54 protein-coding genes and 3 tRNA genes (1 of these 57 running past the window's edge) are annotated in these 56,945 nt (G+C 55.3%); 18 read left to right on the forward strand and 39 right to left on the reverse strand.

Features of this window, described 5'->3' with window-relative positions; all coding sequences use genetic code 11:
• Positions 1–17: 17 nt before the first annotated feature.
• Positions 18–290, reverse strand: a complete 273-nt coding sequence (locus AC4FIA_RS04065) for a hypothetical protein (RefSeq protein WP_490364820.1) — start codon at positions 288–290, stop codon at positions 18–20.
• A gap of 300 nt (positions 291–590) precedes the next feature.
• Between AC4FIA_RS04065 and AC4FIA_RS04070 the strand changes: the two genes are divergently transcribed.
• A complete protein-coding gene (locus AC4FIA_RS04070; RefSeq protein WP_490364821.1) occupies positions 591–1,190 on the forward strand; it encodes a DEAD/DEAH box helicase family protein in 600 nt (199 codons plus the stop codon).
• Positions 1,191–1,204: 14 nt separating this feature from the next.
• Here the strand turns inward: AC4FIA_RS04070 and AC4FIA_RS04075 are convergent.
• From AC4FIA_RS04075 to AC4FIA_RS04110, 8 genes are all read right to left on the reverse strand, one after another.
• Positions 1,205–1,279: transfer RNA gene (locus tag AC4FIA_RS04075), tRNA-Glu, on the reverse strand.
• A gap of 133 nt (positions 1,280–1,412) precedes the next feature.
• Positions 1,413–1,487, reverse strand: a tRNA-Glu gene (locus AC4FIA_RS04080).
• A 69-nt stretch (positions 1,488–1,556) separates the two neighbouring features.
• Positions 1,557–3,296, reverse strand: a complete 1,740-nt coding sequence (gene recJ / locus AC4FIA_RS04085) for a single-stranded-DNA-specific exonuclease RecJ (RefSeq protein WP_490364822.1) — start codon at positions 3,294–3,296, stop codon at positions 1,557–1,559.
• Entirely contained in the window at positions 3,293–3,865 is a 573-nt protein-coding gene (locus tag AC4FIA_RS04090) for a cysteine hydrolase family protein (protein WP_490364823.1), read from the reverse strand. Before AC4FIA_RS04090 ends, recJ begins: the two co-directional genes overlap by 4 nt.
• A gap of 3 nt (positions 3,866–3,868) precedes the next feature.
• Entirely contained in the window at positions 3,869–4,834 is a 966-nt protein-coding gene (gene glpX / locus AC4FIA_RS04095) for a class II fructose-bisphosphatase (RefSeq protein WP_103908444.1), read from the reverse strand.
• A 125-nt stretch (positions 4,835–4,959) separates the two neighbouring features.
• On the reverse strand, positions 4,960–6,246 hold the full coding sequence (locus AC4FIA_RS04100) for a homoserine dehydrogenase (RefSeq protein ID WP_490364824.1): 1,287 nt from the start codon (positions 6,244–6,246) through the stop codon (positions 4,960–4,962).
• A gap of 84 nt (positions 6,247–6,330) precedes the next feature.
• On the reverse strand, positions 6,331–6,615 hold the full coding sequence (locus tag AC4FIA_RS04105) for a hypothetical protein (RefSeq protein WP_488049682.1): 285 nt from the start codon (positions 6,613–6,615) through the stop codon (positions 6,331–6,333).
• A gap of 29 nt (positions 6,616–6,644) precedes the next feature.
• A complete protein-coding gene (locus tag AC4FIA_RS04110; RefSeq protein ID WP_327345568.1) occupies positions 6,645–7,097 on the reverse strand; it encodes a c-type cytochrome in 453 nt (150 codons plus the stop codon).
• A 173-nt stretch (positions 7,098–7,270) separates the two neighbouring features.
• Between AC4FIA_RS04110 and AC4FIA_RS04115 the strand changes: the two genes are divergently transcribed.
• The gene (locus AC4FIA_RS04115; RefSeq protein WP_490364825.1) at positions 7,271–7,705 is read left to right on the forward strand and encodes a DMT family transporter; all 435 of its coding nucleotides are present in this window, start codon (positions 7,271–7,273) and stop codon (positions 7,703–7,705) included.
• On the opposite strand, the gene AC4FIA_RS04120 is transcribed toward AC4FIA_RS04115, so the two are convergent.
• The 3 genes from AC4FIA_RS04120 to AC4FIA_RS04130 form a co-directional block, all read right to left on the reverse strand.
• Entirely contained in the window at positions 7,702–8,352 is a 651-nt protein-coding gene (locus AC4FIA_RS04120; RefSeq protein ID WP_490364826.1) for a DUF3047 domain-containing protein, read from the reverse strand. The two genes, AC4FIA_RS04115 and AC4FIA_RS04120, sit on opposite strands and share 4 nt — an antisense overlap.
• 71 nt (positions 8,353–8,423) lie before the next feature.
• On the reverse strand, positions 8,424–9,107 hold the full coding sequence (locus tag AC4FIA_RS04125) for an ABC transporter ATP-binding protein (RefSeq protein ID WP_490364827.1): 684 nt from the start codon (positions 9,105–9,107) through the stop codon (positions 8,424–8,426).
• Positions 9,100–10,386, reverse strand: coding sequence for a lipoprotein-releasing ABC transporter permease subunit (locus AC4FIA_RS04130; RefSeq protein WP_490364828.1), 1,287 nt, complete (start codon positions 10,384–10,386; stop codon positions 9,100–9,102). The genes AC4FIA_RS04125 and AC4FIA_RS04130 overlap by 8 nt, the downstream gene beginning before the upstream one ends.
• 187 nt (positions 10,387–10,573) lie before the next feature.
• On the opposite strand from AC4FIA_RS04130, the gene AC4FIA_RS04135 reads away from it, so the two are divergent.
• Together AC4FIA_RS04135 and AC4FIA_RS04140 are read left to right on the forward strand one after the other, a co-directional pair.
• Complete coding sequence (locus tag AC4FIA_RS04135) at positions 10,574–11,683, forward strand: pyridoxal phosphate-dependent aminotransferase (protein ID WP_490364829.1); 1,110 nt, start codon at positions 10,574–10,576, stop codon at positions 11,681–11,683.
• Positions 11,684–11,747: 64 nt separating this feature from the next.
• Entirely contained in the window at positions 11,748–11,927 is a 180-nt protein-coding gene (locus AC4FIA_RS04140) for a hypothetical protein (protein WP_490364830.1), read from the forward strand.
• On the opposite strand, the gene AC4FIA_RS04145 is transcribed toward AC4FIA_RS04140, so the two are convergent.
• Positions 11,913–13,124 (reverse strand): pyridoxal-phosphate-dependent aminotransferase family protein, encoded by a 1,212-nt coding sequence (locus tag AC4FIA_RS04145; RefSeq protein WP_490364831.1) that lies wholly within the window; start codon positions 13,122–13,124, stop codon positions 11,913–11,915. The two genes, AC4FIA_RS04140 and AC4FIA_RS04145, sit on opposite strands and share 15 nt — an antisense overlap.
• 180 nt (positions 13,125–13,304) lie before the next feature.
• Here AC4FIA_RS04145 and AC4FIA_RS04150 point away from each other — a divergent pair, with 180 nt between their 5' ends.
• The 3 genes from AC4FIA_RS04150 (at position 13,305) to ygfZ (ending at position 16,605) form a co-directional block, all read left to right on the forward strand.
• Entirely contained in the window at positions 13,305–14,024 is a 720-nt protein-coding gene (locus AC4FIA_RS04150) for a fused DSP-PTPase phosphatase/NAD kinase-like protein (protein WP_490364832.1), read from the forward strand.
• Complete coding sequence (locus tag AC4FIA_RS04155; protein WP_490364833.1) at positions 14,021–15,799, forward strand: ABC transporter ATP-binding protein; 1,779 nt, start codon at positions 14,021–14,023, stop codon at positions 15,797–15,799. The genes AC4FIA_RS04150 and AC4FIA_RS04155 overlap by 4 nt, the downstream gene beginning before the upstream one ends.
• A gap of 65 nt (positions 15,800–15,864) precedes the next feature.
• Positions 15,865–16,605, forward strand: coding sequence for a CAF17-like 4Fe-4S cluster assembly/insertion protein YgfZ (ygfZ, locus tag AC4FIA_RS04160; protein ID WP_490364834.1), 741 nt, complete (start codon positions 15,865–15,867; stop codon positions 16,603–16,605).
• Between the two features lie 2 nt (positions 16,606–16,607).
• Here ygfZ and AC4FIA_RS04165 read toward each other — a convergent pair whose 3' ends face one another.
• Complete coding sequence (locus AC4FIA_RS04165; RefSeq protein WP_490364835.1) at positions 16,608–17,084, reverse strand: GNAT family N-acetyltransferase; 477 nt, start codon at positions 17,082–17,084, stop codon at positions 16,608–16,610.
• Between the two features lie 84 nt (positions 17,085–17,168).
• The gene (gene efp, locus AC4FIA_RS04170; RefSeq protein ID WP_103908456.1) at positions 17,169–17,732 is read right to left on the reverse strand and encodes an elongation factor P; all 564 of its coding nucleotides are present in this window, start codon (positions 17,730–17,732) and stop codon (positions 17,169–17,171) included.
• A gap of 216 nt (positions 17,733–17,948) precedes the next feature.
• Between efp and AC4FIA_RS04175 the strand changes: the two genes are divergently transcribed.
• Complete coding sequence (locus AC4FIA_RS04175) at positions 17,949–18,269, forward strand: DUF6280 family protein (protein WP_103908457.1); 321 nt, start codon at positions 17,949–17,951, stop codon at positions 18,267–18,269.
• A gap of 84 nt (positions 18,270–18,353) precedes the next feature.
• Here the strand turns inward: AC4FIA_RS04175 and AC4FIA_RS04180 are convergent, their stop codons facing one another.
• From AC4FIA_RS04180 to AC4FIA_RS04200, 5 genes are all read right to left on the reverse strand, one after another.
• On the reverse strand, positions 18,354–19,478 hold the full coding sequence (locus AC4FIA_RS04180) for a hypothetical protein (protein ID WP_490364836.1): 1,125 nt from the start codon (positions 19,476–19,478) through the stop codon (positions 18,354–18,356).
• A gap of 71 nt (positions 19,479–19,549) precedes the next feature.
• Positions 19,550–20,953 carry a TolC family outer membrane protein gene (locus tag AC4FIA_RS04185; RefSeq protein WP_490364837.1) on the reverse strand — a complete coding sequence of 468 codons (1,404 nt, stop codon included), beginning with the start codon at positions 20,951–20,953 and terminating at the stop codon, positions 19,550–19,552.
• 60 nt (positions 20,954–21,013) lie between these two features.
• A complete protein-coding gene (locus AC4FIA_RS04190; RefSeq protein WP_490364838.1) occupies positions 21,014–21,667 on the reverse strand; it encodes a protein-L-isoaspartate O-methyltransferase family protein in 654 nt (217 codons plus the stop codon).
• A gap of 160 nt (positions 21,668–21,827) precedes the next feature.
• Positions 21,828–22,181 carry a hypothetical protein gene (locus AC4FIA_RS04195; protein ID WP_490364839.1) on the reverse strand — a complete coding sequence of 118 codons (354 nt, stop codon included), beginning with the start codon at positions 22,179–22,181 and terminating at the stop codon, positions 21,828–21,830.
• A gap of 1 nt (position 22,182) precedes the next feature.
• On the reverse strand, positions 22,183–22,500 hold the full coding sequence (locus AC4FIA_RS04200; RefSeq protein WP_490364840.1) for an ElaB/YgaM/YqjD family protein: 318 nt from the start codon (positions 22,498–22,500) through the stop codon (positions 22,183–22,185).
• Between the two features lie 134 nt (positions 22,501–22,634).
• On the opposite strand from AC4FIA_RS04200, the gene AC4FIA_RS04205 reads away from it, so the two are divergent.
• A tRNA-Cys gene (locus tag AC4FIA_RS04205) sits at positions 22,635–22,708 on the forward strand.
• A 552-nt stretch (positions 22,709–23,260) separates the two neighbouring features.
• Here AC4FIA_RS04205 and AC4FIA_RS04210 read toward each other — a convergent pair.
• The 5 genes from AC4FIA_RS04210 to AC4FIA_RS04230 form a co-directional block, all read right to left on the reverse strand.
• Positions 23,261–23,839: a hypothetical protein gene (locus AC4FIA_RS04210; protein WP_490364841.1), complete on the reverse strand. Its 579-nt coding sequence runs from the start codon at positions 23,837–23,839 to the stop codon at positions 23,261–23,263.
• A gap of 167 nt (positions 23,840–24,006) precedes the next feature.
• Positions 24,007–25,923, reverse strand: coding sequence for an AAA family ATPase (locus AC4FIA_RS04215; RefSeq protein WP_490364842.1), 1,917 nt, complete (start codon positions 25,921–25,923; stop codon positions 24,007–24,009).
• The gene (locus tag AC4FIA_RS04220) at positions 25,910–26,440 is read right to left on the reverse strand and encodes an ABC-three component system middle component 5 (protein ID WP_490364843.1); all 531 of its coding nucleotides are present in this window, start codon (positions 26,438–26,440) and stop codon (positions 25,910–25,912) included. Before AC4FIA_RS04220 ends, AC4FIA_RS04215 begins: the two co-directional genes overlap by 14 nt.
• Positions 26,434–26,928, reverse strand: coding sequence for an ABC-three component system protein (locus AC4FIA_RS04225; protein WP_490364844.1), 495 nt, complete (start codon positions 26,926–26,928; stop codon positions 26,434–26,436). The genes AC4FIA_RS04220 and AC4FIA_RS04225 overlap by 7 nt, the downstream gene beginning before the upstream one ends.
• Positions 26,929–27,240: 312 nt before the next feature.
• A complete protein-coding gene (locus AC4FIA_RS04230; protein WP_490364845.1) occupies positions 27,241–27,816 on the reverse strand; it encodes a hypothetical protein in 576 nt (191 codons plus the stop codon).
• 207 nt (positions 27,817–28,023) lie between these two features.
• Here AC4FIA_RS04230 and AC4FIA_RS04235 point away from each other — a divergent pair, with 207 nt between their 5' ends.
• The 5 genes from AC4FIA_RS04235 to AC4FIA_RS04255 are packed head-to-tail and all read left to right on the forward strand — an operon-like array spanning position 28,024 to position 30,156.
• Positions 28,024–28,335: a plasmid mobilization protein gene (locus AC4FIA_RS04235; protein WP_490364846.1), complete on the forward strand. Its 312-nt coding sequence runs from the start codon at positions 28,024–28,026 to the stop codon at positions 28,333–28,335.
• A 3-nt stretch (positions 28,336–28,338) separates the two neighbouring features.
• Positions 28,339–28,491, forward strand: coding sequence for a hypothetical protein (locus AC4FIA_RS04240; RefSeq protein WP_490364847.1), 153 nt, complete (start codon positions 28,339–28,341; stop codon positions 28,489–28,491).
• Positions 28,488–29,387, forward strand: coding sequence for a relaxase/mobilization nuclease domain-containing protein (locus AC4FIA_RS04245; protein ID WP_490364848.1), 900 nt, complete (start codon positions 28,488–28,490; stop codon positions 29,385–29,387). Before AC4FIA_RS04240 ends, AC4FIA_RS04245 begins: the two co-directional genes overlap by 4 nt.
• Positions 29,388–29,398: 11 nt before the next feature.
• Positions 29,399–29,809, forward strand: a complete 411-nt coding sequence (locus AC4FIA_RS04250; RefSeq protein WP_490364849.1) for a hypothetical protein — start codon at positions 29,399–29,401, stop codon at positions 29,807–29,809.
• On the forward strand, positions 29,806–30,156 hold the full coding sequence (locus AC4FIA_RS04255; RefSeq protein WP_490364850.1) for a hypothetical protein: 351 nt from the start codon (positions 29,806–29,808) through the stop codon (positions 30,154–30,156). Before AC4FIA_RS04250 ends, AC4FIA_RS04255 begins: the two co-directional genes overlap by 4 nt.
• A gap of 58 nt (positions 30,157–30,214) precedes the next feature.
• Here the strand turns inward: AC4FIA_RS04255 and AC4FIA_RS04260 are convergent, their stop codons facing one another.
• From AC4FIA_RS04260 to AC4FIA_RS04290, 7 genes are all read right to left on the reverse strand, one after another.
• Complete coding sequence (locus tag AC4FIA_RS04260; RefSeq protein ID WP_490364851.1) at positions 30,215–30,673, reverse strand: hypothetical protein; 459 nt, start codon at positions 30,671–30,673, stop codon at positions 30,215–30,217.
• A 114-nt stretch (positions 30,674–30,787) separates the two neighbouring features.
• The gene (locus AC4FIA_RS04265; RefSeq protein WP_490364852.1) at positions 30,788–32,395 is read right to left on the reverse strand and encodes a hypothetical protein; all 1,608 of its coding nucleotides are present in this window, start codon (positions 32,393–32,395) and stop codon (positions 30,788–30,790) included.
• Complete coding sequence (locus AC4FIA_RS04270; RefSeq protein ID WP_490364853.1) at positions 32,392–32,580, reverse strand: helix-turn-helix transcriptional regulator; 189 nt, start codon at positions 32,578–32,580, stop codon at positions 32,392–32,394. Before AC4FIA_RS04270 ends, AC4FIA_RS04265 begins: the two co-directional genes overlap by 4 nt.
• A gap of 53 nt (positions 32,581–32,633) precedes the next feature.
• Positions 32,634–33,227 carry a hypothetical protein gene (locus AC4FIA_RS04275; RefSeq protein WP_490364854.1) on the reverse strand — a complete coding sequence of 198 codons (594 nt, stop codon included), beginning with the start codon at positions 33,225–33,227 and terminating at the stop codon, positions 32,634–32,636.
• A complete protein-coding gene (locus AC4FIA_RS04280) occupies positions 33,214–34,479 on the reverse strand; it encodes a tyrosine-type recombinase/integrase (RefSeq protein ID WP_490364855.1) in 1,266 nt (421 codons plus the stop codon). Before AC4FIA_RS04280 ends, AC4FIA_RS04275 begins: the two co-directional genes overlap by 14 nt.
• 509 nt (positions 34,480–34,988) lie before the next feature.
• Positions 34,989–36,044, reverse strand: coding sequence for an acyltransferase family protein (locus tag AC4FIA_RS04285; RefSeq protein ID WP_490364856.1), 1,056 nt, complete (start codon positions 36,042–36,044; stop codon positions 34,989–34,991).
• Between the two features lie 232 nt (positions 36,045–36,276).
• Positions 36,277–40,911 (reverse strand): DUF7507 domain-containing protein, encoded by a 4,635-nt coding sequence (locus AC4FIA_RS04290; RefSeq protein WP_490364857.1) that lies wholly within the window; start codon positions 40,909–40,911, stop codon positions 36,277–36,279.
• Positions 40,912–41,731: 820 nt separating this feature from the next.
• Here AC4FIA_RS04290 and AC4FIA_RS04295 point away from each other — a divergent pair.
• Positions 41,732–43,063 carry an MFS transporter gene (locus tag AC4FIA_RS04295; RefSeq protein WP_490364858.1) on the forward strand — a complete coding sequence of 444 codons (1,332 nt, stop codon included), beginning with the start codon at positions 41,732–41,734 and terminating at the stop codon, positions 43,061–43,063.
• A gap of 4 nt (positions 43,064–43,067) precedes the next feature.
• Here AC4FIA_RS04295 and AC4FIA_RS04300 read toward each other — a convergent pair whose 3' ends face one another.
• Entirely contained in the window at positions 43,068–44,333 is a 1,266-nt protein-coding gene (locus AC4FIA_RS04300) for a sensor histidine kinase (RefSeq protein WP_490364859.1), read from the reverse strand.
• A gap of 295 nt (positions 44,334–44,628) precedes the next feature.
• Here AC4FIA_RS04300 and AC4FIA_RS04305 point away from each other — a divergent pair, with 295 nt between their 5' ends.
• Positions 44,629–45,456 carry a sulfite exporter TauE/SafE family protein gene (locus AC4FIA_RS04305; protein WP_490364860.1) on the forward strand — a complete coding sequence of 276 codons (828 nt, stop codon included), beginning with the start codon at positions 44,629–44,631 and terminating at the stop codon, positions 45,454–45,456.
• A 10-nt stretch (positions 45,457–45,466) separates the two neighbouring features.
• Here AC4FIA_RS04305 and AC4FIA_RS04310 read toward each other — a convergent pair whose 3' ends face one another.
• A complete protein-coding gene (locus AC4FIA_RS04310) occupies positions 45,467–46,153 on the reverse strand; it encodes a GntR family transcriptional regulator (protein WP_488049702.1) in 687 nt (228 codons plus the stop codon).
• Positions 46,154–46,494: 341 nt separating this feature from the next.
• Here AC4FIA_RS04310 and AC4FIA_RS04315 point away from each other — a divergent pair, with 341 nt between their 5' ends.
• Positions 46,495–47,739, forward strand: a complete 1,245-nt coding sequence (locus AC4FIA_RS04315) for a lytic murein transglycosylase (protein ID WP_490364861.1) — start codon at positions 46,495–46,497, stop codon at positions 47,737–47,739.
• Between the two features lie 8 nt (positions 47,740–47,747).
• Here the strand turns inward: AC4FIA_RS04315 and AC4FIA_RS04320 are convergent, their stop codons facing one another.
• Positions 47,748–49,580, reverse strand: a complete 1,833-nt coding sequence (locus AC4FIA_RS04320) for a type I secretion protein (RefSeq protein ID WP_490364862.1) — start codon at positions 49,578–49,580, stop codon at positions 47,748–47,750.
• Positions 49,581–49,999: 419 nt separating this feature from the next.
• The gene (locus tag AC4FIA_RS04325; protein ID WP_234994645.1) at positions 50,000–50,644 is read right to left on the reverse strand and encodes a response regulator; all 645 of its coding nucleotides are present in this window, start codon (positions 50,642–50,644) and stop codon (positions 50,000–50,002) included.
• 549 nt (positions 50,645–51,193) lie between these two features.
• Here AC4FIA_RS04325 and AC4FIA_RS04330 point away from each other — a divergent pair.
• Positions 51,194–53,767, forward strand: coding sequence for a response regulator (locus AC4FIA_RS04330; protein ID WP_490364863.1), 2,574 nt, complete (start codon positions 51,194–51,196; stop codon positions 53,765–53,767).
• A gap of 23 nt (positions 53,768–53,790) precedes the next feature.
• Here AC4FIA_RS04330 and AC4FIA_RS04335 read toward each other — a convergent pair whose 3' ends face one another.
• The 3 genes in view from AC4FIA_RS04335 to flhA are tightly spaced (each overlapping or abutting the next) and all read right to left on the reverse strand, a layout consistent with a single transcriptional unit that may run on beyond the window.
• Positions 53,791–54,504 carry a sigma-70 family RNA polymerase sigma factor gene (locus tag AC4FIA_RS04335; protein WP_488049707.1) on the reverse strand — a complete coding sequence of 238 codons (714 nt, stop codon included), beginning with the start codon at positions 54,502–54,504 and terminating at the stop codon, positions 53,791–53,793.
• Positions 54,501–55,430 carry a hypothetical protein gene (locus AC4FIA_RS04340; protein ID WP_490364864.1) on the reverse strand — a complete coding sequence of 310 codons (930 nt, stop codon included), beginning with the start codon at positions 55,428–55,430 and terminating at the stop codon, positions 54,501–54,503. Before AC4FIA_RS04340 ends, AC4FIA_RS04335 begins: the two co-directional genes overlap by 4 nt.
• Positions 55,430–56,945, reverse strand: the 3' portion of a protein-coding gene (flhA, locus tag AC4FIA_RS04345; protein ID WP_490364865.1) for a flagellar biosynthesis protein FlhA. The gene runs 623 nt beyond the window's last position; the window shows 1,516 of its 2,139 coding nt (coding positions 624–2,139); the start codon falls outside the window, past its right edge; it ends in the stop codon at positions 55,430–55,432. Before flhA ends, AC4FIA_RS04340 begins: the two co-directional genes overlap by 1 nt.

Raw genomic sequence — 56,945 nt, forward strand, 5'->3', positions numbered from 1 at the left:
CGCCGGTGAGGGGGCTTTTACGTAACACCACAAATACCCGCAAGTGGAAAATTCAGGTTTTTCGATTTTTTTTGATCTTTTTCTGAGCAGACTGTGAAAGCGTCATAAAAATAAGGGCTTTTTGCTTGCAGGCATTTTTCACGTCTGTCCCCTGCCCCGTGTTGGTTGGCATAGACGTTATGTAAAGCTTTGGCTCGTTTACCAACTACTGGGTAGGGATTTACCGAAGCGGGGCTGTCGGGGGCCTTTTCGGCGGGAATCCGGCACGATTCACGACTCGTTTTTTCCACGAAAAATCATCCTCACCGACCATCTCGGCGATTCAGGCAACGTGATTCCGGCGGAATCGCCCATTCGTGGGACAAATCTTCAAATCCAAAGCCAGCATTCTCCGACCCATCTGGTCAAAACATCTTTTACATGTCTGAATACGAATGCGTCGGAGTAGGGCTTTGTCCTGATACCGGCCTATAGGGGAATGCAGGTTCTAAGAACCGCGCGTCAGCCAGTGACCGGTCCGATCATTAAAACGGGACCGAACGCGTGCGGTCAACCTAGCAGCCTTCCCCCTTTTTGGTGGGGGCCATGACATGAAGATCGGAATCTCGGGCGCGTCGAATTGCGGAAAGACTACCGCAGCACGCCAGATCGCAAAAGACTTGAAGCTTCCAATGATACAGGAAGGCTTTCTTGCTTTCACGAATGCGCGGAAGTCAGCAAAGTCCCCAATGGCGATGTTGCATGCACACGTGGATATCATCACCAAGAAGGCGGCATTAGAAAAGCGGGCCGGGGCAGCCTTTATAGCCGACAGAACTCCGATCGACGTGATGATGATGTTCTGCACTCTTCAAGAACCCGTGAAGAATGCGATGCCCTCTTCTGCTGTTGCGGCCTTTACCGAACAGGCGCGCGAAAACTGCCGGGTCTATGACTATGTGATGATTCCACCGTGGGCCGTGTTCACGTACCACGACCCTGCTCAGTGGTTTCCCGCGACAAGCACCCCCAAGATGAACCCTTGGACCAATTACTCACGCCATATGATGGTGCACGGAATCGCATTGGACTGGATTGCTTCAGACAAGGTCATCACCCCGCCCGCAGAGATCTTTGTGGATGGTAAGATCAGTGACTGGCTGTCGCAGCGCATCGGCCTGCCCGAAACAGACGCGGATGTCTCTGTGTAAGCTTTGGAAAGAAGTGGCAGCCCGTAGGGGAATCGAACCCCTCTTTCCAGGTTGAAAACCTGGCGTCCTAACCGATAGACGAACGGGCCACTCTTGATGTTGCGGTGATTAGGTCAATCGTCAGACAGGCACAAGTCAGAAACTGTTCCTGAACACGAAAGACATCATCGCATCCAGCCGTCGCGCTTTAACCATCTTCCTGAAACCAACATTGTCGGGAAGTGGCAGCCCGTAGGGGAATCGAACCCCTCTTTCCAGGTTGAAAACCTGGCGTCCTAACCGATAGACGAACGGGCCACGCTTGGCGTGAGGCGGTGTTTAGAAAAACCCGTTCGCCTGCGCAAGAGGTAAATTTAAGAAATTGTTTTAAACAGGTGCGGCATCTTCCAGACGCAGTTGCACACTGCGCCGACCACCCCATTCGTTCAGCTCCAGACGCCCCGCCAAATGGAAGCGGGCGCCTTTATGATCCATCAAAGCTTGGCCCATATCGCCGTCAAACGCCCCAAAGCAGATGGCATCGATACGCGGCCCCTGCCCGTCGCCAAAGCTGATCTTCAGATGACTCTCACCGACGCGCTTGGCGAAATGGATCATCATGTCGGCAAAAACATAGCGTGGCGAAGGGGCACCTGCGCCGAACGGACCTGCCTGTTCGATCTTTTCCAGCAGTTCGATGCTGGCCGCGCCGGGCATCAGCATGCCATCCAGAATCAAATCGGCTGCACCGCCCTCGCCCGCGCCCTGCTTGGCCAACAGTTCGGCCAGCCGCGCCATCGCCGGTTCCAGTTGATCGCGTGCAACAGTCAGACCAGCGGCCATCTTGTGCCCACCGCCTTTGATCAGCAGACCTTCAGAGGCGAGGCGCTGGATAGAAGCCCCCAGATCAACGCCAGATACGGAGCGGCCAGATCCTTTGCCTTCATCCCCGTCTAAACCGATGACGATCGCGGGACGGTTGGTCAGTTCTTTCAGGCGCGATGCGACGATCCCCACAACACCGGGGTGCCAGCCTTCGCCAGCGGCCCAAACCAAAGGTGCGTCCAGACCGCGCTCTTCCGCTTGTGCCAGCGCCGCGGCACGAACGGATGCTTCGACTTCGCGGCGCTCGGTGTTCAGATGATCCAGTTGTTCGGCCATCGCCTTGGCCGCGTGAATATCGGTTTCCGCCAGCAAACGTGCACCCAGATCCGCACGACCGATCCGGCCACCGGCATTGATGCGCGGGCCAAGGACGAAACCCAGATGATAGGAATTGGGCTGTGATTCCAGGCGACCGACATCTGACAACGCCACAAGACCCGGGCGATTGCGCTGTGCCATCACTTTCAGGCCCTGACGGACCAGCGCGCGATTCACACCGCACAACGGGGCCACATCCGCAACCGTCGCCAAAGCCACCAGATCCAGCATCGCCATCAGGTCGGGGCCTTTTTTACCCGCTTCCCGCAAAAGGCGCCCGCATTCGACCAGCATCAGGAACACAACTGCGGCCGCACAAAGATGTGCCAGATCGCCGGTTTCATCCTGACGGTTCGGGTTCACCACCGCCACACATTCGGGCAACGTTTCTCCGCCAAGGTGGTGATCCAGAACAACCACATCCGCACCGACCGCAGCAGCGATCGGGCCATGAGACAGCGTTCCGCAATCCACACAAATGATCAGGTCATGCTTTGCGGCCAGATCGGCCATAGCCTCGTCATTCGGGCCATAGCCCTCATCGATCCGGTCCGGCACATATAGAGTCGATTGAAGACCAAGCTGACGAAGCCAGTCGATCAGCAATGCAGCAGATGTACCGCCATCGACGTCATAGTCTGCAAAGATCGCGATTTTCTCGCGGCGTTCAACCGCCTGCAAAACACGCGCGGCAGCCTTATCCATGTCACGGATGCTGCGCGGGTCCGGCAGCAGGTCACGCAGTTTCGGATCAAGAAACTCTTCCACCTCTTCCACCGCCACACCAAGCCGCGCCAATGTCGCGCACAAGGGCAGTGCAAGTTGCGTTGCCTGAAAAATCGCCTCGGCGTGGCGTTCGATTGCGACACCGGGGCCGACCCACCGACGACCACTCAGGGATTTTTCAACGCCCAGATAGCTCATGCGAATGTTGCCAGAATTGAGTCTGTTGGAAGTGCGGTACAGAACTCACCGTGAAGATGGGACACCGCCAATTCGTGGATCATCTGCGGGGATGGTTTCTGAAGGCCATCAGCCCAAGTTGTGTCCGCGCTGACATCGAAAGACGCGCAGGCGTCGTGGGCCAAGGTCACACCAAACCCGAGGTTCGCCGCCATGCGGGTCGTTGTAGAAACGCAATGCGGCGTGGTCAGGCCGCAGATCACCATTTCGGAAATCCCGTGTTCGTGCAGGTAGGCTTCTAACGGCGTACCGATAAAGGCCGAGTTTGTGGATTTCTCGAAGACCGTTTCGCCGCCCAGCGGCGTGACCTCATCCTTGATATCTACGCCACTACCTGTGCTTGGATGCAGCGGGCTGCCCGCGTTCCGGCTGAGGTGGCGAATGTGGATGATCGGAGCACCTGCTTGCCGCCAAGCGTTCAGCAGCTGGCCGGCTTTTTCTTCTGCATCGGGGTTATTCCGCGCGCCCCAGAAGGGCGTATCAAACCCCTTCTGGATGTCGATCAGCAGTAAGGCCCGATGCGCAGCCATGCCTTAGTTGGTCGGGTTGCGGTACACCATGCGGCGGACCGAACCTGTTTTCGAACGCATTAGAATGGTTTCCGTGGTCAGATAGCCGACCTCGCGTTTGATGCCGGGCAGCAGCGAACCGGATGTTACGCCTGTCGCAGCAAAGATAACGTGGTCCGTGACCATGTCATCGCGCGCATAAACACGGTTGAAATCCGTGATGCCCGCCTTTTCAGCGCGACCACGTTCATCGTCGTTGCGGAACATCAGACGGCCATAGATCTGACCACCCATACATTTCAGGGCAGACGCCGCCAGTACACCTTCGGGTGCACCGCCAGAGCCCATGTACATATCGATGCCGGTGGTGCCGGGCTCAGCCGCGTGCATTACGCCTGCGACGTCGCCGTCTGTGATCAGACGGATCGCAGCACCCGTGCCACGCACTTCGGCAATCATATCTTCATGGCGGGGGCGTTCCAGAATGCAGACAGTGATGTCCTCGGACTTGCATCCTTTGGCTTTTGCCAATGCCTCAACCCGCTGGGCCGGTGTCATGTCCAGAGTGACCACACCTTCGTCAAAGCCCGGACCGATGGCCAGCTTATCCATGTAAACGTCAGGTGCATGCAGCATGGAGCCGCGCGGGCCCATGGCGATCACCGTCAACGCGTTCGGCATATCCTTGGCTGTCAGCGTCGTGCCTTCCAGCGGGTCCAGCGCGATATCCACGCCCGGACCTTTGCCTGTACCAACTTCTTCACCGATGTACAGCATCGGTGCTTCGTCGCGTTCGCCTTCGCCGATCACCACGACACCCGCGATATCCAGCATGTTCAGCTGGGTGCGCATAGCGTTTACTGCGGCTTGGTCAGCGGCCTTTTCATCCCCACGACCGATCAGTTTTGCAGACGCGATCGCAGCGGCCTCGGATACGCGGGCAAGGCCCAGAGACAGCATACGATCATTGAAATCAGCGGTGGATGGCATGGATATGTTCCCGTACTTTAGCTTGCCCCAGTCCTAGCCCGTCAGCATCCGAACTGGCAACAAATGGTAGCGCAATCAACAAATGCGTGGCTTTCAGGCCCCAGTCAGCGATGCGCGATGTGGCCTCAGACCTCTTCGATGCGCAGCGCAACAGGATCGCCGACCATAACGCCGGTTTCCTCCATAGCGCCCAAAGCCGTTTTCAGATCGGACCGTGTGCATTTGTGTGTGACGATCAGAACGGGCGCTGTTTCGCCGTCGTGATCGTACTGGCGCATCCGGTGGATCGAAATCCCTGCCTCGCCCAGCGCGGTCGCGATTTTTGCCAGCGCACCCGGTTTGTCCAGTAAACGCATACGCAAATAATAAGGTGCAGGCGTTGCGCCCTGCGTGCCGTTGGCTTTTTTCAGCTCGTTTGCAGGCTGGCCGAACACGGGCAGATCGATACCGCGGGCGATATCCAGGATATCGCCCATGACCGCAGATGCAGTCGGGCCTTCACCGGCCCCTGCCCCGCGCAGAACGATCTGCCCAACCTGATCGCCATCGATCACCACCATATTCGTGCCGCCTTCCAGTTGGCCCAGGGGCGACGAGGCCGGAACCAGACACGGCGCCATACGCTGTTCCAGACCGCGACCGGTCATGCGCGACACGCCAAGCAACTTGATTTTATAGCCCATATCGGCGGCGTGACGGATGTCTTCGATTGCCACGCAACCGATGCCTTCCAGTTCGACCGCGTCGAAATTTACCTGCGTGCCAAAGGCAATCGCAGCAAGGATCGACAGCTTGTGGCCGGCATCGATACCGCCCACGTCGAGCTCCGGATCAGCCTCGAGGTAGCCCAGACCATCCGCTTCGGCGAAGGCCTCATCATAGGTCAGGCCCGCGTTTTCCATACGTGTCAGGATATAGTTGCAGGTGCCGTTCATGACGCCGACGATCTGTTTGATCTCGTTCCCGGCCAGACCTTCGGTGAGGGCCTTGATCACGGGAATACCACCGGCAACCGCTGCCTCGAACCGAAGCTGCGCTTTATTGTCTTCTGCAAGAACAGCCAGCGACTGACCGTGATGCGCCAAAAGCGCCTTGTTCGCGGTGACAACGTGCTTGCCTGCGGCCAGTGCCGCTTCGGTCGCCTCGCGCGCGGCGCCTTCGGAACCGCCCATCAGCTCAACGAAAACATCCACATCGTCACGACGCGCCAGCGCGACTGCGTCGTCTTCCCATGCATAACCCGACAGGGAAACACCCCGATCCTTGTCGCGGCTTCGTGCGGAAACGGCAGTGATCTGCACCTCGCGGCCCACACGGGCGGACAAAAGATCGGCCTTCTGGCGGACGATTTTGACAACGCCCACGCCAACAGTGCCCAGCCCAGCAATTCCTAAGCGCAGTGGTTGGGTCATAATGTCAGCTCCTGAGGGAAGATTTGTACTGCGCAGGCCATTAGCCCTTTCGCTTGGCGTCTGCAACTGCGCCACTTAGCTGCATCACTGGGGAAGCGTGATTTCTTTGGCCAACCTGCGTCTTGTGGGTGCATCCAGCACCGGACCCGACAATCTTTGGGCGCGCGCCCTGAGCGCTGCGACCCGACCCTGGATCGCGTCCCGCAGTTCCGGCACCGCGCGGGGCGCCTCGGTAGTCAGCAATTCCGAGATCGGCAAAAGCGCTGGATAGTCCGCATCGGCGATACCAGGGGTTTCCAATGCATCAAGTTCGGGGAACTGCGTACAGCCCCCCGCCAAGACACAAATTGCCAAAACCCAATGCTTCACTGGTACGCCCCCAAGAAGATGACTGCCGGTCAGCGCAGCTTCTGAATGTTTTCCAGATATTCCACCAGAGCAACCAGACGACGCGGCGTCGGTGTCGCGATCCCGTCACCGGAATCGAAGGGCACCAGATCCCCCGCCAGCAGTTCACCGAACTGCGGCATGCCGGGGCCGGACAGATCCGAACGCGCATAGCCGTCCACGATGGACATCACTTTGGCTTTCGGGAAGGTGTCATTGTGGCGAACACTGAGCAGCGTCAGATTCTTGGGCGGCTTGGACATAGCGCGCGCCATCGGGCCGTCGCCGATACCTGTTTCGCCATGACAGGCAGAACAATATTCCATGTAGATGCCCTTGCCATCGTTGGCATCGGGCATCCGGTGCGAAGGCCCGCCTGTCGTTCCATCCATCTGGCAGCCCGCCACCAAAGCAAGCGCTCCGGCTGCAATCGCACCACGTTTCAAAGAATGGAAAACCTGCATACCCCGACCTCCTTTTTACTTGCCTAAGTTTCGCCCGCGGCAAGGCCAAGAGCAAGAGGGAAAGAAACGCCACAGCCCAGATCGCCGCGATGCAACGCAGAACGCGCAGAAAACCGCGTGACAGGTGCCCCTTTCCAAGACACTCTGCCCTCCAACACGGGCAGGAGGCACAGATGCCGTATTACGTCATGACAATGTTGGCAGCCGGTTTTGGCATTCCGATCCTTGCGGCATTGAATTCGGCGCTGGGTTCACGGATCGGATCGCCCGCCGCCGCAGCGTTCATCCTGTTTTGTGTGGCAAGCTGCGTGACATTGATTGCAGTGCTGATCACAGGGCCACAGCCCCTTTTGCGCGCAGCCGACGCCCCAAAGCACCTGTTTGCTGGTGGGCTTTTCGTTGCCTTCTACGTACTTTCAATCACCTACATCGCGCCCAGCATGGGTGTTGGAAATGCCGTGTTCTTCGTGCTGTTAGGTCAACTGGCATCGGCCGCTGCAATCGATCACTTCGGCCTATTCGGCGCGCGCCCCTCTCCGCTTGATACGACCCGTGCGTTGGGAATCGCGGTAATGGCGGTTGGCGTCTGGATCACCCAGCGCGCTTAATTGATCTGAAGGTTGGAAATAACCGCCTGAATCTGGCTGTCGGTGTCGTCACTGTCGCCGGAAATCGCCAGACCGACCAACGCTTCGGGCGCACCCCCGAAGGCACGACCGAAGTCGCGGGCCAGATCGACATCTTCGTTGAAGGCACCTGTACCTGCGCCGCGCAGTACAACCGTTTTACCCCGTGCGCCCAGATAAGGTGACGCCAGAACCTGACCACGCCTGCTATCACCGCCCCAGACATAGACCAGAACGCGCGCCGTTTCTTCGCGCAAGAGCTTGGTCACTTTGGCGCCTTTCAGTTGCTCGGCGCGGGCTTTGGGCAGGAACACAAAGTAGATCGCAAGGTTTCGGTCGTCACCGCCCTTTCGGGCAAGGTCTGTCGGGGGAACGCCCGCATTCACCTGCCACGCCCATCGCGCGTTCGTTGCGGACCACAGCTGTTGATCCAGTGCCCGATATGCCAACGAAACCGCCCCATCGGATTTCACCGAAACCGAAGATCCGTTGAACCCGTAGGAATTGGCCGAAAACAGGGAAAACCGCTGATGCTTCCACGAGCCGTCAAAACTGACCGGCGCAGCGGATGACATGATCGGCAGCAATGAGATTGCCAACAGAGCTGGAAGGAACGGAGCACGGAACATGGATCACCTCGTTTTGGGTGATGTTAGCCGATGCTTGGCAATCGGCATCCAAATTCATCGTGAGGTGTTTGTTACCCGTCGGTCAGCGTGCCCTGATCAAGACGCACCTGCCTGTCCATCCGCGCAGCCAGTTCAAGGTTATGCGTCGCGATCACCGCAGACAGGCCAGTGTCACGCACAAGACGCAAGAGCGCCTCGAACACCGTGTCAGAGGTTTCGGGATCAAGGTTACCCGTCGGTTCATCCGCCAAGAGCAGCTTGGGCTGGTTGGCCATCGCACGGCAGAATGCAACGCGCTGCTGTTCCCCCCCTGACAAAGCGCCGGGGCGATGGGTCGCGCGGTGCGCGATACCTACGCTATCGAGCAATTGCATCGCGCGTTCGGAGGCTTGCGACGACGGAACACCGTTGGCCAGCTGGGGCAAAACGATGTTTTCCAAGGCACTGAATTCGGGCAGCAGATGATGGAATTGATAGACGAAACCCACCTCTTCGCGCCGTACCATGGTACGGCGGCGGTCAGACTGGCCAACCATCGCTTCGCCCGCGATATCGACCTCGCCGCTATCGGGTGTGTCTAGCAAGCCAGCGATATGCAGCAGCGTGGACTTCCCCGCGCCAGACGGCGCCACAAGGGCCACGACCTCACCTCGTTTGACGCTCAGATCGACATCGTGAAGGACCTGAACCTCGTTCGGCAGGCCTTTGTTATAGCACTTGGAAATGCTGTTCAGCCGCAACACAACATCATTCATAGCGCAGCGCCTCAACCGGGTTCATACGGGCCGCCCGTCGGGCCGGAAAAATCGTGACAACAAAAGACAGTCCCAGCGACAGGAAGATGGCGGACAAGACGTCGCTCAGGTTCAGTTTCGCGGGCAACTCATAGATGCCACGCACCGAAGGATCCCAAACGCCGCCGCCCGCGACGTAGTTCACGAACGAGAAAATCGGATCGATGTAGATCGCAAACAGGCAGCCAAGGATCACGCCCAGAATTGTGCCAATGATGCCTGTGGCCGCGCCACAGATAAAGAACACCCGCAACACTGCCCCTTCGGTCAGGCCCATGGTGCGCAAAATGCCGATATCGCGACCTTTGTTTTTCACCAGCATGATCAGGCCCGACACGATGTTCATCGCCGCGATCAGGACCAGTACCGACATGATCACGAACATCACGTTGTCTTCGATCTCAAGCGCGCGAAGGAACCCGCCCGATGCATCCCGCCACGTCCAAACCATGGCCGAAGCACCGGCAGCGCGCAGGATCGGCAGGGTCAACTGATCCACGTTTTCGGGATCGTCGATCATCACTTCGATCTCGTCCGCCGCGCCTTCGCGGTTGAAGTAAAGCTGCGCTTCACCAAACGGCATGTAGGCGCGCGTGCGGTCGATATCGTAGCGACCGGCGGTAAAGATATAGACGACTTCATAATTCTTAACCCGCGGCGACACGCCAAAGGCCGTTTTCACCCCATCGGGCGAGATCAGCTTGATCGTATCGCCCAGCGCCAGCCCAAGTTCGCGCGCAACGCCAGAGCCAATGGCGATACCTTCGTTGAACCGGTCCAGCGATCCAACAGCGGTTTCAGGGTTGGCGATGCGCGGGATCGTCTGGATATCCGCTTCAGAAATGCCAAAAACCTCGATACCGGCATTTCGGCCACGGGACGATGCCATGACCTGCCCTTTCACCAAGGGTGCCGCACGGATCACACCCGGCACATCGGCAACCTTGCTGGCCATCGTGTCGTATTCGGTGATCGTCCGCAGGACTTGACCCTGTTCGTTCACTTCGCCAGCGGTGTAGACGGTGACATGGGCGTTGGACCCAAGGATCGTATCCACGAATTCCGCACGGAAACCGGAGCGCACGGCCAGGGTGGCGATCAGGGCAAAGACAGCCAGAGTAATCCCAATCAGGCTGATCCACGTCATGACGCTGACGCCACCATCCGCGCGTTTTGCGCGCAGGTATCGCCATGCGATCAGCCATTCATAGGCTGCGAAAGGTGCAGGTGCTCGGGCCATGTCTTGCCTTTATTATCCAATACACATTTGGCTGTGCTTGACGTGAAAGTGGCGGTTACGCCCCCTCTGGTCAAGGTATGGCTTTCTCTGATGGCGCTATAGCGCGATATGACCAAGGGGGAAAAGGGCAATCACCGGCTCCAACAGCCCCATTGCGATGGGCTTCATTTCAGGCTTAAGTCGCGCCATGACTGGACCTAGATACACAAAACTCGCCCAAAGCCTGCCTGCCAACGTGCCTTTTGTTGGCCCCGAGGTACAGGAACGTGACATGGGCAAACCGTTCCGCGCGAGACTTGGCGCGAATGAAAGCGTTTTCGGCCCCTCGCCCAAGGCGATCGAGGCGATGACGCAGGCCGCCCAGGACATCTGGAAATACGCCGATTCCACCAATTTCGCCCTGAAGAATGCCTTGGCAGAACAGATCGGCGGCACGTCTGACAACATCGTGCTAGGGTGCGGCATCGACGGGCTGCTGGGTGAACTCGTCCGCCTGTTGATCGAACCGAGCGATGCGGTTGTTACCTCGGATGGTGCCTATCCGACGTTCAACTACCATGTGGTGGGTTTTGGTGGCGCGCTTCATAAAGTGCCGTTCAAGAACGATCATGAAGACATCGATGCCCTGCTGGACAAGGCAGCCGAGGTTGATGCCAAACTGATCTATCTGGCCAACCCCGATAACCCCATGGGCAGTTGGCACTCCGGCGACGTGATCAAAGCCGCGCTGGAGCGCATCCCTGACGGTGCGCTTCTGTGTCTGGACGAAGCATACATCGAATTCGCCCCCGAAGGCACCGCGCCCGATATCGCGTTGGATGATCCACGCGTTATCCGTTTCCGCACGTTTTCAAAGGCCTACGGCATGGCCGGTGCGCGCGTGGGCTATGGGTTCGGCCACATTGATCTGATCAAGAACTTCGACAAGATCCGGAACCACTTTGGCATGAACCGCGCCGCGCAAGATGGCGCATTGGCCGCCCTGCAAGATCAGGACTGGCTGGCGCATGTTCAATCCGAAGTGGCCCGATCCAAGAACCGTATCGCCGCCATCGCGCAGGCCAATGGCCTAACCGCCCTGCCCTCGGCCACCAACTTCGTGACCATCGATTGCGGATCGGACGGGGCCTTTGCCGTGGCAATGGTCAAAGCACTGGGTGAACTGGGTGTCTTTGTGCGGATGCCGTTCCAAGCGCCGCAAAACCGCTGCATCCGGATCAGCGCCGGCACCGAGGCCGATTTGGACGTGCTGGAAGAGGCACTGCCGAAAGCTCTTGCAAAAGTGAGGGGCGCATAACGCCCTTCCCCTTCTCATGTTGCGATTCCCGCCTACACTGTTCTGAAACAGTCGGGTGTCGCGCATGCACAACCACCGTAAAGGATCAGCGCCGAACTACACCAATGCGGCCCTTGTGATGGGGCTGCTGAACCTGCTGTGGATATTCGGCGTGATCTGGGCGCTTTACGGCCTGCCTGTCGTCATCGCGGCAGGCTGGTTCCTGAACCGCGGAATCGACTGGATCGCATCACGTCGACGGTAGCGTTGCCTGTGCAATAAATTCCGCCGCTGCGCCCACGCCGCCTGCATTGTGCGGAATATCCAAGGCCTTCAATCCGGCCTCGACCACCCCCAGCAGACCCAAAATCATGTGCGCGTTGACGTGGCCCATGTGACCAAAGCGGAAAAACCCGTGCCCCTTGGGATCACCCTCTTCCGACATGCCAAGGCCGATTCCCAACGTCACGCCTGCGTTCTCGGCGCACCATGTCCGCAGACGTTCACCATGCGGAAAGCCAAGGCGCAGCGCCGTCACCGCGTGGCTGCGGTTGGCCGGATCGGCGATGTTCATCGTCATCGGACCACCGCTGCCCCAGACATCGACAGCCGTCCAAACGGCCTTTGCCAGTGTCGCATGACGCTTCCAGATGTTTTCCATCCCCTCGTCATGGATGATGTCCAACGCTTTGCGCAGCGCGAACAGGTGATGCGTGGGGGCCGTGCCGCCGAAATATTGATAGAACATCTCGGGGTTGGCGCGTTCGGACCAATCCCAATAGCGGCTGACGCGCGGCATGGCCTTGCGCACTTCGGCCGCGCGATCATTGAAGAAGGCGAACGCGATGCCCGGAGGCGTCATCAGGCCCTTTTGCGACGCGGTGATCGTCACATCCGCGCCCCAAGCGTCCATTTCATAGCGATCACACCCCATCGATGCGATGCAATCCACCATCAGCAATGCCGGATGGTCAGCCGCATCAATGGCCGCGCGAACCGGCGGCACCTCGCTTCTGACAGACGACGAGGTATCCACGTGGACCATAAGAACGGCTTTGATCTTTTTCTCGGTGTCCGCCGCCAACGCCTCTGACACGCGGTTCGCGTCGACCGGCGCTTTGGTGCCAAAATTGATGACCTCAAGCTCGATCCCCAGCCCATCGGCCATATCCGCCCAACCATGGCCAAAGCGCCCAGTGGCCAGAACCAACACCTTTTCCCCTGCAGCAACTGTGTTCGACAGCACCGCTTCCCATGCGCCGTGGCCGTTGCAAATGTAGATCGCGACATGCCCATCGGTCCGCGCGACCTTGCGCAAATCGGGAATGATCCCATCTACCATCTTAACCAGATCACCTTCGTAGATATTCGGGGCGGGCTGGTGCATTGCCTGAAGCACCGCATCAGGCATGACGGACGGGCCAGGAATGGCCAAATATGTGCGACCAGACGCAAGGGACATAGCAGTTCTCCGGGAAGGCCCAGACGGGCCTGACGTAATTTGATCAAACACTATCCGGATCGTTTCCGAGGTCAATCGCTGCAAGGCGACAAAGCACACAGCGCAACGTCTTTTTGCGAAAACGGTTTTCCCCAACCGCTTTCCACATTAAACCGCGCGAAAGATTTCGGGATATCCTGCATGATTGGCAAACTTTGGTCAAAACTCGACGATGCTGAACGGCGCCTGCGCCGGTCTTTCGGCATGGATATCGAAAGCAAGTCGGGACGCCGTTGGGCCAAGCTGCACTATCACGTCTTCGACCACGCCTTTCTTCGCAGTTTCTGGACCAATTTCGACGAGATCGGGCCAGGCATTTACCGCTCGAACCAACCTACGACTGGCCGGTTCGAAACCTATGCCGAGATGGGCGTGAAAACGATCATCAACCTGCGCGGTGAAGACAAATACTCATACTACCTCTTTGAAAAAGAGACCTGCGACCGGTTGGGCATGAAGCTGATCGATATCAAGATGTGGGCGCGCATGGCGACCAAGAAAGCGCGCATTCTTGAAGCGATCGATGCGATAAGAACATCAGAAAAGCCATTGATTTTTCACTGCAAATCCGGGGCGGATCGTACGGGCCTGATGGGGGCCGTGTACAAACTGGTGTTCGAAGATGCCACGGTCGATGAAGCGCGCAAGCAATTGGGCCTGCGATATATCCACCTGAAGCAGACCGCGACGGGAATTCAGGATTATATTCTAGATGTTTATGAGGCGCGCCTAAACCTTAATCAGATCGGCTTCGAGGATTGGATCCGCCGCGAATACGTCGGCAAACAGTTGCAGAAGGGATTTGACGAAAAGATCAAACCCGCCCAACTTGCCAAGCAGCTAATGACAGACGCGGCATGAAGAAACGAGAGCACATCGGCAAGGCGCCCGACACGACCGCGAAAGAGCGGTGGGACCTGATGCTGTGGCTGTGGAAGTCTTATCTTTCACATCATTGGCCCCTGCTGATCCTTGCCCTAATCTTTATGGCCATCGAAGGCGGCATGTTCGGTGCGCTCAGCTATATGATGAAGCCGATGTTCGACCGCGTTTTTGTGGGCGGCGAAACAGAGCTGATCAAATGGATCGGCCTTGCGTTCTTTGCTATCTTTGCCATCCGTGCCATTGCCAGCGTCGTGCAAAAGGTCGTTCTGGCCAAGGTATCCCAACTCAGCGTCGCCCATCTGCGCAAGGATCTGGTCGCCCATTTGATGACGCTGGATATCAGTTTCCATGTGGACTACGGCCCCGGTTACCTGATGCAGCGCGTGAATGGCGACGTGGATTCCGTCAACAAGGTCTGGCGGTCGATCATCACCGGCGCGGGGCGCGATATCGTCGCCCTGATTTCACTGTTCGGCGTGGCGTTTCTGATTGATTGGAAATGGACCGTGGTTGCCCTGATCGGCGCACCACTTTTGGTTCTACCTGCCCTTTTCCTACAACGTCACGTGCGCAGCACGTCCCGCGCGGCGCGGGATATCAACGCAAACGTCTCGGCGCGTCTGAACGAAATCTTTTCCGGCATCATTCCCGTCAAGCTGAACCGCTTGGAAGGCTACCAGTCCAAGCAATACGGCAAGCTGGTGGACCGTTTTGTCAAAACCGAAGTCCGGTCCATCGCCGGCCAAGCCGCCATTCCGGGACTGATCGATATCATGTCGGGCGTCGGCTTTATGCTGGTTCTGTTTTACGGCGCGAACGAAATCATTGGCGGCGAAAAGACTGTCGGTGACTTCATGGCTTTCTTCACCGCCATCGGCCTTGCGTTTGAACCACTGCGCCGTCTGGGGGCCGTGTCTGGCATCCTTCAAGTCGCCTCGGCCGGTCTGGAACGGATCAAGGAGCTGCTGGATATGCAGACAGCCCTGATTGAGCCCACGACGCCTGCTGCATTGCCCAAAGCCTCGCCCACTGTTGTCCTGACAGACGCACAGGCACAGTACGGCGACATGCCCGTTCTGAAAGGCGCGAACTTCACAGCCGAAGCCGGCAAGGTGACCGCGCTTGTCGGATCCTCCGGCGCGGGCAAGTCCACAGTTTTCAACCTGTTGACCCGTTTGATCGACCCGACCGATGGCAGTGTGACCATCGACGGCACCCCGACAATGGACTTTACCAGCGGCGATCTGCGCAAGCTGATTTCGGTCGTTACGCAAGATGCGATGCTGTTTGACGAAACCCTGCGGGAAAACATTCTGCTGGGCCGCAAGGACGTGTCAGACGAGCAATTGCAAGCCGTTCTGGACGCAGCACACGTCAGCGACTTTATTCCGCGTCTGTCAGATGGCCTCGAGACCGAGGTCGGGCCCCGCGGCTCGGCCCTGTCTGGCGGTCAACGCCAGCGCGTGGCGATTGCCCGCGCACTGCTCCGCGATACCCCTATCCTTCTGCTTGACGAAGCCACCTCGGCCCTCGACGCACAGTCCGAAGCCGTGGTGCAGGAAGCGCTGGATCGTCTGTCAGAGGGCCGCACAACGCTTGTCATAGCGCACCGTCTGGCGACCATCAAGAACGCCCAAAAGATTGTGGTGATGGATCAGGGCGTGGTCGTCGATGAAGGCACCCATGATGAACTGTTGGCCCGCGGCGGCGTGTATGCCGAACTGCACAAGCTGCAAATGTCTCAGGGCTAAGCGCCCTTGCCTTAGGCACCGCACAGCCCGATATAAAACCCAAGAGAATTTCGAACGAGGTCACGATGTCCCTGAACAGAACTGTTTTCCGTTTGTCCGGCGAAGATGTCAGGGATTTCTTGCAAGGCTTGGTGACCAACGATGTCGCCAAGCTGGATCAGGGCATGGTCTATGCCGCGCTTCTGACACCTCAGGGGAAATTGCGCAGCGACTTCTTCATGGTGCCTGACGGTGATGATGTGCTGATGGATGTGGCCAGCGCCAATGCCGATGATCTGCAGCGCGCGCTGACTATGTACAAACTGCGGTCGAAAGTGACGGTTGAGCGCACCGATATCACCGTCGCACGCGGTTTGGGTGACGCAACCGACGGCGCGTTTTCCGACCCGCGCGACCCCACGTTGGGATGGCGGGCCTATGATGGCCGTCCCAGCGATACAGATGTCGAATGGGATGCTTTGCGCGTGGCGGGTACCGTTCCGGAAACCGGCATCGAACTGACGCCGGAGACCTACATTCTGGAAGCGGGCTTTGAACGGCTGAACGGTGTCGATTTCCGCAAAGGCTGTTACGTGGGGCAAGAAGTCACCGCCCGGATGAAGCACAAGACCGAGCTGAAAAAAGGTCTGGCGCAGGTGCAGGTTGGCGGCAGCGCCGAGCCCGGAACCGCAATCGAAGCAGACGGCAAGCCGGTCGGAACGCTTTACACCAACACGAATGGCGTCGGCATCGCCTACCTCCGCTTTGACCGCGCCACAGGCGACATGAAAGCTGGTGAGGCGACAGTTAAGCTGGGCAACTCCTGATCCTACAGCTGTTTGGTCAGCCTATGGAAATCAGACGCGGCCCCAGCGCCTTGCAACAGGCTTTGGGATGCATTGTTGAATGCGTAGTGGGTTGCCACCCATTCCGAACAACCAGCCAACTGTGCCTGCATTTCAAAAAACCGGATCATGCGCCGTGCTACACCACGACGGCGACAAATCGGATCAACATAGATTTGGTCCAAAGTCGCAACTTTTCTCGGATGGCGCAAAACATCGCCAGGCCGGCCGTCGACAAGCCACAAAAGATACGCCCGCGCGACACCCTCTGTCCGGTAGACGACCGCCTGCGCGCCTGCCGCGAGTTTGTCCCGCAGCAAGCCCTCTAGATCGGCGACAGCCACATCGCTACGAAATCTGGAAGGCATCTGCCGTGCATGCAGGTCGTTCAATGCGGCAAGCATGGCAGCTATTGCCGAAAGGTCCGCCTCTTCGGCGATATCAACACAGGTCTGTTTCATTAAAAAAGCCTCTGACTTGCGCCAGAGGCTTTTGATTGCAATGCGCATGCCCCCAGCAATGGGGGATATGCGCGCGAACCCCGGTTAGGCGCGCTCGGAATATTCCATGGTTTCTGTGTTCACGATGATCGCTTCGTCCTGCGCGATGAACGGCGGAACGGTGATGCGAATCCCGTTGTCGAGGACAGCAGGCTTGTAGCTGTTTGCCGCTGTCTGGCCCTTAACGACCGGCTCTGTTTCGACCACGGTGCAGGTTACTTTCTGCGGAAGCGTCGCGTTCAGCGCTTCTTCTTCGTAAAATTCTACGACAATTGTCATGCCGTCCTGCAGGAACGGGCGACGATCGCCAAGGATATCTGCCGGCAGTTCGACCTGATCGTAGGTCTCTGTATCCATGAAAGTCAGCTGGCCGTCTGTCTCGAAAAGGAACTGCATGTCCTTCTGTTCAAGACGGACGCGCTCGACCTTGTCAGCCGACCGGAAACGTTCGTTCAGCTTGGATCCGTTGCGGAGGTTTTTCATCTCAACCTGCGCAAAAGCCCCACCTTTTCCGGGTTTCACGTGGTCGACCTTTACCGCTGCCCACAGACCGTCATTGTGTTCAAGAACGTTGCCCGGGCGGATCTCGTTACCGTTGATTTTTGCCATTTGTTTAAACCTTGTCGAAAGGTTGAAGAAAGTTTGATCGTTCCTATATCTGGTCGGTAGCAACGCTGCAAGCAAAGCATATGGGGTTATGACTGGCGGCAAGCTATGCGCTATTTGCAGATCAGGTATGCATTTTGAGGCTATCAGAATCAAACCGAATAGGTCATAAGCCCCCTTACGCCGAAAAACACAAGACCAATAATCAAAGGACGAAACATGCGAGATTTCGTTGATGGAACGGCCTTCAACGCAGAACAGGGCAACCGCGCACGCAAGCTTTTTGCGGCTGTGGTTCTCGCGGCTCTGGACGATGCAATTGCCGACGACAAGAAGTATGGAAACGGCCCTGAACAGATCGCGCGTTGGGCGCGTTCGCGTGACGGTCGTGAAGTGCTGACTTGCGCGGGCATCGACCCGAATGAACGTGTTGTGAGCGGCCTTATGGAATTCGTTTCCAAAGGTGTTCGTACTTCTGTTGCGCTGTCGCGCGAGGAAAGCGAACGTCGCAACGCGGCTCAGCAAGCCGAAGCTGCCTAAATCCCTGTCTAACCTAGACGACCAAAACACTTGAGCGCGCCCATCGGGGCGCGCTTTTTCGTTTTCGCTACAATTTTTGAAAACTTATTCGAATTCCTGGCTCATCAGAGCGCGGTGGATTTCCTGACGCACAAGCTTGCGGACACTTCGCGTGATGCGCTCACCCAGCTTGCCCTGAAGCTCTTGCCGAACGATTTCCGTCACCATGCTGCGCAACATCTCTTCGTCAATGTACGCGCCCATTTCGGGGTCTGAGGGCCCGTCGGCCTCAGCCACCTGTTCCGCCTCCGGCTTTGGCATAGGTTCGGCAGACATTGCTGCCGCCTCTTCTACCGAGGCATTCTCAAAGGCCGCCATGGGACGCGAAGAGAACGATGCATCTTCCCATGGCAATGACTCGCCAAACTGGCGCTCATAGGCGGCGTTTTCGCCTTCGTCTTCTATGTCGGTCGCCCATTCAGAATCGCGGGACGATACCATCGCCTCCAACTCGGCGATTTTTTCCTCAAGGCTTTGCGCGCGCTCGACGTCTTCTGGAGTGACGTCCGCTTCATGCTCTGGCTCAGAGGTGTCCTGAGACGGCAGCGCATTCAAAACATCCTCGATGGAAACTTCGTCTTGCGGTTCGTCGTCTTCCCAAGCGTCATCAAGCTTGGCCTCGGTCTCGGTTTCCTCTTCGGCAGAATCGTCCGCGACGTTTTCAAACAGAACCTCGGCAGCTTCGGTTTCTGCTGTGTCCTCCAGCCACTCGTCCGAGTCGCTGGTGTCTTCAAACTCTTCGCTGCGGTCTTCTTCGTCGGAATCGACCTCACGCTGCGCATCGATCTCGCTTAACGCGGCGGCCAATTCTTCTTGAATGATATCAGAGATAACACTGGCCTCAGCAGGTTCGTCCGCCTGCCCTTCGTCATCATATGCGACGTCCTGGTCGGCGGAATCTTCTGCCTGGTGTTCACCATGCTCAACGTCTTCCGAAGGCTTGAAAGCCTCTGTCAGAAGGATCGGCTGAGGTTCGGCAGCGGCCTCTTCCTGAGGCATGTCATCCATCACGCGCTGTGCAGGTGTCAGTACAAGACGCCCCGTCTGCTGCGCGCGGTCGTCATCCGACTGCGCGTCAGGCGCCCGTTTCGGCGCTGCGTCGTCCGACACCAACCGGCGGATAGACGACAAAACGTCTTCGATTTCAACGTTCGTCACGGAATTCGACATGCCTGATACCACTCTGCCCTGTGCCAGAGTTTAGCGTGACACCTTAATTCGCACAACAGATTGTAAAAATTCTATTGTTTTCCAAGGGCACGGAGGACACGGTTCAGGTCTTCACCCTGCCGGCTGGCGACCGGCGCGTCTTTTACGAGGTTGTAATAGACGCTGGGATCATAGCGCTGCACAGGCAAATTCAGGCTGTCCGCCGTCAGTGATCCGATAGCAGCCAGCACCGAATACGCCGCAATGAACTCATCAACGCCTGCAGAAATCAGGGTTGTCCGCGCATCCAGCAGCTCTTGTTCAGCGTCCAGAACATCAAGCGTGGTGCGGGCGCCAAGCGATGCCTCTTCCCGTGTGCCGTCAAACGCGATCTGGGCCGCGCGGACCTGATTCTGACCAGCGCTGATTGCGGCGCGAGCGACTGCCAGTTGTGCATAAGAGTTCGCGACGTTCTGCTGAATCGCCGTCGTGGTCTGCAAAAGAATCGCACGGCGCTGATCACGGTTTGCCATGGACTGACGCACCAAGGATGACAGACGACCGCCCTGATAGATCGGGCCCTGCGCGCTTAGCGATACAGAACCGCCAGCGGTATATGCGTCACTATCCAGATCGTCGCTCAGACCATAACGCCCGGACAACGACACTGTCGGCTTCATCGCGGCCTGTGCGATTGCGATATTCAGCTCGGCCACGGTGACCTGATGCTGGGCCGCTTTCAGATCGGGGTGATTGCGAACGGCAACCGACATCGCCTGATCGACAGATCCCGGCAGCGACGGTCTGGACCGCGGGGCCTGAAGCGGGCCAGTATGCTTGCGACCTACAACGGCCGCATATTCCTGATGCGCAACCGCAAGCGAGCCCTGCGACGCAGCCAGCGCTGCACGGGCAGCAGCCAAACGCGCCTCGGCCAGCGAAACGTCTGTGCGGGTGACTTCACCAACGTCAAACCGGTCGCGTGCGGCGCGAAGTTCGCGGGTGATCAGGCGCAGGTTGCTTTGGCGCAGTTCCACATCCTGACTGGCGCGACGCACTTCGAAAAATGCGGATACGGCACGTAAGAGAACCTCTTGTTCGACACCGACAAGGGCTTCACGCGTGGCAAGAACCGCCTCTTTGGCGGCATCGATGTTCAGCTTTGTGGCACCGAAATCGTACAGCGTCAGTTCGGCCGTCAGGCCGATATTGGCCTCGTTGTCCGCAAAACCGACAACTGTCCCCAGTGTATTGCCAGAACGACCAAAGCTTCGGGTCACATCGGCAGACCAGTTCAGGACAGGACGCAGGGCCGCCACGGCTTGCGCCACGTCTTCATCCGCAGCACGCAAAACCGCGCGATTTTGTTCAAGCAAGCCCGATGTATTATAGGCCCCGACAAGCGCATCAGCCAACGTGTCGGCCTTTGCGACGTTACCAAAGGACAGTGCTGTGCACCCCGCCAGCAAAATCCCCACCCAGTTACGTCGTCTCATCAAACACCTCCAGTTTCAAAATCACTGACGGGCACCTGCCCCAAAAGCCAATGTTGCCCGTTAAAGGGCGAATGCAGTCTCTTTCGCAAAGCCCGGCAGGACCGGCGCAATTGCGTTAAAGGAAAAGCGCCAAGTGACGTGACCGCCCTGTTTGTAACCAATCCGGACAACGCCCAGACGGTCTTCCATGAACAGGCACGCGATGCGTCCGCCGTCTTTCAATTGGTCCGTCAAAGACTGCGGCACCTCTTCTACGCCACCTTCGATGATAATAACGTCGTAGGGGCCATGATCCGTCGCACCTTCTGCAAGCGGACCTGTGTGAGGGATCACATTGTCAGCGTTGACCGACGACAGCAGCTCGGCACTCTCGCCAGCCATGTCTTCGTCTTCCTCGACGGCAACAACCGCCTCGGCCATTGCGGCGATAACTGCGCTGGAATAGCCATAGCCCGCGCCTACATCCAGAACCAGTTCGGAGCCATCAAACGCCAGCGCATCCAGCATCTTGGCAAATGTTCTGGGCTCCAACACGACACGGCCACCACCGAGTTCGACATTCTCGCTGATATAAGCGGCTTCGACCTTGTCCGACGGCACGAACAGTTCGCGCGGCACAGAAAGCATGGCAGAAATAATGTGGAACTTGGTGACATCAGACGGGCGCACTTGCGTGTCTACCATCATTTGCCGGCGGCTGGCGTAGTCAGTCATAGCTAAACTCATCCGTTCAGATTGCTTCCTAAGGTTTTGACACAGATGCACGCGGTCAGCAACGTGTCGAAAGCGAAATCTGGACACAAAGCGGCAATAAGTCCGGCAATGACCTGAATAGTCACCTGCCGGACTTCATTTTTGGATAAATTTTCTGGAATTAATGGGGTCTGCGTGCCTTACGACCTGCCTGCATGCCCGTAGCAAAGCCGTCCAGAAGACGGACGTATAAATCAATTTCAGAATGTCTTGTACGTTCTAAGTCGTGCGGGACATGCTCTGGCGGTTTTGCGATAACCGAAGCCATCCCCAGCCCCGCCAAACCAAAGCCGGTATAGGCCAGACCGATAATCAGCGCGGCCTTCGCGGCTCCGTATGCAGCAACAAGTGCAATCCAGCCCGCAACCGTCAGAAATGCCATCCCCACTAGCAAGCACAACGCGGCCCCTGCCCCGATCCCCGCGGCACGAAACGCCCGCGAGATGCGGGCGCCGATGCTCTCTTTCCGAGCCACGTTATTTTTTCCCCACGACCAGACCGGCAAGGAAGCCCGCGCCGACAGCAAGACCCAAGGCAAGACCCGGCTTTTCGCGAACTGTTACAGCAGCTTGATCACGGACGCTGGCCGCATATTCAGCAGCGACTTTAGCCTGCTGGCGCGCTTTGACGGACGCCTCTTCAACCTGGGCCTTGGCAGCAGCGCTCACGCCATCCTTACCCTTGGTGCCGATATCGGCAATTAGCGACATGATATCGCGCAGATCCGAGCGCAGCGCGTCAACATCATCTTTCAGACTGTCAAATTCGGTTTGGGCGGTTTTCGAAGTAGCCATTTTTTCGTTCCTCAAATGTGTTCGTTGAAAGAAGAACGCCGGACCCGCAGGAAAGTTCCCGAAAGAAGAAACAAGAAATCCGCAACTACCCGCTTGACGCCCCCGCGCCGACGCCATAACAGGAAGGCCACTTCGGCGAGTTGGCGGAGTGGTGACGCAGCGGATTGCAAATCCGTGTACACCGGTTCGATTCCGGTACTCGCCTCCAAATTCCTCCTTAAACAGTTGTTTTTATTGCGCTTTTGAAGCGCTTTACAAGTAACCCACCAAAAAACCCATCATCTCTGCTGTGACTGTATGCGGCAACATAATGCAGCATAAGACTTCTCAGCGATTCATCGACCTTTCGCACCCAGAGGTACAGGACTTATCCAGACCGCAAAAATCTGCGATTTTTGTTCCTGCTTAGACGCTTTGAAACACAGTCACCTGCCTGTGTTTCATCACCTGCGCTGAACAGCGCCTCGCGCGGTCTGGAACCTTCGTCCTTTGACCGCAACTGATTCAATTTCCCGCCAGCGGCTCATCTCCCCTCCAGTAACCTGAGGGGAGTTGAACCACTTTGCGACATTGAATGCAGCCGCCGTCAACCTCTTTGGCTAGCAACTGGTTTCAGACGTCAATTAGTTCGAGCAGCTTCGCAGTGGTACGGCATGACAAATCCACACAAAGTCGCAAACTGAACCGCACTCAACCACCGCGATGCACCTGCTCGACTGAAAGTGTCATTCCCCACTTCCAAATCGGTATTATCGTTAAGTTACTGGAAAATGTAGAGGAGCACTTGTACTGTAAAGAAAAGTCCAGGAATAGCAGCAGAAGATATCCCGATCACATACAGTATCAAAACTACGAATGCTGACTTTCGATTGCAGTATCTGCTTTCCACATTGAAAAAACTACTCAAAACATCAGCATGAATCTGTTGATCTTGTTCCTCTCGCGCCTCAGAATATGCAAGTGAGAGGCTTGGAGAACTGTCTCGATCCAACCACGGAGCATACCGAATAAGATCCGCTGCGACATTAGGTCTACGGTGCTTGATTGTGAAAACCATAGTCCTCAATCTTCGAGCGGACGCTCGATCCAATTCACTATTAAAGAATTCCTCAATTGATCGATGGCGTTGAATTGTTTTAGGGGCGCGAATTCTGAATATTATCGTGCCAAGACCAATCAGAACGGCTCCCATGTAGAAGAAATTGAGTCGAGTTATCATGTTGAGCTTGAGAAATTCACTCAACCCACTTGATGGAGCAATAGCTTCACCTTCCGCAGGCACAACTCCCCCATGAGAAAACCCATCTAAACCCACGCCCAAATCAGATATGAATGCCATTATTTGATCATTGTACAGAATAGCGTACCCAATAAATGGCATCAAAATTGATATAGAGGCCAGAGGAGAAGAGCCGACCGAGCGAAGATTCTCCCAGTTAACCAATCTATGCCAACCACTATCCGAATTCCGAGCGCCACCGCCCAATTCCGACCTCTCCACACCCATTAAAAAATATCCAAGGTTCTGTTGTCACGACTATACTCCCCACCGACAGTATAATCGGGCGTATTAAGCTCAGGAGCAATCATGGAAGTAGCTATAATTACTTGATGGATAGATTTTGCTGCGCTTGACTTGTCCCGAAGAATTCTTTGAAAATTCATACTGCGCTCAGGCTCCATACCCTTGTCTTCCACCGTGTCCATAATGAGCAAACGAGGATGGAGAAAACTTCTGTCATTTGCTGCGGCATACAAAAACGAGGCAAAAAAGCTGTTCCTCAAATATGCCATTGAGCTCGCGGAAAAGAAAGATTCCCCATTTACAGCAAGACGATCCGCATCGAATTCAAACGATATGTCTTCCGCCTCTTCGAAGGTTATTTGACGAGCCAGATCAGCGTGCAAAAACTCAAGGACCTCTCTCTCAATTGCCTGTCGAGCCTTAACGAGACGTGCAGCCTGTTTATCTTTTTCATACTCTATAGCTGCTTCAAGAGCATTCAGCTCATTTTCCAGACCTTCGCGTTCAGCCGTAAGCGTCGAGAGCTCATCAACCACTGAACGAAAGAAGACCAGTTCTTCTTGTTCACGATAGAGATATCCGGCTTTCCGATTGAGCTCTCGAAGACGAGATCGCATTTCGCTTGTCGGCGTTCTCAGCGAAACTTGATATTGAGCACCGGCATTCTCCCAAAGACCCTTTAACTGTTCAAGCTCCGCACTTCGAATACGCAGTTCTGCACGCCGATCTTCTTGAACGGAGAATGCTCTCTCACGCTGTCGCGCGTATTCGTTAATCAGCTTAAGAACTCTTTTTCTTGTCTCTTCGGAGTTATGCGACGATTTGCAAAGGCCACAGCCTCCTTCCACCGCATGATCCTCTATGGGCGCAAAGCATGATGGGCAGAATTCAAAAGAAAGCCCACCAATGCTTTCGACTATTATGTTCGCCTCTGAAAGCTGCTCGAGCTTGTTGTCAATAGAAGCTATATAGCGATCAGTGTCTGCTATCTGAAGCCTAATCTTCGTTAAAGCTTCTTCCGCACTACCCAGCTTTTTCTGCAACTGGACGACCCGTTGATACGAACTTTCCTGATCATTCAGGCTAAGCCGATCTGTGAACTCGGCATCGAATATCTCTCTCTCCACCTCATCGATATGCCGGCCCACCTCCTTGAGCTCATTCTCGAGTCGCAAGGATTCGGCATCGATCCATTCGGTAGTAATGGGTCGGCCATCCCTTTTGTGAGTTTTAATAAGGAATTTGACACTTGACCGCACCTCTTGGAGAGCTGCGACGACTTCCCGCTTCCGCAACAATGCCTTGTAGTATTCGTCACTGTAGGCTCCACAAAGAAGGTCGCCGACTGCCTGCCTTGTAATTGCCAGGTCAAACGAAACCGGTCGGAAAATTCGGTCCACAGGGCTCATTTGGTCTGAATAGAGGAGTCGCAGGATCTGGTTCATGGTGAGGCGAGCATTTGCTTCGCCGTATTCGATCTCAGGGAGCCCCAAAAACCTAAATAGAACCTGAGAGAAACTATCCTTCTGACCACGTTTGAAGGGGTACGTTTCCCATGCCGATATATCAGCGCTTTTAGCTTCATCCAGCCCCCCATAAAACACTCTCATCGGCCTGAATGAACCCTCTTCTATTTCTCTCAAGAGGGAGACAACTCTACCATTTGCAGCTATCTCAACTAAAACAGAATCACATTTCTCGGCAGCTTCTCGCCAATGCCCCTTTTCAACATCTCCACCTAAGGCAAAGTGCAGGAAATCCATAATAGTAGATTTTCCAGAGCTGTTCTGACCCCGAATAATATTTAATCCGCTATGGAAGAACTGATCAAATACAGATTTGCCAGACTTCACCACCATGAGACGTCTGACCATTAGGTTTGGGTTATATTGTGTCATATTGAAACTCTCCAAGACCCGACCGATCTTTCAATCCCCCGGGACCAAGCAATTCAATCTCCAGAAAATCTTTAGTCAAAAAATCCAGCAATTCACTCTTGCGCTGGATATTTTCATCGACTCTCAAGCGAAGAGGCACAGATAGATTTTCTCGATCAAGTGTCACAAATCTCTGGTTTCCAGAAAGCGACAGCGATACAAACCTTTCGCGACACAAAGCGCTAAGCGCAGTATCTTGAATAATCGCCATTCTCTGAAAAATTTCACTTGATTCCGGTAGGGCCGCATAATGGACGTCAGGAAGAGATTTAACATATCTATTTAACCTCCCCTGCATGCCCGTGACTTTTCTTGGCGGAGAAAAATCAGACAAACGTTCAGGGAAGCAAAAATAGAAATCGGCAATTCTAAGCCAGTCGAAATTCAGACGCACTTGTGGTGCGGCAGACAAAATGTTCAAGAACCGGAATGCTGTATGGTACGGATCGTAAGCTGCTGAATATGAAATGTTCAACATGCTTGCCACCGGACATGACAACGCTCGGCGAGCCAATTGACCATTCCATACACGTCGCCCTCATCTAAGAATAGCTCCGCTTTACCTGCGACTGCATCCATATCGGAAATGGTGGGCTGAATGATTTTTTCCTCGATTATTTCGTCAACCTGCTTTCGAGTTAGCTTTAGCCCCGGAGGCATGATGTTCTTTTCGAAAACCGTGAGTATTCTCATGAGGAGCCGCGCAAACAGCATCTGGGCCGACTGATAATGAGTGTATTTCTCAAGCATCTGCTCGAATGCGAGAAGATCGCGGTCAGCGCTTTTCAACTCGTCACTCCGCCCTACTGCAATGAGCTTTTCGTGCAGCCCTTTAAGGTCGGATTCGTCCCTGTTGCTGATTAAATACTGTAGTTTATCTATGTAACCATTGATTTTTTTGTTGTCGCGAATTTCTGACTCAATGCGCTCTGCAAGAACAATAATTTGATTGTTAGGACCCGACAATTCTGCCTCGCTTGGAAAGAACTCTGCCCATTTCCCGTGTCGCCACGCGGCGAAGCACCGCGTGAATTTAGGGCCATTTTGGTCACATAATCGCATTTTGAACTGTATTTCAATGCTCTAAGCAATGATCTTTGGTAGGCACTGAGATCATGGCGTCTAAGGGCGAGAAACGAGCCCGTTGTTGGGGACACGCTGGCAAGAGGTCACTGGTGTCTGCGCAAAAAGAAGGCGTCCACACGGCCCAGAATGCTTGGCTGTTCGTGACCCCAAGCATGATTTTGATCAGATCATTGAGAAGGAAGAAACCGCCAGTTATGACGGTTGGGCTAGCACTTCCACCGGACGAGGATGGACGCCAGGCAACTGCTTTCTGCTTTCCCATCGACGCGGCCTCCGCGACGCGTTGTAAAAGGAAGCAATGTAACCTCCCCAGAAAGTGGGACGGCTGCGCAGAGGCTGCACCAACGCCTGGCAAGCCGCATGTAAATCGATGGGCAAAGCTATTCCTTCCTTAAACCGAACTGCGAGGCAGAGCTGGACCAGACATTCTTCGGCGAAATCTGGGCCTGCGGTCAATCTGTAGTACTCGACCAGTTCCGAACGCGGACTGTCAGCCAGTGCGGCAGGAGCGACACTTCCTGCTTGAGCCATCGCTTCATCTACCGTCATTCCGGCCATAGGAGCGTTCCGCGCTTTCGCCCGCGCAAACTTCATATGGAAAATCTCATGGTGCAGGACCTCTTCGAACTCGACATCCATGCGTCCTTCGAACTCGTCCGTCAGCCAAATCTGCCCCTTGAGATAGAAACCTAGATTGCCAAGCATAGTCTTGTCGTCGGCCAAGTACACCGGCGTGAAGCTCGACAAGTGCCGCCGTGTCTCACGCATGACTTGGGTCTCCCAAGTACCCTTTGTCCACATGTCATTGCTCCATCGCTGTTCTTGCCATTGCGGTATTATGATACCTTCATTTTTCAGTAGTAAGACCAGCAAGCAGTGTTTTGTGTGTACAACCGTACAACAAAACGGGCTTCGCCGGTCGCCCCTGGCTCCGATAGTCGCCTGCGGCTTCGGGGTGCATGTCCGGAGATCGTGATGCGCGAGAACATTTTAGCGATCCGTTTATCTGACGACGAATGGAACCGCATCGCAGACCTTGCCGACCTCGTCCGCCTGCCGATGAGCACGTATGTCCGAGCATTCATCCTAACCCAGAGGCCACCCAAGCCAAGAGCATCGGGTGTGACCGTCGAAGCAGTGGCGGCGCTAAATCGGGTTGGTGCTCTCCTCAATCAAATCGCGAAGATCGGCAATTCCTCCGGGACGTTTTCGGCGGCTGAAATCGCTGGGGTGACAGTCGCGCGAAAGCGGCTCGTCGAAATTGCAAATCGCCTATCTGGAGAATGAAACATGATAAACAACCCGCAGACCGCCCGCGCCATCGCCGCTGTATCCACCGGAATTATCACGGCGCTAGGCATTGCCCTCTACCGCCTGTGCGTCGCAATCGCGTCGTCCCGCCGTGCGCGCCAAAGCGAAGACCCTTGGAAGGGTGGGTCATGATTGGCAAGGTCCGCAAGGGAGCCGATTTCGGTCGGCTCGTGGACTATCTAATGCGGGACAACCGAGGATCGGTCTTGGCGCTGCACAACCTGGCTTCCGATAGTCCAGAGGCAGCGGCGTCTGAAATGGCTGTCGCTGCGGCGTTGAGCGCGCGGACGAGCAAGCCCGTCATGCACATCAGCATCAGTTACGCGAGGGATGAGGCTCCAACAATGGACGAAATGCAGGACGATGCCCGGCGCGTCCTGCGCGGCTTGGGCTTGTCCGAAAATCAAGCAGTCGTCATCAGGCACGACGACCGCGACCACGCGCATTTCCATATTGCGGCCAACCGCGTCGGCGGGGACGGAAAGGCTGTCTCTGACTCCAAAAGCTATGCGCGCATCGAGGATACGCTACGCCAGATCGAAGCCGAGCGCGGCTGGAGTGCTATTGAGGGGAGACATGAAGTCTCGCCGAAAACTTGCCGAAGGTTCGAAGGATATCCGAACTCCAGGCCGCATCGAGGCATCATAGCCCCGCGTTCAGTGCGCAGTACGCTGCTCAAGGCATCATCTTGGCCTGACCTCCATCGTCGTCTGCAACGAGACGGCTGGCGGCTGGATGTTGTACAAGCTGGAAGAGGCAGCGGCGCAGTCCTAACTGGTCCAGATGGTCAGCGTATTGCGGCGGGCCAGGTTGACCGACAGGCAACGCTAGCACACCTGCGAAGGCGGCTGGGGACTGATCGAAATGCGAGGCGTGAGACCCTCGAAAAATCAGCTCGCAGACAATTGGCTTGGGCGATGCGCCGCGAACTTTTGAATGCCTCCACCATGCGAATGCCCTTGTCACCCCAGAACCAATTCCGGCTTCGTAAGAGGAGCCTGGGCAAATCGTTCACCCCAAAACTGTAACGGAGAAGAGAATGACCCGAATTAAGAAGGTCTCCCCGAGCGCTGAGAAAAATGACGACCCGCAGCTGGCCGACGAGTTGCGGCGCTTTATCGCGCACGCCAGCGACATGATTGAAGAGCAACGCGCTGTCAGGCTGGAAATGCAGGAGGCGCGAAACGCGCTGGAGCAGACCAGGACAGCATGTGAAAAATCATCGAGGGCAATTGCCCGGCGGCAGTCTGAGGCCGTTTCAGTCGACATACGCAGCAACATTGCAGAAGCGCATGATGAACTTGTCCGCTCGCTCACTGCCCCACTGATCCAAGCGCAAGAGGCAGCACATCAACTGCGCGGCCTGTCGTTTTGGTCGGGTCTGTCGGGCGGCGTCCTTGGTGGTGCGATGGTCATCCTTTCACAAATTATTGGCAGGGTGATGCAGTGAAGAACTCTAAGGCGATTGGCGCACTTCTGCGCGCAGCTGATAACGCCAGTGACCCGTTGGACAAACTCGCATGTCAGCGGGCGGCAATATGGGTCCGTTGGTGCGATGGCTTTGGCGCGACCATAACCAATCAAGAAGCGTTGGTGATCGATCAAACTCAATCTCTTGGTGACCTTTCTCGAATGATCATCGCGCGCCTTTCAGGCCTTTTCCCGGCGCCCCCAGAGGACCCAGAGTTTCGGTACTTGGATGATGATGCCTCAGGCTGGCAGGATGAGTTTCGAAGACACGCGGCTCATAGGCAGAATGTTCCCATCGATGATCCGTTCGGTCTTGGCCCCAAATAAAAGAAAAGGCAGGGACTTGTCCCTGCCTTTTGAGTGCTTTGGCGAAGAAGTGAGCCACTTACTTTGCGATAACGCCATCAAACAGGAACAGTGCGAAGCAGAAGTCGTCATAGGCGCTATCACGGTAGCCGAGCAGTTCGGCAAAGAAGGCCGACACCAACTCTGGTTCTCGAGAATAGAAAATAATCGGCGCAAGATAATGGGCTGTTTCCCATGCATTGCTGGGCTCTTCCGCGTAAGGCGGCAAGGCCTTGAAGACTGCGTCGAATGCAGTCTGGCGCACGGCGCAGGCGCGAGAACACTTGGGGACTGTGGCCGAGGTTGCTCCCAGAAGCATGTCCGCTCCCGAAGCACTATCCCACTCCCGCACGATCACGCAGGCGGCAATCAATGCTCCTTTGATGGTCTGGGGGAGGCGCATTCCGGCGATATAACGCCCGAGATCGTAAGGGGACTTTTCCGAAACACGATCACACGCAAAGTCATGGCGTGCAACATCGCAAGGTGCGAAGCACATGAGTATTTCCTTCTCTTTTTTGGAGGAAGTGGTTGCAGATTATTCTGCGGGGGTGCTCATCTCAGACCCAAAGTCCGGAGATGAAATTTCAGTGTCAGGCGATTTGCTGCCCGACTATTGGTCCGCGCACTCTTCACCGCCTTCGAGGGCGTGAGCAAATTCGAACTCAATTTCGGTCAAAGCCGGAGCCTGACGGAAGCCTCGGGACGCTAAGTAGTGATCAAGCCCATACAGATAGATCTCAGGTGGACGGATATGCCCCCACACTGTCTTCAGGGTTTCGAGGGTCTCAAACGGTTCCTCGTCCTGAGCCGCGAAAATTGCTTCTTCCATCGTCTCAATCTTTCTGGACACCGAACGCAAAAATTCGTCAGGAAATTCCAGATCGGCGTACAAGTCCAAAGTCTGCGCCAATGACTCAAGTCGATTATTGTACCGCTGCAACCTCTGCTTATGCGCAAGCTTGATAATTCTCTCCGCTCGATCCTCGGGATCGTAACTCACACCATCAGAAAATCCGAATTCAGCGAGAACTTTTTCCGCAACTCCGCTTTCCTTCACATACTTACCGAAGCGCGAAATCATCAGATCTTCGACTTCACTAACACAAATTTGTTCTTCGCCCTGCCCTGATTCCTCGAGCTTCTTCGACGCCGCCTCAAAGAGAGTGGCACATGATGCGCGCGCAAATGTCCGTTGATATTGAAGAAACCCGGCTGCTTCTGCATCAAACTCAGTACGCGGCGAGACCTCTTTCGGCCCTTTGACAATCTCACATTCGCCAGGCAACTGAAGGACAGCGCCCAAGCCATGTAAGAATTCGCGTGTCATTGGGGTAGATTGAGCGAGTTGCCAAGGAGACATGTTCGCCTTTGCAACTCCGTCGAGACCTTCCAATCGAAACTGGAACTCAATTCTAACCAAATTGGGATCAATATCCTCTTTTTTGATCTTTTTCTTTTCGAAGCGCTCAAAGTCCTTCTTGTAAACACGAATACAAACAGGGCTTTTAGTCGACCCAAGCCGTGCCATTTCACCGCCTTCAGAGCCGATGAATCTGACCGGCTTTTTGATCTTCTTACTATTGTCCGCCATTGCCCGCATTTTCGCGGCGAGACGTGCGAACAGTGTCTCCATCGAGATATCCAGCCGAACATCAATTCTTGAAGCCCTGAATGGAATGCGCGTTGATTGGAGTAATCGCGCTACTGCATGACCCCGCCCATCTGCCCCCTTAACCGTGATGTGGGGCATGCTTCCAGAGTGTGAGCCAAAGGAAAGGAACGCTACCGGTTCGGAGTGCGCGATATCCTCCTTAAACTCGACGGAAACTCCATAGGATTTACCGGCTCCGCCTTTGCCATGATAGGGTACGTAGCCTCCGGCAATCAGAAAACCGATGATTGCTTTCACAGCCGCGTTTTGTTCGCAAGCATTATCGGTTTTACCTGCAAGGGTTGTTGGCGAGATGACGGTTAGTTCATGCCAATCGAAGGCAAAAGCGTTTGCCAAGTCGCGCAGCACTTTCTGATCCTTTAGATTATATGTGCTGTCGCCCGGTGCCTGGATCACCGCATCAAACGCGCGTCGAAGATCCTCGACGAAGTCGGCATGCGGCTTTGACGATGCATCGATCTGGTCAAAGATCGTCGCAGGGGCTGCAAAAATGACCCCCCTGTCAGTGGAGCGGGGGTCATTTTCGCTTTCGTTTGAGACAGTCATCCAGCCACCTCATTCGTCTGGAGCACACTGCTGACCCAGGCTTCAACCTCGGTCAACTTCCAACGAACGCATGCAGGCGAGAGGTGGTGAGGCTGCGGAAACCCTTCACGCTCTGCGCGCCAACGCCAAATTGTTGCGCGGGACACAGAGAGATAAGTTGCGAACTCTTTGTCTGAGATGAACATTTGCAGACACCCTAGATTGTTTCGGATGTCTCCCAATATTCACACATTTCAGCCTACCGCTTGGCCCCAATCAACGCGAGATAGGCATCCATTTGCGAAAAACTGATGCGGCCCTCTTTGATTTCACGCGCTCGCGCCTCGCAGATTTTCCGTATACCGTTTGCTGAATTTGGCCTTTGGCGCAGCTCACGTTGTGCTTTCGCAACGATCTCGTAGCAAGAGAATGCTGGCTCATGTATCGAGGCACGGCGAGGCACGCCCATGCTCTCCAAGTCGCAAACGATCTGATAAATTCCCTTGTTGCGCTCCGTGTCTTGACCTGGGAACGCCCGACTATGGCGACGGCTGCGATTGGGTTTCTTTATTTTTCCGCCGCGATAGTCATATAGCCATTGGAAAACAAAGTGGGGCAGTGCGATACCGCTACACAGCCAGTGAGAGATCGAGAGCAACGCAGCCTCATACAGTACAAGGTTTTCGCGGGCGCCTTGAAAGGACAGCTCCAGAGACCTCATGTCGCCCACGCGGTAGTGATACTGATTGACCTGATCTTGGATCTCCGCAGCCGTGTAGTGCCCATGCAAATCGCACAACGCCTCTACGGCAAATTCCACCAATTCAGCGTACGACAACTTATCCTGTTCCATCCAGGAACTCCCCCCACTCATTCATCATTTTCCTGCGTTTTTCGAGTAGGTCAGTTCGAGCGTAAGCCCTCTCGACCTTCGAGCCTAAAAAATGCCAGAGCGCAGCTTCGGACAGACTCCACTCGAATGCAGTGAGCTCGGTTGACCAAGCTTTGAAGGTTGATCGAAACCCGTGAGCAACTGCAACTTCGCCCGTCAACGCATCGACAAAACCAGAATTGCCAGATTTCACATCGGCAAGATGGGCAGACTTTAGCACTTTACCAATCGAACCATCCGAGAGCGCGCCCCCGCGTGGAGCAGCAAAGACAAACGGAGTGTCCAACCTTCGCGGTGCTTGCTCCAGGATGCTTCGCATCAGCGGCGTGAGAGGCACTCGACGTGGCCCCATTTTCTTGCTGACTTTCGACGACTTACGCAGGGGCTGAACTGTCCAAACCTGATTGTCGAAATCCAACTCATCCCAAGTCATATACCGAACAGCGCCAGTGCGTGTCGCTGTGAGAATCTGAAACGACAACGCCAATTTCGAAAGCCCATTGCGGCTTTGAATTGCCCGCCAACACCTTTTCGCGTCGCGTAGCTGTACAGCTGGGTAGTTTCCCTCATCCGAACCATCAGCAGGCCGCGGCAGAAGAGTGGCCAGTTCGCTGGACCATACCGCAGGATTATCGCCATCCCGATATTCTTTTGCCTTGCAAAACTCCAAGGTTTCACTGAGCTTTCGTCGCAACTTCTCTGCCGTCGGGCGTTTTTCGATCCATAGCGGAAGCAGGACTCCCACAATGTCCTCCCGTTTGATTTCGGCTACGGGCTTCGTTCCGAGTTGATCGAGCGCATACTCATCGACACTGTTGCGCCAGTTCTTTCGGTAACTGGTACCTTCTGCCAAAGTCTGTTCCTTGCCAGGCACAAATTCTTCAAATGCCTGACGGAAGGTCACAGACCGTCTTGCTTGAGCGGCTAATTCACGACGGACTTTTTTCCTTTCGCCAACCGGATCAACACCAGCCTTGATCATCGATTTCAATCGAGACGCCTCGCCCCTCGCGTCTTTGAGAGAGACTTCTGGATACGCGCCAAGCCCCATCTCTTTCCGTTTTGCGCCAACGGTCGTACGGAGCAACCACGAGCGAGCACCACTTTCGGAAACCTGCAAACAAAGCCCGGCCACCCCTCCGACTGCATGGAGGCCCGTGTTCAAAAGGCGCTTCACCTCGATAGCAGAAAGTTCTTTCGCGCGACGCGGCATTCCACTTACCCCCCATAGAACCCACCTAAAGAGGTACACACGAGCGAGACAACATGCAACAGCACGAGACACGTAAACCTATTTAGTTATTTGTTATCAGTGCCATGAAGGAATCCACAGGACAGCATGAGACATGAATAGGGAGTTGGTACTCGCCTCCATTTCCATAGTTTTTTACTGGAAGCCCACACTGTTCATTACAGTTGTGATTGCCTGATCTTTTGGGACGCGATCTCTTACGCAACCAGCCCCAACTCAATTCGGCTAGCAGAAAAGTAATTTTTGCCAATCATCAGAATATGACAAAATAGCGTTTCACTTAAGATGTCGAATCCAGGCCTTCCGCATCACATAAACCTAGACCCACACCGCTCCAACAAAGTTTAAATAACATTCGAAACTGGTTCTCATTATGAACCAGCCTGAGACCCTAGAAGGTATTTAAGCCTTCGACAGGGTATATTTCAAATCAAACCTTGAATATCCTTACTTCCTAAATCGAGACACTTTCACCCCATTGCCCTTGCAGAGGTAAATTTCCTCTTATTTTTGCGAACCTTCTTGATCAATCTCATCATCGGTCTTTCCCACACCCAAAAATAAATCAAACCTACCAAAGTACAAAACAGAGCAGAGGCAATGAATGCACTCTCCCATCCCATGTCCAATTTAGAGAAAATTCGAGACAATACCGAGAGAAGCGGGTTGTGAGTTAAATAAAGTGCATAAGAAGCCGCACCGCCGATAACGAGCCATTTTGGCACTCTTACACCATTCCCAAGCTCGGTTTCGCACATGACGGGAAGCAAAAATGCCAAACCCAAACCCAAAATGAAGCTCTGAGATCTATCCGCACCTACCAAAATAAACAAAAGTACAAATGAAACGGACAGGAAACAGAGTAGAGGCTTATTTACGCTTCGCTTTGACAAAACAAAAACCGACGCAAGCAGGCCCGCCAAAAACTCCAGATTCTGAGGAGAGAACAAAATTTTGGAAAAATTCGCTTCGACACTGAAGAGAGTGTTGAAAACAATAATTCCAAAAAACCAAACTGCCATACCCAGAAACAGCCGATTAAAGAAAAACATCACCGCATATAGGAAATAAAAAAGCATTTCATGTTGCAGCGTCCAAGCTACACTTAACGCTGGTGGTTCCGAAGTCGGAAATAGTGTCAACGACGACAACCAGCTCCACTCTCTTTCCGACGTACTCACTCTGGGAACGTAGGTGTAAACGAGTGCCACTAATATCCCCACCGGCAAATAGGGTATCATAATCCTAAAAAACCTGTCTGCCGCAAACTCAGATGAACCTCTAGGATTTACAGTCATTGAATAGTGAATGATAAATCCGGACAAGACAAAGAAGAAATCAACACCTAGATAGCCATATTCAGCAATCGACAGAACTATCCTTGGTGGAACTTCTACAAATGCCTCAACAGAAATTGCCGCGTGATGCACCATGACGGCCATCGCTGCGACGCATCTGCCGGCTTGGAGCGTGTTGAACAACATTGGCTTGGCTGACGACTCTGGTGGCAGGAACGTATCAGACACTGGACCAATCAAATTTCACGTTGAGAGTTAGACATCGGCAAATATTTTCCGTTGCGGATTTTTAGTATTTTAGTCGCGGCCAGACAACAAACTCACGTTTTCAACATCGACTTCTGCTCCCGTACTTCCCCTGATCCCCATCAATGATTTTAACTGCCCTGCCCGTTTGTAAAAGGTCAAAAAACGGAGCGCCGTTTCCGGCGCTCCGATCACACTTGTTAAACCTTAAAACTCAGGCGAACAGGAAGGCATCCACGTTCAGCATGGCGGCTTGGAACTCTGCGCTGTCGGCGTCGTGGGCGAAACGTACTCCGTCGATGGTGCCGAAGTTGTTGTATTCATCCAGCGCAGACATGATGTCGGATCCAGAGGCGATACCGTTCTGTTCGTGGTTCCAGACACTGTTCTTGCCTTTCATCGGACCACCAGAGTTATTCAGCCCCCATTCAATCGCCTCGCGCAGCCAGTCTTCGGGGCTGTCGAGCGCGATGTCAGGTGTTGTGTCCTGATATCCGTTGCCAGCGCGCATGTTCAGTTCGGTCGCGATGGCGTGGCGCAGCAGATCCAGTTCCTTTGATCCATACCGACCGCCATTTTGCTCAACAACGGCCCAGGCGAGTTCCAGATCGACGGCATATTCGCCCTCACCCTGCACACCGTCGCCGCCATTCATATGGTCGCCGATGATAAAGACACCCGCTTCCAGTTCAGCCGCGCTGAGTAGTTCCTGATCCGGGAAATTATCGGTATCCGAAACATGCGGTTCGTTGCCTTCGATGCCATCCCAATAGAGCTGAAGTTTGGGCGAGTTGCCCCAGCCACCCGGCGTCCGAACACCCGGACCATCACTGATCAGACCGAAGTAATGGGCACTGTCGGTATCGGTGACACCTTCAGCGGTTGTGACCGTCGCGTCGTTGCGATGCTGGTCAGCCGTCAGAACGTCGGTATATTCGACGTAGGCCACCGCACCAACCGCCAGATCATCGAACTCGCCATCGCCGTCTTCGTCCGTCAGGCCGATCAGCGTTGGAACAGTGACCTCGGAATGGAAGGCGCCTTCGACGTACTTCAGGTCTTCGATGGTCACGTCAGTCAATGAGATATTGCCGGTGTTGGTGACCTCAATTCGGAAGGTGACTGTCTCACCCACGATATCCACTTCCGGCCCTGTCGGGCTGTCCGCATCGACAAAGGCGCCGCCGTTGACCGAGATCAGCTTTTCGATGTCGACATTGGGGTCATAGTCGAAGTTCGAACATTCGGTGTCCGAGACGCTGCCATCAAGTTCAACTGCTGTCGCCGTGACGGTGTTTTCAAAGTCACACTCGTCGTCTTGGCCGTCCTTGGTCGGATCCTGAGCATCCAGCATCGCCTGAGTGACGATCACCTTCTCGACCGGCTCCAACGTCACGCTGCCGCCAACCTCGATCGCGTCGATGGTGGTGGAGTAGCCGATGGTGGCGTCCTCAACCAAAACCTCGGTCAGGGTGATATTGCCAAGGTTCGACACTTCGAACGAATAGCTGATGTAATCGCCAGCCGTTTCGGCGCGCTGGTCTTCGTCCAGGCTGCCATCTTCGTTGTAGATTGTCGCGACCTTGGTAATGCCCATTTCCGGCGCATAAACGACATCGACCTCTTCACTGTCGTCATCGCTGACTTCGACGGCGCGGGCCTGGCCCACGGCTGTTGCGGTGTTGTCGATGTCGCCATCGCCATCGCCCCAGCTGTCCAGATCGGCCTGCGTTACGGAGTACTGCAGGTCTGCTGCATCACCGTTCTTGTCCAGCTGACCATTCGCAATCGTAAACGATGCGCCCGGCGCGAGCGATCCGTCATAGGCATAGCTCAGCCCCGTCAGAGGATCGGTCACAACGATATCCGTCAGAGTCTGGTTGCCCGTGTTCGTAACGACAATGCCATAAGTAATGACATCGCCTTCAGCATCGGCTGCGGTCAAACCGGTACCATCGCCACCGACATCCACGACCAGCTTGTCGATCTTGATATCCGGAAGCTCCTGAATATCGACCTCTTCGCTATCCGACACTTTATCGGTCTGGTCACTGTCAGCCGTGGCCGTGTTGTCCACGTCGCCATCACCATCAATCAGACCCAGATAATCTACGCCATAGCCGTCGATATCCGCCTGCTGAACGGTGTAGCTGACATCAAGGGTCGCGCTGGCACCCGCTTCGAGCGAGCCGATGTTTTCGTTCAGGCCCGTCAGCGGGTCTGTGACGATGACGTTGGTCAAGGTCTCTTCGCCGCTGTTGGTGACCGTGATCTGATAGTTGATCACATCGCCCACATTCAGAACCGTCGTGTTCGCCGCATCGCCATTGATGTCTTTCACGACCTTGTCGATGGCAATGATCGCGCGGTTCAGATCGTGTTCGTCGCGCGCCTTGATGCCATCGGCTGTCACCGCACAGGCGACGTTGGTCAGCCCGCCGATGTTGGCATCAAAGTCTTCTTGTGTGATCGACACAGTGGTCGAGAAGCTCCACTCCTCGCCGACATCCAGAAGACCGTCACCATCCGTATCACCCGTGACCGCACCAGTGCCGTTATAAAGCGTGATGTCGTCAGAGGCATCGCCCGGCGTAAAGTTATCGTCGATCACGCTGGCGATGGCCTGCGCGTAATTGCCGGTGTTTGTTAGTGTGTAGGTATACGTCACATCCGCCGCGCCCGTGACGTAGGTCGTGTCAGACGTTTTATCCAACGAAATCCCGCCGATCTGTTCAATCGGAACATCGGCGTCATCGGACACCTCGCCGGTTTCATTTGTGTCGGCTGTGGCGATATTTTCAATCGCGCCATCGCCGTCGCCGTTGGTATCCAGATCACCCTGCGTGGCCGTGTAAGAGGCTTCGAAACGCCATGTTTCGCCTGCCTCGAACACATCATCGCCATCGCCAGAGACTTCTTCCAGATAAGCAACCGTGTCTGCGATCGTGTCGATAACCTGTAGGCCCGTCAGGTCCAGATCACCCGTGTTGGTCACGTCGATATGGTAGATGACCTCTTCGTCAGCCGCGTCTACGACCAGATGGGACGTTGAGCCATCAACAGAATAGACCACCTTGTCGATAGACAGATTATAGCGGTCAATGTCGTGGCCATCGCAGTGGAACGTATCCGGCGTGTAGGCGCAGGCAATGTTGGTCAGACCACCCAGGTTGTCGTCGAACATCTCCTGTGTGATTTCTACATCGCGCGAGAAGGTCCAAGTTTCGCCGACATCCAGAAGCCCGTCGCCGTCAGTGTCCCCTTCGGCCACAATACCGGCCGAGCCGTCGTACAAGGTAAAATCATCCGAGGCGTCGCCAATGATGAAGCCCTGATCCACCACGCTGGTGATTTCCTGCGCGTAATTTCCGGTGTTCGTCAGGGTAAAATCATACGTGACCGTGGTCGCACCATTGATCGTAACGGTATCGCTGGTCTTGATCAGGTTGATACCTTCTTCCAGCTCGATCAGGACAGCTTCATCGTCGCTGTCGGATACGGTGTCATCCCCGTATTCGCCGGTCACAGTGGCTGTGTTGTCGATATCGCCGTCACCACCGCCGTTTCCGTCAAGATCATCCTGCGTTGCGGTGTAGACCACATCGACGTCATCGCCGTCACCGATAGTGACCGTTTCACCCACACCCAACGCGCCGATCAGGTAGTTGGTGCCTGTCAGGGGATCGGTCACTGTGACGTTGCTCAGGGCGACATTGCCGTCATTCGTCACAACCAGATGATAGGTGATTTGATCATCCGCTTCGTCAACGACCGCGGCAGCGCCTTCGGTGCCGACGTCCATGACGATCTTGTCGATCACGATGGATGGGTTGGGAATGAAGTTACCAATGTCTTTGGTGACGAGTTGACCGCCATCGGTAATCGAGGCTTCCCAATAGGGACCGAATTCATCCACGCCATCATAGTTCGTCGCGATGTAATCCGCGTTCTCACCAGTCAGTTCTTCGCGAATGATAATGGGCTCGGAACTCGTCGCGATACCGGTCAGCGTGTAGTAGCCGTTCTCGTCAGTGACATCGAACTGTTCGTTGTTGAATTCATCGAACACCTCGCCGTCATCAACGATGCCGTTCAGGTTCGTATCCCACGTGTCCAGCTGACCGTCGTTGTCGGCATCGTGGTAAATGACGATTCCTTCCAAGCCCTCTTCACCCGCGTCCTGAATTCCATTCGAGTTTTCATCTTCGAACTTTGTGCCTGCAATCAGGCCAGCTTCCTGTTGATTGAATTCTTCGAAACCCGCGTTCTCTTCCCAAGGCTCTTCGCGCCCCATCTCGGTGTACAGGTAGAAATACGTGGTCGCAGGATCGAGACCCTCGAACTGGCTGACGGGGATGTAGATCGCGTAGTCGTCGGTGCCTGATCCCGTGGACTCTTCGGACAGGAACAGCGTGTTATCTTCTGTTGCGTCCAGATCGTAAACAAGGTTCTGGGTTTCAAGCGTCGCGAGGTCTTCGATCGTGCCGTCGGTAGACGTGTAGATCTTGAAGGCTTCCATCGAGATCTGGCTTTTGGCCGCCTCGCCCTCTTTGTTGTTTTCGTTCAGATCAAGACGGATTTCGTAGTACTCGACGCCATCGATCCAGACCGTTGTCAACGACCCCAAGAGGATCGCTTCGGACTTTGATGCGTCCATGTTCGAGTTCGACGGATCAATCGACCCGCTATCGTCAGAGTTGAACCCGGCAATCGTGCCATCATTGTCGTTCAAGGCCAGAAACGTATCGTAGTTCCCGGTGCCGGAACCGACGTTTGCGGCGTCCTCGAAAATAACGCCTCCGACCGTGGTACTGCCACCAGGATCTGTAATATCAATTGGATCAGCCATAATATGTCCCCACACGCGCTGCTCAAAAACAGCCCGACATTCTTTGCCTGCATGGAATTGACGAGGGGTGCAGTTATCTACGTTTTCAAAATATTCGGGATAAAATTATTGCGGAAATCCAACCCGCGCACCATTCATCAACTTGCCAGTGGATGCCGAAAGCACCCGAAATAAAAATCTAAAAATTCGCGTTCGATTAACGCCAAAGTATCAACAGTGTTAGCTTTGAAGCCCTATTCTGTCAATTTATCGCGACAAACCGGAGACCACACGCCCGGCGGCGAGCCAGTTTCCAAACGGCTTAAAAACCAAACAAATAGCATCTCAATATGGTGATGTGTTGCTCTATCAAACCTGCCCGTTTTTGACCATCCGATACAAAAGATCGCCAAAAAATCCAATCAATCGGCATCTTTAAATTTTGAGCATCCAATTCATGGATTTTCGAACAATAGCCTCTGGCGCCTATTTATAAAACGTTCAGAAATTCAATTAAAAATTGAATTTTTTGGCATACATAAAATCTAGAGACGCATGAAAACTTTTGGGATTGATCAGGAGCTGGGTCAGAAGATGCACACCCCAGGATTGTAAACACCTATTAACAACCTCTACATTCACGCGAAACACAGAACGATGAAGATGGTATGATTCTACCTGCCGCACCCACACATCAGATCGGCTAGTGGCGCAGCACACTGAACTGGAATTACGGCTATTGAAGGGGACCCGTCTGAACGGACAAGCAATCCACCTTGACGCGAGCGCTTGGGAGGCGTCCAATCATGAGGATACACATCACCTACCTCACGGATCCCTAATGCTCGAAATCCTGAAAGAACGATCCTACCGGCATCTCTTCCTCGCTCAGTTGGTCGCGCTTTTGGGCACGGGCCTTGCCACCGTCGCCTTGGGGTTACTTGCATTTGATCTGGCCGGTGAAAGCGCGGCCATGGTTCTGGCGACCATCCTGACGCTGAAAATGGTGGTCTACGTCACGATCGCTCCGGTCGCAGGTGCCTTTGCGGGACGGTTTGAACGACGCAAATTGCTGGTGGTTCTGAACCTGATCCGCGCCGCCGCCGCCGTTTGTCTGCCTTTTGTAACCGAGGTATGGCAGGTCTACATCCTGATCATTTTCCTACAATCCGCGTCGGCCGTGTTTACCCCGATATTTCAGGCGACCATCCCCGACGTTCTTCCGGATGAAGAGCAGTACACGAACGCGCTGTCGATGTCGCGACTGGCTTATGACCTTGAAAACATCATATCTCCGACACTCGCGGCACTTCTTCTGACGTTGATGAGTTCGGGATCGTTGTTCTGGGGCACCGCAATCGGGTTCATTGCCTCGGCCTTTCTAGTTTTGTCCGTGGTGCTTCCCAGCCCGAAGCCTTCGACCGAAAAAAGCGTTTATGCGCGGACGTTCAGCGGAATTCGCATTTATTTGTCGACGCCACGCCTTCGCGGGCTGTTGGGGTTGAACCTGTCTGTCGCCGCAGCAGGTGCGATGGTGCTGATCAATTCAGTCGTTCTTGTCCGTTCTCAACTGGGTTTGGGTGAAAGCGCATTGGCATGGACCCTGTTTGCCTTTGGCGCTGGGTCCATGATCGCCGCACTTGTGATACCGAAACTTCTGAAATTTATCGCTGATCGCACCGCGATGATGACTGGCGCCGTGATCATGATTGTCGCGCTGCTGTCTTTGACCAGCTACATCCTTGCAAACGGGTTGAACTGGCCTGTTTTGTTGTTGGCATGGCTGATCGTTGGCTTGGGCTATTCCACGGTTCAAACACCCGCCGGACGTCTGCTTCGCCGTTCTGCACATGCAGAAGACCGCCCTGCCCTGTTTGCCGCGCAGTTCGCGCTTAGTCATGCATGCTGGTTGGGAACCTATCCTTTGTCAGGCTGGCTGATGACGGAATTCGGCACGGTGCCTGCGCTGTTGGTACTGGCTGGCCTGACGGTTCTCGGGCTTGTGATTGCGATGATCGTCTGGCCCGCTGCCGATCCTGTCGACGTGCCCCACCAACACACGCACCTGCCGCCAGACCACCCGCATCTTGAAAGCGGCGTAAGACACTCGCACGCCTACGTCATCGACAACATCCACCGCCACTGGCCGGATGCAAACAAGAACGCAGACTGATGCCTCAGCTGGCCTTCTCGGTGGCTATCGGCAGTTCAATCCAGACGGCGTATTTACCGTAGGCGTCCTTTTCGATGCCGACGCGTCCGTGCATGGCACGCACATGGGTGCGCACGATAGCCAGACCTACCCCTGCGCCCGAGATGGTCCCGTTTTCCGCAGACAGCCTTTCAAAAGGACGGAACGCGCGGACCACGTCATTTTCATCAAAGCCAGCCCCTGAATCGATAAACATCAGCCTCAGGCATTTTTCATCGACCAGATGCGCGGTCACATGGACCCAGCCACCCTCGGGGGCGAATTTGATGCCGTTGGACAGCAGTTGCTTGACGACCTCGCCAAGCCGGTCCGGATCGGCAAGAACCTTTTGTGTCCGGTCGAAATCGCAACTGACGTCCAAATCTTTAGCCTCTGCTTTGGGCAATAGCTTGGCGATCTGGGCAGAAATGATCTGGGTGGTATCGACGGGCTGAAGTTCGTCCTCGGACGCCTCGTTGGTGAGTGATGCAAAGGCCAGCATGTTTTCGACCATATCGGCGATCTGGCCGCCTGCCTGACGCACCATTTCCATCCGCTCAGCCAAGGCTTTGGGGCTGATCTCGCGTCCGTGCTCGGCGTCTTGCTGGGTCAGGTCCGAAAACCCGATGATGGCGTTCAAAGGTGTTTTCAGCTCGTGGCTCATCGAACGAAGGAAGGCTGACTTTGCCTCGCTCGACACAACAGCACGCCTACGGGCGACGGCCAATCCGCGCGAATAGCTTGAGAAAACAGAAGCAAAATAGCTCATTTCGATCATCACCAAGATAAACACCGTCATCGCCGACAAAGGCGCGATGATCGTTCTGGCCTGCTCTTCCCCGATGACGAAACTGTCGTACAGACTGTAATCGGTGTACCAGCCGACGAACCAGAACGTGATCGGCACGCAAACAAGCGAGATGACAGTATTCCTGTCACGTCCCAACGAAAACATCAGGAACGGCATCGCGCAGGCAGGGGCAAACATAAAGCTGATGTAGCCCATCGGATGCACCAGAAAGGTCGCCCAAAAGGCCCCAACATTGGCGATCAGAAACCACGTGATCCGGGCAAGGGTATGGGCGTTCATCCGGTGCAGGATCATGCCTGATGTAAAGCCTAGCCCGACCAGTGCTGCTGCGGCCACAACGGCCCAGGACTTCAAAAACAATCCAAGGGCAATCCAGAGGATCGCCAAGGGCAAGGCAACACGAACGGATGCCCGCGAATGCGAGATCCGGGCATCTTCCATGCCTCTAGGTCTATGTCGGCTCATGGTCGTGATCGGAGTGCCTGCGGTATGTTGCCGTCTTGCTCAATATAACGGCACCCGACAAATATGTGTTGTGACCGTTCGGATAGGTTCACCTAAAAAGTTACGTCGGCACTGAATTTTTCAAGAAATTAATGTCGACAAGATTGGTAAATTTTCTTTTATTGTCGACAATCCGTGCGGTTTGCGACACTTTCACACGCAATGGGCCCTTGCCCGTTCTTGTGAAAACCACCAAACACCAACCGATATCTTCAACAGTACCAGTGTTCCTATGCTCGACTTCGCTCTGACTGACCTATTGCTCATCCTTGCCGGAGTGATCGGCACGGCCATCATCGCTGGCATTCTTGCGGGCCTTTTGGGGGTCGGTGGCGGCATCGTTCTGGTGCCTGTTCTGTTCTGGGTGCTGTCGATCACCAATTTCCCACCCGAACTCTCGATGCATATGGCCGTTGCCACGTCTCTGGCCACCATCATCTTCACCTCGATCTCGTCTGCGCGCGCACATGACAAACGCGGGTCGGTGGACCGGTCACTGTTGAAGCTATGGGCACCCGGCATCGTTCTTGGCGCGCTCAGCGGCGGGCTTGCTGCAAAATACATCAATGCCGACGGGCTCAAGGTGATTTTCGGCGGTTTGGCGCTATTGGTGGCGATCAACATGGCAACGCCCAAGACCCTGGTCATCCGCGATGACCTCCCCGCCAGCCGCTTGGTCAACGGGGTGATTTCCTACGTCACAGGCGTGTTTTCCGCCCTGATGGGGATCGGAGGCGGAACACTGTCTGTGCCCTTGCTGGTGGGTTTCTCGGTCGAGGTACGCCGCGCTGTGGGCACTGCATCGGCCTTTGGCTTTCTGATCGCTGTGCCTGCAGTTTTGGGGTTCATCTACGCGGGCTGGGGCCTCTCAGGCCGACCGCCGCTGTCCTTGGGATACGTCAACATCGCAGCGGCCTTGGTGATCCTGCCCTTCACTGTCGGCTTTGCACCCTTGGGCGCAAAGATCGCGCATTCGGTTGATACCAAGTGGATCAAGCGCGTGTTCGCCGCGTTCCTTGCCATTACTGCGATCCGGATGTTGATGTCCGCACTGGGATAAAAACCGGCGGTTAAGCGGGTATCGTCGACAGCACTTCTTGTGCCGCAATCGTCAAATGGCGGCGCAGCGCCTTGGATGCTGCGCGTGTATCGCGTTCGATGATCGCTTCGACGATTGCCTGATGTTCGATGCAGGACTGCATGACACGTTCTTTGGATTGCAGCTGCTTTTTCCGAAACGGTGCAAGCTTCAGCCGAAGTTGGTCGGCCAGTTCGGCGATGTCACGGTTCTGGGTACCCTTATAGATCATGCCGTGAAATTCGGTATTCAGCGCAGAGTATTCAGTCGTATCGCCCGACTTCGCAATCTCGCCCATCCGTGCATGCAAGGCTTCAAGTTTGCCGCGATCTCCGATGCTCATCCGTTCGGCCGCAAACTGGCCGCAGAGCGCCTCAACCTCGCCCATGGCTTCGAACATCTCTTCGATCCGGTCGCGCGTAATGTTCACCACAATCACCCCGCGATAGGGCACGCGTTCTGCCAAGGATCGTGCGACCAGCGTATGCAGCGCTTCGCGGATGGGCGTGCGCGACACGCCAAAGCGTTTGGTCAGGCTTTGCTCATCCAGTCGCGCCCCTGCAGGGATAGTGCCCATGACAATCTCGGCCTCAAGCTCGGACGCAATGGCGGCCGAGCGCACGTTTTTGGGTGCGCCGTCGTCGGGGAATTGTGCACTGGAATCGGAGTTAGAAGTCATACTGGTCTACTTTAAACTTTTTCGACCCATACCAGACTTAGGCCGGATGACGCAAAAGGGCTTTTGTCTCAGGCATGCCCAAAACAAAAAAATCCCCCGCCATTCAGTCCAAAAGTTCTGAACAACGGGGGCTTCTGGATGGGGACTACCAGTGTCTTCTTCCTAAGTCTGCATCACACAACAGGTTTAAGGAAAGCGCTCCTTAGGGAAACTCTACTATCTAAAGATATAGTGATTCAAAAAATTATAAAATTTCGGTGCAAATCGGGAGCAAAAGCTCCCCTTGAGAGTTGTCTGAATCACGTGCACCATCGCAAAAACATTGATCTGAGGCTTTTCACATGCAGTTTTCCCGTCGCTGGCTTATCGCAGCCCTCCCTGCCGCCGGACTAGCCGGCTGCGCATCGCCCCACAGCGCCATTTCCACCAGCCGTTCAGGCCTGCCCCCCGAATTCCTTCCCCAACGCAATCCGGCGTATGACCGCTGGGTTCAGGCGTTTCAGACGCGTGCACGCAGTCGCGGCATTTCCGACGCCACGTTGCGCACAGCGTTCCAAGGCGCAGGCTTCCTGCCCGGCGTTGTCGAACGGGATCGCAACCAGACCGAAACCAAACGATCGCTTGAGGATTATCTTGCCATCGTGGCCAACGACACCAAAGTCGCCGAAGGGCGCAGAAAACGGGCCGCGTTTTCGGGCATCCTTGGCGAAATCGAACGGCGCTACGGTGTGCCCGCAAATGTTGTCGCAGCGGTCTGGGGGATGGAAAGCAACTATGGCGCGCGACGCGGGGATATTCCGGTAATCTCAGCCGTCTCGACGCTGGCCTACGATGGCCGCCGCGGTGCGTTCTTTGAAAAACAGTTGATGGCAGCACTGCGCATTCTGGCCCGGCGCGACGTCAGCGCGGCCAACCTGACAGGCAGTTGGGCAGGCGCGATGGGCCACACCCAGTTTATCCCCACCACATTCGAGGCCTACGCCGTTGATTTCCGTGGCGATGGGCGCCGCGACATCTGGTCGGACGATCCGACCGACGCACTGGCATCCGCAGCGGCCTATCTGGCCAAATCGGGTTGGCGGTCAGGCCAGCCGTGGGGGCTTGAGGTGACTCTGCCCGCCGGTTTCAGCACCGGCCTTGCAGGTCGCGGCAATAAACGGTCAGTCGCATCGTGGCGGGATCTGGGGGTCAGAACCGCGACGGGCGGCACCCTGCTCGACCATGGATCGGCCGCGCTGTTGTTGCCCCAAGGCCCGAATGCTCCGGCTTTTCTGGTGTTCAGCAACTTCAACGCCATCCTGCGCTACAACAATTCCGAGAACTACGGCATCGGGATTGGCTATCTGTCGGACCGTATCAATGGCGCAGGGCCGCTTAGCAAAGCATTTCCGCCTGACCGCAAGGGCCTGACAATCAATGACCGGAAAGAGCTTCAGCGCCTTCTAACGGCGCGTGGGTTCGACGCCGGCGTGGCAGATGGCGTGCTGGGCACCAAATCCCAAGCGGCTATCAGCGCCTATCAACGGTCAATCGGCGTTGCGGTGACTGGCGAACCGTCGCTGACCCTTTTGGCCAGCCTACGCTAGGTCCTCGCTTAAAGACCGCCCAGCAACAGCAACGGCAGAAGAAGCAGCAGCCCGCCCAATCCACCTGCGTCGCCGCCGTCACCGTCATCGCCGGAATCCTGATCCAAAGCTTTCTGGTTTTCGCCGCCAGCTTCAGGATCATTTTCGGCGATGAACTCATCCGTCAGCTCAACTGTGGGCAGCGGAAACTCTGATGTCGTAGGCTCGGACGTATCACCGGAGTTGTCTTCCTGCTCATCCGTGCGCGTAAAGGTGAAAGGACGCGCATCTGCATCGGTGACGACAACATCGGTATCGACCGGCTCCAGCAAAAGATCAGCACCATCTTCGATAAAACCGTCTGCGGGGACGATATCGTCAAAGACGACCTGCATGACCTCGCCCGGGTTTAGCGTGACGGTCAGGGTTCCATCTTCGAATATGGTCGCGGGATCGACTTCGCGCACTTCCGCGTCTGAACGCGAGTTGCCGGCGGCTTCTCCGTCAGCGACGCCCAGAACGGTGATCTTGATCGCCGCAGAGCTTTCAACAAAGTTGCTAACGTCGATGTCTTCAGACGTGGCCGACTGACCTGTAGAGGCGAAGTAGAAAACCAGATCGCCGTCACCATAAAACGCATGCGCGTCGATACCACCAACGGATGTTTCGGTCGCGTCATTGTCTTCGGGTTCAAGATCGATCAGACGCTTACCAGGAAGCGTTTCGGCCATCATGCGGAACATTTCGCCCGGCGCGGTCAGTTCCGAATAGTCCTGCCCATAGCTCAGCGCGTTGTCTGTGTTCTGCAAAAGCGGCCAGACGTTCGCCACGTCGACGCCGGCCAGCATCATCTCTTCGACGATGTTCAGCATTTCATGCGCTTGATACAGGCCGTAGTCCTCGGTCCCATCCAACGCCGATGTCGCCCCAGAGGCATTCCATTCCGTGACATAGATTTCGAGATCTTCGAAAGTCTCGATCCAGTTTTCCTGAATGGTGTCCAACTGATAGGACCGTTGCCCTGCCAGTTCGGGGCCTTTTGTGTAGACGTGCGCGACAACGCCATCGAGTGCTTCGATCTCTTCCGGAGTGTCGAACTGCGATGTGATGATCTGGTTTGCCAGCTTGGTCCAGTTGATATTGCCGGAATTGCCAATCGCCGAATAATCCAGATCCAGTCCGTTGGTTGCGTTGATATCGTCAATGACATCTTCCGCGTCCCAGCCCTGATACTCCGTGCTCAGTTTTGCGTAATTAAAGTTCGTACCAACCTGCGCGACGATTTCGATGTCGTCCGCTTCGGGATATGTTCCGGCCAGTTTGGCAAGCTCATCATCAATGATGACGCTCATCTCGGAAGCCAGCGCGCCGTATTCGAACGAATTCATCTCGCCCGAACCCCAATATTCGTTGCCAAGTTCGAACGCCGCGATATCCGCATCACCGTAAACACCGGTGACGACGTCGTTGACGAACTGGCGGAGGGCGTCCTCATCAATCTCGGGAACGCGGTTGCCGGAATCATCCGGCTCGTCCGACAGCTGCGTGCGTGTGGGGATCACCAGAACGACCTCGTGGCCATTCTCTGCGGCGTACTCCATGAACTCCGAAATCGGGATAAATTCGCGCGCTTCGCCGGTGTCCGGATCATAGACGACCGAACTGTCGGGGTTGCTTAGGTCAAAATAGGATTCGGTCAGCGACCCGCCCGGGTACCGCAACACGGTGGATCCCAGATCGTCGATCAGTTCTGCATAAGAGCCTTCGCCCGTCATCGTGGCACGGGTGGCCAAAACGTTGCCGCCAAAAAGATCAGACGTTGCTTCTTCGCCAATAAAACCGGAACTCGTCAGAAGTGTCATTGCACGCACTCCTGCTGAATAAATAATTTGGATTTTTTTGAATTAATGGATTGGGTGTTTCCCCAACCCGCCAGAAAACAAAATCGCGGAAATAAGGAAATAATTTGATATTGATTAAGGCGATTTTGTGTCGCACTTATTTCGGCCTTAAAACCGAAACAACAATTCGACTTATTTTCACCCTTAATAAGCAGAGACATCTTTCCCACCATCTTTGCATGTGATGGAGAAAGCTCTGCAACCTAGGTGCCAAGAGTTTCTATTTTAGAAACGAATTGCCGATTTATACGAAATTACACACCATATATCTTTGATATAATCGCAATTATCTAAAGTGAGTTAATTCAATAACTATCGACAAAAATGAAAAAACGGGCGCACTTTCATGCACCCGTCTTTTCACATTAATTTTCAGTTATTTACAGCAGAGCGCGCTCTCGGCTGATGATAGCGGCGTGCGCCCGGTTCCGAGCGCCGAGTTTCTTACAAACTGCACGCATATGCATTTTGACGGTCACTTCGGTCGAGCCCATGTCGCGCGCGATCTCTTTGTTGGTCAGACCATCTGCCGCCAGACGCAGAACGAAATGTTCTTTTTCTGTCAGTTCCGCGCCACCACCCGCGTCCGTTTGGCCGCTGCTATTCAATTCGTTCATCGGAACAAAAATCTGCCCGGAGTCAATCAACTGGATTACGCTGATCAATGACTGCAACGGCATCGTTTTCGGAATTAGACCCTTAACGCCCAATTCAAGCGCACTATTCAAGAAATGACGATCAACCTGCCCTGTGAAAAGAACGACCTTTGCGTCGCCGGATTTTTCCACAACGGTTTTAACGCTGGCCAATCCCACCATGCCAGGCATCTTCAAATCCAAAAGAATAATATCGTAAGTGCTGTCCGCCAATGCGACGAGCGTTTCATCAAGCCCCCCCGTCAAACGAACCGAATATCCAGCGCCAGAGCGCAGGAGGTTCGCGACAGCCTCGCCGAGAAGCCGATGGTCATCGGCGATGAGTACGCTCAGAACTGGATCCGTCGACCCGTCCGTTCCGTTTATCATATGATCTTGCATTTTGTTCACTTGCCCGTGACGCTTCCTCAAAAGAATAACTTCGCTACTGTTCGCGCCTTAAGACTTCGAAAATCACAAAAGCGAACCGACATAATTACTTTATTCACCACAATCGAAAGCGGTAACCGGATAAAAGCGAAACTATTCTCTCTTTGGTCAAGATAACATCACAAAGATACATGTCCATATCTTTCGATACATAAAGAAATCTTCGCGACTGATGTAATGATCTAATATCGCAGTAACGCGTGGGCGTTCGTGGGCGTTCTTAGTAGAGTTGCTTGGTGTCGGAGTTAGGCATGCTATTTTCACTTTTGGCAAATGTTTTGCCTTACGGGCATACAATGGAAACGGTTCGCCGTTCCTCTTCGAAACCTCAGACGACCCAGCGATCCATCAGTTCGTGCCCACAACAGAACTGGTGCCAAGAGCAACGCTTTGCCTCGTTCACTTTTGTGAACGGTTAAGCTTATGCCCCCGCAGCCACTCAGAGAAAGGATATTCGGGTTAGGACCAAGCGCCCGCAAGGTGACCGCCTTGGCGTTGCTTGGACTTCTTATCCTCACCTGCAGTGCCCTCATTACCACAGCGATCAATCTTCAGGACCGTGTTGCAGACATTCGCGCGGCTGACAGTGACAACCTTGGCTGGGGCGTCGCCCACCTGCGTGTTGATCACCTTGATGCGCAGATCACGCTGCAAAGCGCGATCACCGATGCCACTGATGGACTGATCGATAAAGGCCAGTTGCAGCTCGCAAAGCGGGAATTCGATGTGTTCTACAGCCGGATCGATGTGGTCAGCAGCAAACTCGCGCTAAATGAGGCACCTGAACATCTGCAGTCTAGGCTGGCAGAGTTGATCAACGCGCGAACCGCGCTGACCGAACTTTACGATGAAACCCAGTCTTTGGCCGTCTCGGACTGGTCCCCGATCTTGGAGCGGATCAAAGACCTAAGGCAGCCTGTTCGGGATCTGTCCATTGATACAATCGCCTTTGCTGTCAGAACCGAACAAGAGCGTCGACAGGACGAACGGGAACTCATGTTGCAGTTCCTTGTCAAAACCTTGCTGTTGGGAACCGTTACCGCCCTGTCGGCCTTTCTGGCGTTCCGCTTGTGGCGTGATCTGGAAACCCGCACAGCCCAGGTTGCCCGCGCCGCGACCATGGTGACCAAAGCCTATGAGGCTTCTTTGAACGCCGTGATCGTTTCGAACCTCGACGGTCAGATCATTCTTTGCAATGCCGCCGCCGAACGCATGTTCCGCATGACAACAAACGACATGTGCGGAAAGCTGATCGAAAATATCATGGTGCCGCCGCGCCTGCGCCAATCGCACCGTCGCCGCCTGAAACGGCTGGTTGAGGGCAAAATTCAGATTTCGGATAGCGCCAGCCCGCACCGGACATACGCCACACGGTCGAATGGAGAAGAGTTTCCGGTCGAGTTTTCCAGCACCGTCGACAACGACTTTGGCGGAAACCCGATCCTGATTTCCTTTGTTCGCGACATCTCGGATCAGGTCGCGGCCGAGAACAAAATGAAGGCCGCTCTGATCGAAGCGCGCCGCCATGCTGCCGCCAAAAGCACGTTCCTGGCCTCGATGAGCCACGAAATGCGCACCCCCCTGCACGGTCTGATCGCGTCGCTGGAGCTGGTCGAAATGGACAAGCTGGACGATTCCAACCGCGAACTGATCCGCACCGCCATGGAATGCAGCCAGCGGACGCTGGCGCAGGTGAATGACGTTCTGGAAATCACCCGCCAAGGGGAAAGCAAAGAAGCGCGTGACTTCTTCTCGCCGACGGAAATCGTCCGCTCGATTGTCCGCGACATCACTCCGCTTGCGGAAGAACGCGGCAACGCCATTGAACTGCACGTCACCGGAACGGACGCCGAACAGAAGTATTACGGCTATCCCGGATCCTTCACACGGGCCGTCACGAACCTTGCGACCAACGCAAGCAAGTTCACCCATAACGGCAACATTGACGTGTCCCTGTTCTTTGTTCCGACCGGAAATGACGTCGTGCGTCTGGACGTGGAAGTTTCTGATACGGGCCCCGGTATCTCGGAAGAAGACCAGCGCCGCATTTTCCAGTTCTTTGAAACCGTCAATCCTGGTGAACTTTCCGCGGACAGCGGAAACGGACTTGGCCTGCCCATCGCCAAAATTGCTGTTGACCGTATGGGCGGCAAGCTCAGCCTTGAAAGCGAAGTCGGCAAAGGCAGCACCTTCTGTTTCTCGCTGTCGCTTGAACTGGTCACCGCCGATGCGGAACGGCCCCAACCGACGTTAACGCCGGTCACCATGCGCGCACCAACGCCGCGCAACATCCTGATCGTCGACGACAATCAGGTTAACCTGCGGCTTATCTCGGAAATGCTAAAGCGGCAGGGACACAAGATTTCTACGGCCACCAACGGACGCCAAGCCGTTGATCTGGCAGCGACCGCGCATTTTGACATCATCATGATGGATGTCAGCATGCCGGTTATGGATGGGCGCGAGGCGACCAGACGCATCCGACAAAGCGGTAAATCCGTGAATTCCTATATCATGGGTATTACAGCGCTTGTCGATGCGGTGGTTCCTGATGAATTCTTGCGTGACGGCATGGATTCTATTCTTGGCAAACCTGTGTCACAGAAGCAGCTAACGGACGCGCTTCGACAAATCGAAGATATCATGTCCGATGAAGAAGATGAGGAGCCAAGAGTCGTGAACCAGACACCCGAACCGGAAGGCAGCTTTGACTTTGACCAACTGTGCGGAATGGTCGGTGAAGACATGGCCGTACAGCTTGTCACGGAAACGGTGTCAGACGTTCAAAAGGCGATTGATGCGTTGGAAACCCTGACAGACAACAGCGCTGATGTGATCCATCACGCGGTAGGTCCGACCGGCTTCATCGGCTGGACAAAGCTAAGTTCGTCCCTGAAAGCGACCGAGGTTGCCTTGCGGCAAAACCGCGAAGAGGATGCCAAAGGCATGCTGGATAGTCTGAAAAGCTGTTTGCTTGAAATACAGAAGGTTGCGACAGAAGTTCTAAAAGCGCCCCACGATGCGGGTATCCGCCCGGCGATCATGGATCACCCCCCGCACTAAGGCCCTAGCCTAAGGCACGGGGGTTAAGCCAATCGTTCCTGCAACAGATCCTTCAGCCTCAGGATGGCCGCCTTTTTGATCTGTGACACGCGTCCTGTTGTAACATCCAGCACAGCGGCAATCTCGTACACGTTCAGCTCCTCAACGTAATAAAGCTGAAGAACCAGAGCCTCGCGTTCCGGCAAATCCTTGATCGACTCGCGCAGGTGGACCTTCAACTGGTTCTGTTCCAGCTTGTCTTCTGGAAGCTCGCCCTGATCACGGAACAGAAGGGAATGGTCTGTATAGACCTCGTCCAGAGATTGCAGTTGGTTGACCTGAAACTTGGCCTCCCAGTCCTGCAATTCCGTCAGGGTCATTTGCATCGCTTCGGCCACTTCCTCGATCAATGGCGCGCGACCCAAGGAATGTTCCAGATCAAGCCGGACTTTGGAAATGCGCTGGCGCATGCTGATCGTAGACCGGCACAGGTTGGAATTCCGGCGCAGCAGATCCACGATAGACCCACGAATACGGATCGCGGCATAGGCAGCAAAGGTGACGCCTTCGCGCGTGCTGTAGCGCTGGCTGGCATCCACAAGACCCAGATAGCCTGCCTGCATCAGGTCCTCGATCTCGGCGAATTTGCCGACACGACCCTGATAATGCCACGCCAAGCGTTGGACGAGGTGCATGTTGTCCTCGACCAGCTTGTCCGGTGCTGGCGCCTGTTCTCCGTAGTTTCTCGGCGCTATCATGTGTTCTCTCCCTGAATGTCAGAGACCGGCATCGCGGCCTTTGAGGCAGTTGCCTCAGTCGCAGTAATCAGCCCGGCGAGGATGCGATCATTGAAGCTTGTCCAAAGCCGCGTAACGCCTGCTTGGGCCACTGCTTCAAAATCCTTGCCATCTGGCGGAAAAGCGGGCTCGCATGTGAAAATCACGCCCATATCGGGCGCGGCCCAGCGTTTGATTTCGTAGGAAATGCGATCTGCCCGCAGGCCTGCCGGCAGGACCAGAACAGTGCGCGCACCCATGGGAACGCCAAGTGCTGCGGCCTGAAGCGGCCCTTCCGCACCCTTGCCGGAAACAACGACAATATCGGTGTGCCCGCGACGCACCCCCGAGAAATTGCGCGGATCGGCAAAGGTCAGGTCGATGCCCAACAGCTTGGCCTTTTGCGCCAGATAGGCAGCATCCGAATGCGAACCCGAACCGCAGTATCCAAACCGAAGACTTCGCGCTTCGCTGACGTCCAGCATGGCTGCCGCCAGTTGTGTAGCGACAAGGGATTTGCCCGCCCCCGCAGGCCCAACCAGAACGACGCGGGGAGCATTGAGCACCATGTCGATGTCCAACATGCCCTTGCTCGGCGTGGCCATGGTCTGTGATTTGAACTGATCCGCAAAAGACGCCCGTCGCGGGGCATTTTCGGCGATTTCGATATCGACAACCCCACCAGTCACCTCAGGCGCCGGAGGAGCGGTGACCTCGGCTATTTCAGCCGGTTTTTCGACCGGCTTTGACGGAACATTCGCCACATCGATCGGACTGTCGGACGCCACGATTTCGATCATGCCGTTCTTGCTTTTGCACGACAGGATCAGCGCGTCAGGCCCGAGTTTTTGGGCCACCATTTCCATGGCTTCGACGGTGTCATGGGCTCGGACAGTCACAACAGACATCAGACGGCCCCTCCGTTACCCGGCGGCAGTTGGTTCGCCCCGCCTAGCGATGCGACAATGTCGATCCGGCGGTTGTCCGGCAGTTCATTCACCGCCAACACGATGGCATCTGCGCCATGGCTTTTAAGGAAGGACGCAAACAACGACCGCAACAGCGCGGACACCACGACAACGGGCTGTTTGCCCATCGCGGCAAGTTCCTCGGTTGCCTGATTGATGCCTTGGACGATCCGTTCGGTCAGGCCCTGTTCGATCACAAGGCCGATCTCTTTCGCCTGCGACCGCATCAGCAACTCTTCCAGATCAGGGGCAAGCGTGATGATCGGCACCGCCTCTTTTAGCGGCACGATCTGCTGCAATAGCTGCGGCACAAGACTGGCGCGCAGGGCTTCAGCCATTTCCTTGGGATCATTCGTGCGGCCGGACAGTTCCGCCAGACGTTCCAGAATACGGGGAAGATCACCCACCGGAATCCGCTCGGACAAAAGATGTCGCATGACAGCGGTCAGAATATGGAGCGGCACCAGCCTTGGCACCACAGCCTCGACCAATGTCGGGCTGACCTCGGACAGGGCATCGACAAGGTTCTGAACCCCGTCAGATCCGATCAATTGATCCGCATGGGCATAAAGCATCTGGCTAAGATGCGTTGCCAGAACACTGTCGGGCTCCACAACAACATGGTCGTCGGCTTCTGCCTCGGACTGTTGGTGCGGCAGAATCCAGACGGCATCCATCCCGAAAGACGGATCCTTCACCTCAATCCCGCGTAGCTTTCGCGTCGAATTGGCCCCCGGCAGCGCAAGCTTGCGGTCGGGGTAGACCACGTCTTCGCCGACGATCGACTGGCCGATCCGGATGCGGTACTGGTTTGATTGCAACGAGGCATCGTCACGGATACGCACGCCGGGAATGACAAAGCCCATCGCCCGCGACACCTCGCGGCGGATGCCGGTGATACGCGAGACCAAGGCACCGCCTTCGCTTTCTTGGATCAATGGGATCAGGCCGAAACCGATCTGGATCGACACGGCAGCATAGTCGGTCACATCGTCCGGCGTGATGACACCGGGTTCTTTCGTGCTGTCGGATGACCCGCCCTTGCCTTTGACCAAAGCACCGGCTGGTCCCGACGGAGCAGCGTACACGTCCTCTTCGCCTGCTGGGATCAATCTGTGGGACACCCAGGCGATGGCAGCGGCAGCGACGGCAAACACCAGAAAGACCATGTTCGGCATGCCGGGGATCAGACCCAGAATGCCCATCACAGCGGCAACCGGCACCCAAGCGCGGGACAGACCGATCTGCGATCCGATGTGCGCCGCCATGTCATGGGTCGACGAAACACGCGTCACAAGGATCGCTGTGGCAATCGACAGCATGAGCGACGGGATTTGCGCGACCAGACCGTCACCGATGGACAGCAGCACATAAACCTCGGCTGCATCGCCGAAGGTGAGGCCGAACTGGCTTGTCCCGATGATGATGCCACCGACGATGTTGGCGACCAGAATT

Source organism: Thalassococcus sp. (assembly GCF_982780845.1).

What these genes read in the sequence shown, in the direction of transcription:
- AC4FIA_RS04145 (WP_490364831.1), bottom strand. Translation starts at nt 13,124, where the DNA reads ATGTCCCTTGCGTCTGGTCGCACATATTTGGCCATTCCTGGCCCGTCC.
- AC4FIA_RS04235 (WP_490364846.1), top strand. Translation starts at nt 28,024, where the DNA reads ATGCGCGAGAACATTTTAGCGATCCGTTTATCTGACGACGAATGGAAC.
- AC4FIA_RS04260 (WP_490364851.1), bottom strand. Translation starts at nt 30,673, where the DNA reads ATGTGCTTCGCACCTTGCGATGTTGCACGCCATGACTTTGCGTGTGAT.
- ygfZ (WP_490364834.1), top strand. Translation starts at nt 15,865, where the DNA reads ATGTCCCTGAACAGAACTGTTTTCCGTTTGTCCGGCGAAGATGTCAGG.
- AC4FIA_RS04155 (WP_490364833.1), top strand. Translation starts at nt 14,021, where the DNA reads ATGAAGAAACGAGAGCACATCGGCAAGGCGCCCGACACGACCGCGAAA.
- AC4FIA_RS04305 (WP_490364860.1), top strand. Translation starts at nt 44,629, where the DNA reads ATGCTCGACTTCGCTCTGACTGACCTATTGCTCATCCTTGCCGGAGTG.
- AC4FIA_RS04140 (WP_490364830.1), top strand. Translation starts at nt 11,748, where the DNA reads ATGCACAACCACCGTAAAGGATCAGCGCCGAACTACACCAATGCGGCC.
- AC4FIA_RS04120 (WP_490364826.1), bottom strand. Translation starts at nt 8,352, where the DNA reads ATGTTCCGTGCTCCGTTCCTTCCAGCTCTGTTGGCAATCTCATTGCTG.
- AC4FIA_RS04070 (WP_490364821.1), top strand. Translation starts at nt 591, where the DNA reads ATGAAGATCGGAATCTCGGGCGCGTCGAATTGCGGAAAGACTACCGCA.
- AC4FIA_RS04325 (WP_234994645.1), bottom strand. Translation starts at nt 50,644, where the DNA reads ATGATAAACGGAACGGACGGGTCGACGGATCCAGTTCTGAGCGTACTC.
- AC4FIA_RS04335 (WP_488049707.1), bottom strand. Translation starts at nt 54,504, where the DNA reads ATGATAGCGCCGAGAAACTACGGAGAACAGGCGCCAGCACCGGACAAG.
- glpX (WP_103908444.1), bottom strand. Translation starts at nt 4,834, where the DNA reads ATGCCATCCACCGCTGATTTCAATGATCGTATGCTGTCTCTGGGCCTT.
- AC4FIA_RS04240 (WP_490364847.1), top strand. Translation starts at nt 28,339, where the DNA reads ATGATAAACAACCCGCAGACCGCCCGCGCCATCGCCGCTGTATCCACC.
- AC4FIA_RS04185 (WP_490364837.1), bottom strand. Translation starts at nt 20,953, where the DNA reads ATGAGACGACGTAACTGGGTGGGGATTTTGCTGGCGGGGTGCACAGCA.
- AC4FIA_RS04130 (WP_490364828.1), bottom strand. Translation starts at nt 10,386, where the DNA reads ATGGCCCGAGCACCTGCACCTTTCGCAGCCTATGAATGGCTGATCGCA.
- AC4FIA_RS04250 (WP_490364849.1), top strand. Translation starts at nt 29,399, where the DNA reads ATGACCCGAATTAAGAAGGTCTCCCCGAGCGCTGAGAAAAATGACGAC.
- AC4FIA_RS04265 (WP_490364852.1), bottom strand. Translation starts at nt 32,395, where the DNA reads ATGACTGTCTCAAACGAAAGCGAAAATGACCCCCGCTCCACTGACAGG.
- AC4FIA_RS04165 (WP_490364835.1), bottom strand. Translation starts at nt 17,084, where the DNA reads ATGAAACAGACCTGTGTTGATATCGCCGAAGAGGCGGACCTTTCGGCA.
- AC4FIA_RS04125 (WP_490364827.1), bottom strand. Translation starts at nt 9,107, where the DNA reads ATGAATGATGTTGTGTTGCGGCTGAACAGCATTTCCAAGTGCTATAAC.
- AC4FIA_RS04210 (WP_490364841.1), bottom strand. Translation starts at nt 23,839, where the DNA reads ATGGCATTCATATCTGATTTGGGCGTGGGTTTAGATGGGTTTTCTCAT.
- AC4FIA_RS04315 (WP_490364861.1), top strand. Translation starts at nt 46,495, where the DNA reads ATGCAGTTTTCCCGTCGCTGGCTTATCGCAGCCCTCCCTGCCGCCGGA.
- AC4FIA_RS04220 (WP_490364843.1), bottom strand. Translation starts at nt 26,440, where the DNA reads ATGTTGAACATTTCATATTCAGCAGCTTACGATCCGTACCATACAGCA.
- AC4FIA_RS04190 (WP_490364838.1), bottom strand. Translation starts at nt 21,667, where the DNA reads ATGACTGACTACGCCAGCCGCCGGCAAATGATGGTAGACACGCAAGTG.
- AC4FIA_RS04245 (WP_490364848.1), top strand. Translation starts at nt 28,488, where the DNA reads ATGATTGGCAAGGTCCGCAAGGGAGCCGATTTCGGTCGGCTCGTGGAC.
- AC4FIA_RS04310 (WP_488049702.1), bottom strand. Translation starts at nt 46,153, where the DNA reads ATGACTTCTAACTCCGATTCCAGTGCACAATTCCCCGACGACGGCGCA.
- AC4FIA_RS04100 (WP_490364824.1), bottom strand. Translation starts at nt 6,246, where the DNA reads ATGACCCAACCACTGCGCTTAGGAATTGCTGGGCTGGGCACTGTTGGC.
- AC4FIA_RS04295 (WP_490364858.1), top strand. Translation starts at nt 41,732, where the DNA reads ATGCTCGAAATCCTGAAAGAACGATCCTACCGGCATCTCTTCCTCGCT.
- AC4FIA_RS04340 (WP_490364864.1), bottom strand. Translation starts at nt 55,430, where the DNA reads ATGTCTGTTGTGACTGTCCGAGCCCATGACACCGTCGAAGCCATGGAA.
- AC4FIA_RS04150 (WP_490364832.1), top strand. Translation starts at nt 13,305, where the DNA reads ATGATTGGCAAACTTTGGTCAAAACTCGACGATGCTGAACGGCGCCTG.
- AC4FIA_RS04175 (WP_103908457.1), top strand. Translation starts at nt 17,949, where the DNA reads ATGCGAGATTTCGTTGATGGAACGGCCTTCAACGCAGAACAGGGCAAC.
- recJ (WP_490364822.1), bottom strand. Translation starts at nt 3,296, where the DNA reads ATGAGCTATCTGGGCGTTGAAAAATCCCTGAGTGGTCGTCGGTGGGTC.
- AC4FIA_RS04110 (WP_327345568.1), bottom strand. Translation starts at nt 7,097, where the DNA reads ATGCAGGTTTTCCATTCTTTGAAACGTGGTGCGATTGCAGCCGGAGCG.
- AC4FIA_RS04135 (WP_490364829.1), top strand. Translation starts at nt 10,574, where the DNA reads ATGACTGGACCTAGATACACAAAACTCGCCCAAAGCCTGCCTGCCAAC.
- AC4FIA_RS04270 (WP_490364853.1), bottom strand. Translation starts at nt 32,580, where the DNA reads ATGTTCATCTCAGACAAAGAGTTCGCAACTTATCTCTCTGTGTCCCGC.
- AC4FIA_RS04090 (WP_490364823.1), bottom strand. Translation starts at nt 3,865, where the DNA reads ATGGCTGCGCATCGGGCCTTACTGCTGATCGACATCCAGAAGGGGTTT.
- AC4FIA_RS04230 (WP_490364845.1), bottom strand. Translation starts at nt 27,816, where the DNA reads ATGCGTGAGACACGGCGGCACTTGTCGAGCTTCACGCCGGTGTACTTG.
- AC4FIA_RS04290 (WP_490364857.1), bottom strand. Translation starts at nt 40,911, where the DNA reads ATGGCTGATCCAATTGATATTACAGATCCTGGTGGCAGTACCACGGTC.
- AC4FIA_RS04280 (WP_490364855.1), bottom strand. Translation starts at nt 34,479, where the DNA reads ATGCCGCGTCGCGCGAAAGAACTTTCTGCTATCGAGGTGAAGCGCCTT.
- efp (WP_103908456.1), bottom strand. Translation starts at nt 17,732, where the DNA reads ATGGCAAAAATCAACGGTAACGAGATCCGCCCGGGCAACGTTCTTGAA.
- AC4FIA_RS04180 (WP_490364836.1), bottom strand. Translation starts at nt 19,478, where the DNA reads ATGTCGAATTCCGTGACGAACGTTGAAATCGAAGACGTTTTGTCGTCT.
- AC4FIA_RS04320 (WP_490364862.1), bottom strand. Translation starts at nt 49,580, where the DNA reads ATGACACTTCTGACGAGTTCCGGTTTTATTGGCGAAGAAGCAACGTCT.
- AC4FIA_RS04115 (WP_490364825.1), top strand. Translation starts at nt 7,271, where the DNA reads ATGCCGTATTACGTCATGACAATGTTGGCAGCCGGTTTTGGCATTCCG.
- AC4FIA_RS04200 (WP_490364840.1), bottom strand. Translation starts at nt 22,500, where the DNA reads ATGGCTACTTCGAAAACCGCCCAAACCGAATTTGACAGTCTGAAAGAT.
- AC4FIA_RS04275 (WP_490364854.1), bottom strand. Translation starts at nt 33,227, where the DNA reads ATGGAACAGGATAAGTTGTCGTACGCTGAATTGGTGGAATTTGCCGTA.
- AC4FIA_RS04300 (WP_490364859.1), bottom strand. Translation starts at nt 44,333, where the DNA reads ATGGAAGATGCCCGGATCTCGCATTCGCGGGCATCCGTTCGTGTTGCC.
- AC4FIA_RS04215 (WP_490364842.1), bottom strand. Translation starts at nt 25,923, where the DNA reads ATGACACAATATAACCCAAACCTAATGGTCAGACGTCTCATGGTGGTG.